The 57,671-nt window shown below is 72.1% G+C and carries 47 protein-coding genes (1 of these 47 running past the window's edge); 15 read left to right on the forward strand and 32 right to left on the reverse strand.

All coding sequences use genetic code 11. The annotated features are described in order from the left end of the window. Positions 1 to 389: 389 nt before the first annotated feature. From ABZ454_RS29615 to thyX, 3 genes are all read right to left on the reverse strand, one after another. Positions 390 to 2,075: a ribonuclease J gene (locus ABZ454_RS29615; RefSeq protein WP_356325988.1), complete on the reverse strand. Its 1,686-nt coding sequence runs from the start codon at positions 2,073 to 2,075 to the stop codon at positions 390 to 392. A gap of 131 nt (positions 2,076 to 2,206) precedes the next feature. Beyond that, positions 2,207 to 3,106, reverse strand: a complete 900-nt coding sequence (dapA, locus tag ABZ454_RS29620) for a 4-hydroxy-tetrahydrodipicolinate synthase (protein WP_356325986.1) — start codon at positions 3,104 to 3,106, stop codon at positions 2,207 to 2,209. A gap of 152 nt (positions 3,107 to 3,258) precedes the next feature. Next, entirely contained in the window at positions 3,259 to 3,996 is a 738-nt protein-coding gene (gene thyX, locus ABZ454_RS29625) for an FAD-dependent thymidylate synthase (protein ID WP_356325984.1), read from the reverse strand. A gap of 186 nt (positions 3,997 to 4,182) precedes the next feature. Between thyX and ABZ454_RS29630 the strand changes: the two genes are divergently transcribed. Both ABZ454_RS29630 and ABZ454_RS29635 read left to right on the forward strand, forming a co-directional pair. Then, positions 4,183 to 4,422 (forward strand): hypothetical protein, encoded by a 240-nt coding sequence (locus tag ABZ454_RS29630; RefSeq protein WP_356325982.1) that lies wholly within the window; start codon positions 4,183 to 4,185, stop codon positions 4,420 to 4,422. A gap of 94 nt (positions 4,423 to 4,516) precedes the next feature. Continuing rightward, complete coding sequence (locus tag ABZ454_RS29635; protein WP_356325980.1) at positions 4,517 to 5,068, forward strand: hypothetical protein; 552 nt, start codon at positions 4,517 to 4,519, stop codon at positions 5,066 to 5,068. Positions 5,069 to 5,158: 90 nt separating this feature from the next. Here ABZ454_RS29635 and ABZ454_RS29640 read toward each other — a convergent pair whose 3' ends face one another. The 6 genes from ABZ454_RS29640 to eccD form a co-directional block, all read right to left on the reverse strand. Beyond that, complete coding sequence (locus tag ABZ454_RS29640; RefSeq protein WP_359542499.1) at positions 5,159 to 5,629, reverse strand: tetratricopeptide repeat protein; 471 nt, start codon at positions 5,627 to 5,629, stop codon at positions 5,159 to 5,161. Between the two features lie 14 nt (positions 5,630 to 5,643). After that, positions 5,644 to 6,396 carry a 4-hydroxy-tetrahydrodipicolinate reductase gene (dapB, locus tag ABZ454_RS29645; RefSeq protein ID WP_359542502.1) on the reverse strand — a complete coding sequence of 251 codons (753 nt, stop codon included), beginning with the start codon at positions 6,394 to 6,396 and terminating at the stop codon, positions 5,644 to 5,646. A 108-nt stretch (positions 6,397 to 6,504) separates the two neighbouring features. After that, positions 6,505 to 7,884 (reverse strand): pitrilysin family protein, encoded by a 1,380-nt coding sequence (locus tag ABZ454_RS29650; protein ID WP_356324534.1) that lies wholly within the window; start codon positions 7,882 to 7,884, stop codon positions 6,505 to 6,507. Continuing rightward, on the reverse strand, positions 7,881 to 10,094 hold the full coding sequence (locus ABZ454_RS29655; RefSeq protein ID WP_356324566.1) for a polyribonucleotide nucleotidyltransferase: 2,214 nt from the start codon (positions 10,092 to 10,094) through the stop codon (positions 7,881 to 7,883). Before ABZ454_RS29655 ends, ABZ454_RS29650 begins: the two co-directional genes overlap by 4 nt. A gap of 270 nt (positions 10,095 to 10,364) precedes the next feature. Beyond that, positions 10,365 to 10,655, reverse strand: coding sequence for a 30S ribosomal protein S15 (gene rpsO, locus ABZ454_RS29660; protein ID WP_018551846.1), 291 nt, complete (start codon positions 10,653 to 10,655; stop codon positions 10,365 to 10,367). Positions 10,656 to 10,831: 176 nt separating this feature from the next. Continuing rightward, positions 10,832 to 12,307 carry a type VII secretion integral membrane protein EccD gene (gene eccD / locus ABZ454_RS29665; protein WP_359542508.1) on the reverse strand — a complete coding sequence of 492 codons (1,476 nt, stop codon included), beginning with the start codon at positions 12,305 to 12,307 and terminating at the stop codon, positions 10,832 to 10,834. Positions 12,308 to 12,532: 225 nt separating this feature from the next. Here eccD and eccCa point away from each other — a divergent pair, with 225 nt between their 5' ends. Both eccCa and ABZ454_RS29675 read left to right on the forward strand, forming a co-directional pair. Continuing rightward, entirely contained in the window at positions 12,533 to 16,483 is a 3,951-nt protein-coding gene (gene eccCa / locus ABZ454_RS29670; RefSeq protein ID WP_359542510.1) for a type VII secretion protein EccCa, read from the forward strand. Between the two features lie 139 nt (positions 16,484 to 16,622). Beyond that, complete coding sequence (locus ABZ454_RS29675; RefSeq protein ID WP_148021251.1) at positions 16,623 to 16,856, forward strand: DUF397 domain-containing protein; 234 nt, start codon at positions 16,623 to 16,625, stop codon at positions 16,854 to 16,856. Positions 16,857 to 16,989: 133 nt separating this feature from the next. On the opposite strand, the gene ABZ454_RS29680 is transcribed toward ABZ454_RS29675, so the two are convergent. The 4 genes from ABZ454_RS29680 to eccB all read right to left on the reverse strand — a co-directional run bounded on the left by ABZ454_RS29680 (position 16,990) and on the right by eccB (position 20,694). After that, positions 16,990 to 17,295, reverse strand: coding sequence for a WXG100 family type VII secretion target (locus ABZ454_RS29680; RefSeq protein WP_356324541.1), 306 nt, complete (start codon positions 17,293 to 17,295; stop codon positions 16,990 to 16,992). Between the two features lie 45 nt (positions 17,296 to 17,340). Then, entirely contained in the window at positions 17,341 to 17,691 is a 351-nt protein-coding gene (locus tag ABZ454_RS29685; RefSeq protein ID WP_359542513.1) for a hypothetical protein, read from the reverse strand. 180 nt (positions 17,692 to 17,871) lie between these two features. Then, positions 17,872 to 19,089 (reverse strand): type VII secretion-associated serine protease mycosin, encoded by a 1,218-nt coding sequence (gene mycP, locus ABZ454_RS29690; protein WP_359542515.1) that lies wholly within the window; start codon positions 19,087 to 19,089, stop codon positions 17,872 to 17,874. Positions 19,090 to 19,143: 54 nt separating this feature from the next. Continuing rightward, the gene (eccB, locus tag ABZ454_RS29695; RefSeq protein ID WP_359542517.1) at positions 19,144 to 20,694 is read right to left on the reverse strand and encodes a type VII secretion protein EccB; all 1,551 of its coding nucleotides are present in this window, start codon (positions 20,692 to 20,694) and stop codon (positions 19,144 to 19,146) included. 201 nt (positions 20,695 to 20,895) lie between these two features. Between eccB and eccE the strand changes: the two genes are divergently transcribed. The 8 genes from eccE to ABZ454_RS29735 all read left to right on the forward strand — a co-directional run bounded on the left by eccE (position 20,896) and on the right by ABZ454_RS29735 (position 32,366). Further along, the gene (eccE, locus tag ABZ454_RS29700; RefSeq protein WP_359542519.1) at positions 20,896 to 22,194 is read left to right on the forward strand and encodes a type VII secretion protein EccE; all 1,299 of its coding nucleotides are present in this window, start codon (positions 20,896 to 20,898) and stop codon (positions 22,192 to 22,194) included. After that, positions 22,194 to 22,916, forward strand: a complete 723-nt coding sequence (locus tag ABZ454_RS29705) for a hypothetical protein (protein WP_359542520.1) — start codon at positions 22,194 to 22,196, stop codon at positions 22,914 to 22,916. The genes eccE and ABZ454_RS29705 overlap by 1 nt, the downstream gene beginning before the upstream one ends. Before the next feature lie 310 nt (positions 22,917 to 23,226). Beyond that, the gene (locus ABZ454_RS29710) at positions 23,227 to 26,055 is read left to right on the forward strand and encodes an SCO5717 family growth-regulating ATPase (RefSeq protein WP_359542522.1); all 2,829 of its coding nucleotides are present in this window, start codon (positions 23,227 to 23,229) and stop codon (positions 26,053 to 26,055) included. 197 nt (positions 26,056 to 26,252) lie between these two features. Then, a complete protein-coding gene (locus tag ABZ454_RS29715) occupies positions 26,253 to 28,130 on the forward strand; it encodes an ABC transporter substrate-binding protein (RefSeq protein WP_359542524.1) in 1,878 nt (625 codons plus the stop codon). Positions 28,131 to 28,304: 174 nt separating this feature from the next. Beyond that, complete coding sequence (locus ABZ454_RS29720; protein WP_356324558.1) at positions 28,305 to 29,387, forward strand: ABC transporter permease; 1,083 nt, start codon at positions 28,305 to 28,307, stop codon at positions 29,385 to 29,387. Next, positions 29,384 to 30,355 (forward strand): ABC transporter permease, encoded by a 972-nt coding sequence (locus ABZ454_RS29725; RefSeq protein WP_356324560.1) that lies wholly within the window; start codon positions 29,384 to 29,386, stop codon positions 30,353 to 30,355. The genes ABZ454_RS29720 and ABZ454_RS29725 overlap by 4 nt, the downstream gene beginning before the upstream one ends. Beyond that, positions 30,352 to 31,374 (forward strand): ABC transporter ATP-binding protein, encoded by a 1,023-nt coding sequence (locus tag ABZ454_RS29730; RefSeq protein WP_359542528.1) that lies wholly within the window; start codon positions 30,352 to 30,354, stop codon positions 31,372 to 31,374. Before ABZ454_RS29725 ends, ABZ454_RS29730 begins: the two co-directional genes overlap by 4 nt. Beyond that, on the forward strand, positions 31,371 to 32,366 hold the full coding sequence (locus tag ABZ454_RS29735) for an ABC transporter ATP-binding protein (protein WP_359542531.1): 996 nt from the start codon (positions 31,371 to 31,373) through the stop codon (positions 32,364 to 32,366). The genes ABZ454_RS29730 and ABZ454_RS29735 overlap by 4 nt, the downstream gene beginning before the upstream one ends. A gap of 173 nt (positions 32,367 to 32,539) precedes the next feature. Here ABZ454_RS29735 and ABZ454_RS29740 read toward each other — a convergent pair whose 3' ends face one another. From ABZ454_RS29740 to rimP, 9 genes are all read right to left on the reverse strand, one after another. Next, positions 32,540 to 33,493: a bifunctional riboflavin kinase/FAD synthetase gene (locus ABZ454_RS29740; protein ID WP_356319573.1), complete on the reverse strand. Its 954-nt coding sequence runs from the start codon at positions 33,491 to 33,493 to the stop codon at positions 32,540 to 32,542. 43 nt (positions 33,494 to 33,536) lie between these two features. Beyond that, on the reverse strand, positions 33,537 to 37,463 hold the full coding sequence (locus ABZ454_RS29745; RefSeq protein ID WP_359542534.1) for a trypsin-like peptidase domain-containing protein: 3,927 nt from the start codon (positions 37,461 to 37,463) through the stop codon (positions 33,537 to 33,539). 199 nt (positions 37,464 to 37,662) lie between these two features. Continuing rightward, on the reverse strand, positions 37,663 to 38,619 hold the full coding sequence (gene truB / locus ABZ454_RS29750; protein ID WP_359542536.1) for a tRNA pseudouridine(55) synthase TruB: 957 nt from the start codon (positions 38,617 to 38,619) through the stop codon (positions 37,663 to 37,665). After that, positions 38,616 to 39,059 (reverse strand): 30S ribosome-binding factor RbfA, encoded by a 444-nt coding sequence (gene rbfA, locus ABZ454_RS29755; RefSeq protein WP_356319576.1) that lies wholly within the window; start codon positions 39,057 to 39,059, stop codon positions 38,616 to 38,618. The genes truB and rbfA overlap by 4 nt, the downstream gene beginning before the upstream one ends. Positions 39,060 to 39,126: 67 nt before the next feature. Next, positions 39,127 to 39,423 (reverse strand): DUF503 domain-containing protein, encoded by a 297-nt coding sequence (locus ABZ454_RS29760; protein WP_326739190.1) that lies wholly within the window; start codon positions 39,421 to 39,423, stop codon positions 39,127 to 39,129. Between the two features lie 137 nt (positions 39,424 to 39,560). After that, positions 39,561 to 42,683, reverse strand: coding sequence for a translation initiation factor IF-2 (gene infB / locus ABZ454_RS29765; RefSeq protein WP_359542538.1), 3,123 nt, complete (start codon positions 42,681 to 42,683; stop codon positions 39,561 to 39,563). Positions 42,684 to 42,831: 148 nt separating this feature from the next. Beyond that, positions 42,832 to 43,110 (reverse strand): YlxR family protein, encoded by a 279-nt coding sequence (locus ABZ454_RS29770; RefSeq protein ID WP_359542541.1) that lies wholly within the window; start codon positions 43,108 to 43,110, stop codon positions 42,832 to 42,834. Positions 43,111 to 43,266: 156 nt separating this feature from the next. Further along, entirely contained in the window at positions 43,267 to 44,307 is a 1,041-nt protein-coding gene (nusA, locus tag ABZ454_RS29775) for a transcription termination factor NusA (RefSeq protein ID WP_219571906.1), read from the reverse strand. A gap of 2 nt (positions 44,308 to 44,309) precedes the next feature. Continuing rightward, positions 44,310 to 44,807 carry a ribosome maturation factor RimP gene (gene rimP, locus ABZ454_RS29780; RefSeq protein WP_356319578.1) on the reverse strand — a complete coding sequence of 166 codons (498 nt, stop codon included), beginning with the start codon at positions 44,805 to 44,807 and terminating at the stop codon, positions 44,310 to 44,312. 177 nt (positions 44,808 to 44,984) lie between these two features. Here rimP and ABZ454_RS29785 point away from each other — a divergent pair, with 177 nt between their 5' ends. Genes ABZ454_RS29785 through ABZ454_RS29795 form a run of 3 tightly spaced genes read left to right on the forward strand, consistent with a single transcriptional unit; the run spans position 44,985 to position 47,006 of the window. Further along, the gene (locus ABZ454_RS29785) at positions 44,985 to 45,509 is read left to right on the forward strand and encodes a hypothetical protein (protein ID WP_359542543.1); all 525 of its coding nucleotides are present in this window, start codon (positions 44,985 to 44,987) and stop codon (positions 45,507 to 45,509) included. Further along, positions 45,506 to 46,042 carry a ferritin-like domain-containing protein gene (locus ABZ454_RS29790; RefSeq protein ID WP_356319580.1) on the forward strand — a complete coding sequence of 179 codons (537 nt, stop codon included), beginning with the start codon at positions 45,506 to 45,508 and terminating at the stop codon, positions 46,040 to 46,042. The genes ABZ454_RS29785 and ABZ454_RS29790 overlap by 4 nt, the downstream gene beginning before the upstream one ends. A gap of 28 nt (positions 46,043 to 46,070) precedes the next feature. Continuing rightward, positions 46,071 to 47,006, forward strand: coding sequence for an aminoglycoside phosphotransferase family protein (locus tag ABZ454_RS29795; protein WP_359542544.1), 936 nt, complete (start codon positions 46,071 to 46,073; stop codon positions 47,004 to 47,006). Between the two features lie 71 nt (positions 47,007 to 47,077). On the opposite strand, the gene ABZ454_RS29800 is transcribed toward ABZ454_RS29795, so the two are convergent. The 10 genes from ABZ454_RS29800 to ABZ454_RS29845 all read right to left on the reverse strand — a co-directional run. After that, positions 47,078 to 48,778 (reverse strand): proline--tRNA ligase, encoded by a 1,701-nt coding sequence (locus ABZ454_RS29800; RefSeq protein WP_356319583.1) that lies wholly within the window; start codon positions 48,776 to 48,778, stop codon positions 47,078 to 47,080. 73 nt (positions 48,779 to 48,851) lie between these two features. After that, positions 48,852 to 49,427, reverse strand: coding sequence for a GNAT family N-acetyltransferase (locus tag ABZ454_RS29805; RefSeq protein WP_356319584.1), 576 nt, complete (start codon positions 49,425 to 49,427; stop codon positions 48,852 to 48,854). A gap of 47 nt (positions 49,428 to 49,474) precedes the next feature. Then, on the reverse strand, positions 49,475 to 50,317 hold the full coding sequence (locus ABZ454_RS29810; protein ID WP_359542641.1) for a GNAT family N-acetyltransferase: 843 nt from the start codon (positions 50,315 to 50,317) through the stop codon (positions 49,475 to 49,477). A gap of 172 nt (positions 50,318 to 50,489) precedes the next feature. Further along, complete coding sequence (ispG, locus tag ABZ454_RS29815) at positions 50,490 to 51,644, reverse strand: flavodoxin-dependent (E)-4-hydroxy-3-methylbut-2-enyl-diphosphate synthase (protein WP_356319585.1); 1,155 nt, start codon at positions 51,642 to 51,644, stop codon at positions 50,490 to 50,492. Between the two features lie 186 nt (positions 51,645 to 51,830). After that, positions 51,831 to 53,141 (reverse strand): site-2 protease family protein, encoded by a 1,311-nt coding sequence (locus ABZ454_RS29820; RefSeq protein WP_359542547.1) that lies wholly within the window; start codon positions 53,139 to 53,141, stop codon positions 51,831 to 51,833. Beyond that, a complete protein-coding gene (gene dxr, locus ABZ454_RS29825; protein ID WP_359542549.1) occupies positions 53,138 to 54,391 on the reverse strand; it encodes a 1-deoxy-D-xylulose-5-phosphate reductoisomerase in 1,254 nt (417 codons plus the stop codon). Before dxr ends, ABZ454_RS29820 begins: the two co-directional genes overlap by 4 nt. An 82-nt stretch (positions 54,392 to 54,473) precedes the next feature. After that, positions 54,474 to 55,244 (reverse strand): hypothetical protein, encoded by a 771-nt coding sequence (locus ABZ454_RS29830; protein WP_356319588.1) that lies wholly within the window; start codon positions 55,242 to 55,244, stop codon positions 54,474 to 54,476. A 102-nt stretch (positions 55,245 to 55,346) separates the two neighbouring features. After that, positions 55,347 to 55,841 carry an amino acid transporter gene (locus ABZ454_RS29835; protein WP_359542552.1) on the reverse strand — a complete coding sequence of 165 codons (495 nt, stop codon included), beginning with the start codon at positions 55,839 to 55,841 and terminating at the stop codon, positions 55,347 to 55,349. 10 nt (positions 55,842 to 55,851) lie between these two features. Then, positions 55,852 to 57,120, reverse strand: a complete 1,269-nt coding sequence (aroA, locus tag ABZ454_RS29840; RefSeq protein ID WP_359542555.1) for a 3-phosphoshikimate 1-carboxyvinyltransferase — start codon at positions 57,118 to 57,120, stop codon at positions 55,852 to 55,854. A gap of 76 nt (positions 57,121 to 57,196) precedes the next feature. After that, positions 57,197 to 57,671 carry the end of an acyl-CoA dehydrogenase family protein gene (locus ABZ454_RS29845; RefSeq protein WP_359542558.1) on the reverse strand. 1,487 nt of this gene lie beyond the right edge of the window, so the window shows 475 of its 1,962 coding nt (coding positions 1,488-1,962); its start codon lies beyond the right edge, outside the window; its stop codon occupies positions 57,197 to 57,199.

The following is a 57,671-nucleotide window of genomic DNA, read 5'->3' on the forward strand; positions in this document are numbered from 1 at the left end:
CTCACCCTCTCGGGCTTTCCTCCGGGCGCTTCCCTTCGGTCTTGCGTTTCCGACTCTATCAGACTCTTTCGTGTCCGATTCCCGGTCGAAGCGGGATTGCTTTCAAGGAGACCGCTTTCGCGTTTTCCTTTCCAGCGATTTCAACCTTACCAGAACCAATTCGTTCCGTTTCCGGTCCGATTTGAATTCCAGTGGCCGTTGAAGTGGCCTTGCCTTTCGGCGGACCCGACTTTATCAGAGGTTCTGAGTCGGAATTTCCATCCTCCTCCGGAGCTCGCGGCGCACAGGTGTGCCCGGCGCTTCCCGGTGAGGCGGAGCCGTAAACCTACTGGAGCGGGGCTCCCCGATGCAAATCGGGGGCCCCGCTCCGCAGTTCGCGCCTGTCGCGGTCAGACCTCGACGACGACGGGGAGGATCATCGGGCGCCGGCGGTAGGTGTCGGAGACCCACTTGCCCACCGTGCGACGGACGAGCTGCTGGAGCTGGTGCGGCTCCATGACGCCGTCCTGGGCCGACTTGTTCAGGGCCTCTTCGACCTTGGGCACGACGGCGCTGAACGCGGAGTCGTCGATGCCGGAGCCCCGGGCCTGGAAGTGGGGGCCGCCCACGATCTTGCCGGAGGAGCTGTCGACCACGATGAAGACGGAGATGATCCCCTCGTCCCCGAGGATGCGACGGTCCTTGAGGGAGGTCTCGGTGACGTCGCCGACCGAGAGGCCGTCGACGTACACGTAACCGGCCTGGACCTTGCCGACGATCTTGGCCTTGCCGTCGATCAGGTCGACGACCACGCCGTCCTCGGCGATGACGATGTGGTCCTTCGGGACGCCGGTGAGGGCGCCCAGTTCGGCGTTGGCCCTGAGGTGGCGCCATTCGCCGTGGACCGGCATCAGGTTCTTCGGCTTGCAGATGTTGTAGAAGTACAGCAGCTCGCCGGCCGAGGCGTGGCCCGAGACGTGGACCTTGGCGTTGCCCTTGTGGACGACGTTGGCGCCCCAGCGGGTCAGGCCGTTGATCACGCGGTAGACCGCGTTCTCGTTACCCGGGATCAGCGACGACGCCAGGATGACGGTGTCGCCCTGGACGATGCGGATCTGGTGGTCGCGGTTGGCCATCCGGGACAGGGCCGCCATCGGCTCGCCCTGCGAGCCGGTGCAGACCAGCACCACCTCGTCGTCCGGCAGGTCGTCGAGGGTCTTGACGTCGACGACCAGGCCCGCGGGGACCTTCAGATAGCCCAGGTCACGGGCGATGCCCATGTTCCGGACCATCGAGCGTCCGACGAAGGCGACCCTGCGGCCGTACTCGTGCGCCGTGTCGAGGATCTGCTGGATGCGGTGCACATGGCTGGCGAAGCTCGCCACGATGATGCGCTTCTGCGCGTTGGCGAAGACCGTGCGCAGGACGTTCTGGATGTCCCGCTCGGGCGGTACGAAGCCCGGGACCTCCGCGTTCGTCGAGTCGGAGAGCAGAAGGTCGATGCCTTCCTCGCTCAGCCGGGCGAAGGCGTGCAGGTCGGTGAGGCGGCCGTCCAGCGGAAGCTGGTCCATCTTGAAGTCGCCGGTGGCGACGGCCATGCCCGCAGGCGTGCGGATGGCGACCGCGAGAGCGTCCGGGATGGAGTGGTTGACCGCGATGAACTCGCAGTCGAAGACCCCGATGCGCTCGCGCTGTCCCTCCTTGACCTCAAGGGTGTACGGACGGATCCGGTGCTCCTGGAGCTTGGCCTCGATGAGCGCGAGGGTCAGCTTGGAGCCGATGAGCGGGATGTCCGGCTTCAGGCGCAGCAGATACGGGACACCACCGATGTGGTCCTCGTGTCCGTGCGTGAGGACGATGCCCTCGACGTCGTCGAGGCGGTCCCGGATGGTGGTGAAGTCCGGAAGGATCAGGTCGATCCCCGGCTGTTCCTCCTCGGGGAAGAGAACGCCGCAGTCGACGATGAGCAGGCGGCCGCCGTACTCGAAGACCGTCATGTTGCGGCCGATTTCGCCGAGGCCGCCGAGGGGGGTGACCCGCAGGCCGCCCTTCGGGAGCTTCGGCGGGGTGCCGAGTTCAGGATGCGGATGACTCAAAAGACTCTCCTTACCACGCACGCCACGTACCGCTTGGGCACGTGGCGCGCATGTCATTCGTGCACTTGCTGTTGTCTTGGGTGTTGCTCTGTCGCGAAGGTTCTTCGCTTATTCAGTTGTGAAGTCTGTGGTTACAGCTGTACCCCACCGGCGGCCAGGTCGATCTTGAGCTGCGCCGTTTCCTGTGCGCTGAGTTCCACCAGAGGGAGGCGCAGCGGGCCCGCCGGGAGGCCCTGGAGGGTCAGTGCGGCCTTGGTGGTGATCACACCCTGGGTGCGGAACATGCCCGTGAACACCGGCAGCAGCTTCTGGTGGATCTCCGTCGCCTTCTGTACGTCTCCGCCGAGGTGGGCCTCGACGAGGGCTCGCAGCTCCGGCGTGACGACGTGGCCCACGACGGAGACGAGACCGACCGCGCCGACCGACAGGAGCGGCAGGTTCAGCATGTCGTCGCCCGAGTACCAGGCCAGACCGGACTGGGCGATGGCCCAGCTGGCGCGGCCGAGGTCGCCCTTGGCGTCCTTGTTGGCCACGATGCGCGGGTGCTCGGCCAGTCGGACCAGGGTCTCCGTGTCGATCGGCACGCCGCTGCGGCCGGGGATGTCGTAGAGCATCACCGGCAGACCGGTGGAGTCCGCGATCGCGGTGAAGTGACGGAGGAGACCCTCCTGCGGCGGCTTGTTGTAGTACGGCGTGACCGCGAGGAGGCCGTGGGCGCCGGTGCGCTCGGCCGTCCGGGCGAGCTCGACGCTGTGGCGGGTGTCGTTGGTCCCGATGCCGGCGACGATGTGCGCCCGGTCTCCGACCGCCTCCAGCACAGCCCGGACGAGCTGGTCTTTCTCCGCGTCGCTGGTGGTCGGGGACTCGCCGGTGGTGCCGTTGACGATCAGGCCGTCGTTGCCTGCGTCCACCAGATGGGTGGCGAGCCGCTGGGCGCCATCGATGTCGAGTGCGCCGTCCGCCGTGAAGGGCGTGACCATAGCGGTGAGGACCCGCCCGAAGGGGGTCTGCGGAGTGGAGATCGGAGCCATGGGTAACACGCTACTCGTTGCTCGGCGCTCAATGTCCCCTCGGGGGGACAAGCAAGAGGAGCCCGGCACTGCCTGCTCGGGGGTTCAAGCAGTGCCGGGTCCGTTTGATCAGCCTAGATGAACTTCACGAAACGCCGCAATACGGACACCGCCTACGGGGCAACGCGTCCGTTCTTGTTGAACGCTGCATGGGTGAGCGGCATCAGCCGCGCCCAGTGCGCCTCCATCTGCTCGCCGACCATCTCGATCTCCCGCTGCGGGAACGACGGAACCTTCGCGAGCTCGTGCTGCGTACGCAGGCCGAGGAAGTGCATCAGCGAGCGGGCGTTGCACGTGGCGTACATCGAGGAGAAGAGGCCGACCGGGAGGACCGCACGGGCGACCTCACGGGCCACTCCGGCGGCCAGCATCTCCTGGTAGGCCTCGTACGCCTGGCGGTAGGAGTCCTCCATGACGCGGCCGGTGAGCTCGGCCTGCGCCTGCGTGCCTTCGACGAACTCGTACTTGCCGGGACGGCCCTGCTGGACGAGCTTGCGGGACTCCCCCGGGACGTAGAAGACCGGTTCCAGCTCCCTGTAGCGGCCCGACTCCTCGTTGTACGACCAGCCCACGCGGTGCCGCATGAACTCGCGGAACACGAAGATCGGGGCACTGATGAAGAAGGTCATCGAGTTGTGCTCGAACGGGCTGCCGTGCCGGTCCCGCATGAGGTAGTTGATGAGCCCCTTGGACCGCTCAGGATCCTTGGTGACCTCTTCGAGGGACTGCTCACCGGCCGTGGACACACGGGCGGCGAACAGTACGTCGGAGTCGCCGGCGGCGTGTTTCACCAGGTCAACGGTGACATCGCTGCGGAAGCTGGGCTTTGCGGGTTCGGGGGTCTCGGTCACCGGCGGGGTCCTTCCAATGGCGTCGCTCGGGCGGCGCCCACTCTACGGGCCGCCACCGACAACACCGTCCCCACCGCCCGTCCGGGGATTTCTTCGGACGATCCGGCGATTCGGGGCACCGATCGGGCTCGTTATGCGTCTGACTCAATAGCACTGCCCGAATCAGAGTTCAAGGAGAGTTACCTCATGTTCCGCCGGCGTGAATCCGTCCCGTTCTCGTTCGTAGCCGAGGCCGACCGATTCCGCAGTAACGTCACTCCGCCCCCGCGGGAGCGCGCCTCCCTCTCCCAGAAGGCGGGCCGCACCCTGACCGGCCTCGCCGTGATCGCCGGACTCGCCGGTTCGCTGCTGCTCGGCCTGCCCGCCCTGGCTCCCGAGCAGTCGCCGCTGCACCACCAGCAGACCGAGGCCGCACAGGGTCGCTGACTCGACCGGACCCCCTGGGGTGGCCCGGTCGGCCGCCTCCTCGGTAGCCTCACCGGGCACAGCAATCGAGCGTGCTTGTGAGTGAGGATCAGTCGTGCCCCTGCCCTTTCTGACGGCCGACCGCGCGTTTGACGCGAGCGCTGACGACGTCGCGCTGCCGTTCGACGACCACGACAGCTGGCGGCGCCCCTACCGCCCCGGGCCCTGGCGTGTCGCGGCCTCGGCCGGTCTGCTGCTGCTCGCCTCGTTCATCCTGTTCGCCGGGATGATCACGGCGTTCGCCGGGGCGATGCCCGGGGCCGGCGCGTGCCTGGCGCTCGCCCTCGCGGTGATCCTCTGTGCCCTGCGGATGCTGCGCATCGGCGCCTGGGTGAGCCGGCACGGCGTGCGCCGGGTGGCCTTCTTCCGGACGACGACGGTGCCGTGGAGCCGCGCCGCCGCGGTGCGTACGGTGCAGCAGCCGGTCAAGTGGCTCGGGTTCCCGCGCACCGTGCAGGGTCAGGCCCTGATCGTCGTCCGCAAGGGCGGGGACGCGGTGCCGCCGTTGCTCACCGACTCCAACGCGGACTTCCTGGCGCGCGGCGAGGCGTTCGACCGGGCCGCCGACACGATCGAGGCGTGGGGGGACGAGTACCGGCAGCAGTGAGTACCGAGGGGTTACCGCCCCCGGCAGACAGCAGGACCGTCCGGCGTTCGAGCTCGAACGCCGGACGGTCCTGTTCTGGGCGGGCAGGCCCTACTGGCCGGACGGGGCCGGCGAGGCCGGTGTGCGGCTGCGGTGGAGGGCGATGGCCCGCTGCATGGCCTTGCGGGCCCTGGGGGTGTCCCGGGCGTCCTGGTAGGCGACAGCGAGGCGGAACCAGCAGCGCCAGTCGTCCGGCGTGTCCTCCGTCTCCTCCCGGCGTCGGGCGAACACCGCGTCGGCGGAGTCCCGGTCGATACGGCCGCTCGGGGTACGGAGCAGGTCGTCGACGGGCAGACCGCCCTCGGCGTCGAGCTCGGCGGCCAGGGCGTTGGCCCTCCGGACGAACTGGGTGTTCTTCCACAGGAACCAGATGCCGATGGCCGGAAGGATCAGCACGGCGACCCCGAAGGTCACCGTGAGCAGCGTGCCGTGCCTGATGAGCAGGACACCTCGGCTGCCGACCAGGACGAAGTAGAAGACCAGGACGGCAGCGGTGACGACGTAAGTGATCTTTGCGCGCATGGCGGTGGGCTCAGTCAGTTCAGGTCGAGGAAGTTTTCCAGGCCGAAGGTGAGGCCAGGAGTGGTCACCACGCGGCGTGCTCCGAGCAGGATGCCCGGCATGAAGCTGCTGTGGTGCAGGGAGTCGTGCCGGATGGTGAGGGTCTCGCCCTCGCCGCCGAGCAGCACCTCCTGGTGGGCCAGGAGGCCGCGGAGCCGGACCGAGTGGACCGGGATCCCGTCGACGTCGGCGCCGCGCGCCCCGTCCAGTGCCGTCGCCGTGGCGTCCGGCTGAGGCGCACAGCCCGCCTCCCGGCGGGCCTCGGCGATCAGCTGGGCGGTGCGTGCGGCGGTGCCGGAGGGGGCGTCGGCCTTGTCGGGGTGGTGCAGCTCGATGACCTCGACCGACTCGAAGTAGCGGGCGGCCTGCTGCGCGAACTTCATCGTGAGGACCGCGCCGATGGAGAAGTTCGGCGCGATGAGCACACCGGTCTCCGGCGAGCCGGAGAGCCAGGTGTTCAGCTGTGCGAGCCGGTGGTCGGTCCAGCCGGTGGTGCCGACCACGGCGTGGATGCCGTGTCCGGTGCAGAACTCGAGGTTCTCCATCACCGACGTGGGGGTGGTGAGCTCGACGACGACCTGGGCGCCGGAGTCCGCGAGGGTCTCCAGCTTGTCGCCGCGGCCGAGTGCGGCCACCAGTTCCATGTCGTCGGCGGCCTCGACGGCTCGTACCGCTTCGGAGCCGATGCGGCCCCGGGCACCGAGAACGGCCACGCGCAGCTTGCTCATGCCTGCTTCTTTCGGGTGACTAGGTGGCTGGGGGACGTCCCCTGAGGGGGTGGTGAGAGGAGCGCCGTCCGGCCCGTCGCGGGGCGGCCGGGACTCTCACCACACCCTCTAGGCGACGGATTCGTGGAGGCGGTCGGCCTGCTTGTCCTTGAGCGGGCCGATGACGGAGAGCGAGGGGCGGTGTCCGAGGACCTCGCCCGCCACCGAGCGGACGTCGTCGGGGGTCACCTGCGCGATGCGGGCCAGCATGTCGTCGACCGACATCTGCTCGCCCCAGCACAGTTCGCTCTTGCCGATCCGGTTCATCAGGGCGCCGGTGTCCTCGAGGCCGAGGACGGTGGAGCCGGAGAGCTGGCCGATCGCGCGGCTGATCTCCTCGTCGTCGAGTCCGTCCGACGCGACGCGGTCGAGTTCGTCGCGGCAGATCTTGAGGACGTCGTGGACCTGGCTGGGCCGGCAGCCCGCGTACACGCCGAAGAGTCCGCAGTCCGCGAAGCCCGAGGTGTACGAGTAGACGCTGTAGGCGAGGCCGCGCTTCTCCCGTACCTCCTGGAAGAGGCGGGAGCTCATGCCGCCGCCGAGGGCGGTGTTGAGTACGCCGAGCGCCCAGCGGCGCTCGTCGGTGCGGGCCAGTCCCGGCATGCCGAGGACCACGTGGGCCTGCTCGGTCTTGCGGTTCAGCAGTTCGACCCGGCCCGCGGTGCGCAGTGTGCGGGAGCCCTCGCGCGGCACCGTCGGGACGGCGTCGGTGCGGGAGAGCGCTCCGGCGCGCTCGAAGGCCTTGCGGACCTGGCGCACGACCGTGGCGTGGTCGACGTTGCCGGCCGCGGCGACGACCAGGTGGGTGGGGTCGTAGTGCTTCTTGTAGAAGCGGGCGATCTGGCCGCGGTTCAGGGCGTTGATCGTGTCGACGGTGCCGAGGACCGGGCGGCCGAGCGGGGTGTCGCCGAGCAGGGTGTGCGCGAACAGGTCGTGCACGCAGTCGCCCGGGTCGTCCTCCGTCATCGCGATCTCTTCGAGGATGACGCCGCGCTCGGCGTCGACGTCCTCGGAGGTGATGAGGGAGCCGGTCAGCATGTCGCAGACGACGTCGATGGCCAGTGGCAGGTCCGTGTCGAGGACCCGCGCGTAGTAGCAGGTGTACTCCTTCGCCGTGAAGGCGTTCATCTCGCCGCCGACCGCGTCGATCGCGGACGAGATGTCGAGGGCGCTGCGCTTGGCGGTGCCCTTGAAGAGGAGGTGTTCGAGGTAGTGGGTCGCGCCGTTCAGCGCCGGGGTCTCGTCGCGTGACCCGACGTTGGCCCAGATGCCGAAGGTGGCGGAGCGTACGGAGGGCAGCGTCTCGGTGACTATGCGCAGGCCGCCGGGGAGGACTGTGCGGCGGACCGTGCCGATGCCGTTGGTGCCCTTGAGAAGCGTTTGGGTACGGGCGACGGCCCGCCCCTCCGAGGAGGGGCGGGCCGTCGTCACGGAACTACGGGACGTCACTTGTCGGTGTCGTCCTTCTTCTCGTCCTCTTCACCCTCGACGACGGGGATGAGGGAGAGCTTGCCGCGGGAGTCGATCTCCGCGATCTCGACCTGGACCTTGGCGCCGACGCCGAGCACGTCCTCGACGTTCTCCACGCGCTTGCCACCGGCGAGCTTGCGGATCTGCGAGATGTGCAGCAGGCCGTCCTTGCCGGGCATCAGGGAGACGAACGCACCGAAGGTGGTGGTCTTGACGACCGTACCCAGGTAGCGCTCGCCGACCTCCGGCATGGTCGGGTTGGCGATGGCGTTGATCGTGGCGCGGGCGGCCTCGGCCTGCGAACCCTGCTGGGCACCGATGTAGATGGTGCCGTCGTCCTCGATCGTGATGTCGGCGCCGGTGTCCTCCTGGATCTGGTTGATCATCTTGCCCTTGGGGCCGATGACCTCACCGATCTTGTCCACCGGGATCTTGACGGTGATGATCCGCGGGGCGTTCGGGGACATCTCGTCCGGGACGTCGATGGCCTCGTTCATCACGTCGAGGATGTGGAGGCGCGCGTCCCGTGCCTGCTTCAGCGCGGCGGCCAGGACCGAGGCGGGGATGCCGTCGAGCTTGGTGTCGAGCTGGAGGGCGGTGACGAACTGCTTCGTACCGGCGACCTTGAAGTCCATGTCACCGAACGCGTCCTCGGCACCGAGGATGTCGGTGAGGGCGACGTAGTGGGTCTTGCCGTCGATCTCCTGCGAGATCAGGCCCATGGCGATACCGGCGACGGCGGCCTTGAGGGGCACACCGGCGTTCAGCAGGGACATGGTGGAGGCGCAGACCGAGCCCATGGACGTCGAGCCGTTGGAGCCCAGCGCCTCGGAGACCTGGCGGATCGCGTAGGGGAACTCCTCGCGCGACGGCAGCACCGGCACGATGGCGCGCTCGGCGAGCGCGCCGTGGCCGATCTCGCGGCGCTTGGGCGAGCCCACGCGGCCGGTCTCACCGACGGAGTACGGCGGGAAGTTGTAGTTGTGCATGTAGCGCTTGCGGGTCACCGGGGAGAGGGTGTCCAGCTGCTGCTCCATGCGGAGCATGTTGAGGGTGGTGACGCCCAGGATCTGGGTCTCGCCGCGCTCGAACAGCGCCGAGCCGTGCACGCGCGGGATGGCCTCGACCTCGGCGGCGAGCGTACGGATGTCCGTGACGCCGCGGCCGTCGATGCGGACCTTGTCCTTGATGACGCGCTCGCGGACCAGCTTCTTGGTCAGCGCGCGGTAGGCACCGGAGATCTCCTTCTCGCGGCCCTCGAAGGCCGGGAGGAGCTTCTCGCCCGCGATCTCCTTGATGCGGTCGAGCTCCGCCTCGCGCTCCTGCTTGCCGGCGATGGTGAGCGCCTTGGAGAGCTCGGTGCTGACGGCCTTGGTGAGCGCCTCCAGGACGTCGTCCTGGTAGTCGAGGAAGACCGGGAACTCGCCGGTGGGCTTGGCGGCCTTGGCGGCGAGGTCGGACTGGGCCTTGCAGAGCGCCTTGATGAAGGGCTTCGCGGCTTCCAGACCGGCGGCGACGACCTCTTCGGTCGGGGCCTCGGCGCCGTCCTTGACGAGCTGGATGGTCTTCTCGGTGGCCTCGGCCTCGACCATCATGATCGCGACGTCGCCGTCCTCCAGGACGCGACCGGCGACGACCATGTCGAAGACGGCGTCCTCGAGCTCGGTGTGCGTCGGGAAGGCGACCCACTGGCCCTTGATCAGGGCGACGCGGGTGGCGCCGATGGGGCCGGAGAAGGGCAGGCCCGCCAGGATCGTGGAGGCGGAGGCGGCGTTGATCGCGACCACGTCGTACAGGTGGTCGGGGTTGAGCGCCATGATCGTCTCGACGATCTGGATCTCGTTGCGCAGGCCCTTCTTGAAGGAGGGGCGCAGCGGGCGGTCGATCAGGCGGCAGGTGAGGATCGCGTCCTCGGAGGGCCGGCCTTCACGGCGGAAGAAGGAGCCGGGGATCTTGCCGGCCGCGTACTGCCGCTCCTCGACGTCCACCGTGAGGGGGAAGAAGTCGAGGTTGTCCTTGGGCCGCTTGGAAGCGGTGGTGGCCGACAGCACCATGGTGTCGTCGTCCAGGTACGCGACGGCGGAGCCGGCGGCCTGCTTGGCCAGGCGGCCCGTCTCGAAGCGGATGGTGCGGGTGCCGAAGGTGCCGTTGTCGATGACGGCCTCGGCGTAGTGGGTCTCGTTCTCCACTAGTGATTTCTCCATACTCGTCGTCTTTCGTCCTGACGCCCGTGTGGCGCGGGACGGTGCGGAGAAGCGCGCCTTGTGTGCGGGGCCGGTCTTCGATCGAAGCTCCCGGGCGTTGTCCCGGGGGCCACTACCGAGGACCGGCGGCGGCCGTGGCGCGCCTCTCCTCGTCTGTTGTCGTACGTCCAGGTTACTGAGGTTGCCCCCGGTACCGCACGTACGGCAAAGGGAGCGGCCCCCTGGAAGTGGGCACCGCTCCCTGTCACAGCGTCCTTACTTGGCGCCGCCGGCCGCGCCACGGCGGATGCCGAGGCGGTCGACGAGCGCACGGAAGCGCTGGATGTCCTTCTTGGCCAGGTACTGCAGGAGGCGGCGACGCTGGCCGACCAGGATCAGCAGACCACGACGGGAGTGGTGGTCGTGCTTGTGCGTCTTGAGGTGCTCCGTCAGGTCCGAGATGCGGCGCGAGAGCATGGCGACCTGAACCTCGGGGGAACCGGTGTCGCCCTCCTTCTGCGCGAACTCGGTCATGATCTGCTTCTTCGTAGCGGCGTCGAGCGGCACGCGGTACTCCTCTTGGTGTTCGATGCGCCCACGAGTGCCCCTGGTCTTGATCTCAGGGGAGCTTGAGTGACTCGGGAGCGAAGGTCCGATGAGCGCAGTCCCCAGAATCGACCGGGAACGCGTACACAAACGGCCACAGCCAGACTACCAGCCGTCCGGAGCGGCCCCGACGGGCCTCAGCCCGTGAGGGACCTCGCGCGCGCGAAGACGTCGAGGACCGCCAGGCAGAGCGGGACCAGGGAGAGTAGGAGCGCGCTCTCCGCCAGGTCCAGGACCCGGCCCCAGAACGGGGAGAGCCCCTTGCGGGGAACGATCAGTGCGGCCGCTGTGAGCAGGGCCGCCCCGGCGGCGACGGCCGCGGAGAGCCAGACCGTACGGAGGTCGAGGGAGCCGCGGTCTCCGTACCGGGCGAGCGCCGCCACGAGGTCGGCGGGCGGACGCAGCGCGAGGCCGAGGATCAGCAGGGCGAGGGCGCCGAGGCCCGCCGCGAGCACGCACACGACCTGCGAGGTGTAGCGGAAGAGCCGGGCGCGCAGCAGCATGGCCAGTCCCGCGGCCAGGGCCAGGAGCTGTCCCCAGGCGTCGCCGGAGAAGCCGAGCACCGCGGCGGACGCGACGACGAGGGCGGCGCAGCCTCCGACGAGGCCGAGCAGGAGTTCGTGGCCGCGCCGCGCCCGCGCCGCGATGTCCGCGGTGTCGACGGGGGCGTCCCGGTGGCCGGCGTCCGGATCGGCGAAGGGGTCGTCGTGGCCGGTGCGGGGGGTGCGCTGCGGGGCGTATCCGATGGGGAGCCGGGCGAAGCGGGCCGAGAGGCCGGGCAGGAAGGCGACGAGTCCGATGGCTGCCGGGGCGCAGACGGCGGCGGCAGCGGCGGCCGAGCACCCGGTGAGGATCGCGGCGAAGACGGCCAGGGTGCCCGCGGTGGCGAGGAAGGCCGTCGCGACGAACGGGGCGTCGCCGCTCGGGGTGACGGCGACCAGGACGACGGAGGCGACCAGCACGGTCACGCAGCCGATCAGGAGCTGGAGCCTGCCCGGGCCCTGGCCGGCGTCCGGGCCGATGACGCCGGAGCCCGCGAGGAGCAGGAGGGGCTGGGCGGCGAGGCCGAGCGCGACGGCCGTGATCCGGTCCCCGTAGACCCGGGCGCGCACCCCTGCGAAGGCGGTGAGCAGCGCTCCGACGGCGCCCGCGATGACACCGGGCAGGCTGTGCGTGTCGTGGCGGACGGGGTCGGCGAACCAGAGGACGAGGCCCAGCAGGACGAGCAGGGTCGCGGCGCCCGCAGGGCCGGCGCCGCGCAGCAGGTCGTCGCTCCACAGGTGGCGGTCGCGGCTGACGGCCGAGGCGACGGCGTCCGAGACGTCGTCGAACACGGCGGGCGGCAGCGAGTCGGCGAACGGGCGCAGGCTGAGGATCTCCCCGTCGAGCACCTGCTGGGCGGCGAGGGTGCGGGCGCCGTCGAGGACGGTGCCGTCGCGTCGTACGAGGTGGTATCCGGTGGGAGTGGCGACGGCCTGGGCCTGGCCGGTGAGGCGGAGGATCTCCGGGCAGACGTCGGCGACGGCGAGGTCCTGGGGCAGTGCGACGTCGATCCGGCTGTCGGGTGCCACGACAGTGACGCGGCAGAAGCCGGTCGCTGCGGTCGTACTCACGTCTCTGGTCCCCCTGGTCCGCGGTTGCGCGCCACCTGGTTCGCGGTTGCGCGCGATGCGCGCGCAACCCTACCGGGAGGGGTGAACGGCGGATCCGCCACGAAGGCCCGGCCAGTAGGATCGCGGTCGCGCGGAGGCCAGTTCCGTGGGCGGAGGCAGCCACGGGGGCGCCGGTGCGGGTCCGTCCGGCCCCCGGCCCGTCCGTACCGAGGGATTGATGCACCGGTGAGCCAGATCGTCGTGAAGCGACCGCTGCGGGCTCTTCCGCCCGAACTCCCGGCGGAACGGCTGACGTTGAATGCCCCGCCCTCGTTGCCGCGTGGGGAGCGCGAGGGCTTGCTGATGCAGGTCCTGCCGGTGCTCGGCATGGGTTCGTCGGTGGTGTTCTTCTTCTCGCCGCAGGCGCCGCCGTTCATGCGGATCATGGGTGTCCTGATGCTGGTGTCGACGGTCGCCATGGTGGTCGCGCAGTTGGTCCGCCACCGGCGCGGTACGCAGGGACAGCTGGCCCAGGCCCGGCGCGACTACCTCGTGTACCTGGCGCGGACCCGGCGTACGGTGCGCCGGACCGCGCGCGCCCAGCGTGACGCGCAGTGGTATCTGCACCCCGACCCGGGGCAGCTGTGGTCGGTGGTGGCCGAGGGAGCCCGGGTCTGGGAACGGCGGGCCGGTGACCGGGACTTCGGGCAGGTGCGGATCGGGCTCGGGGCGCAGGAGTTGTCGACGCCCCTGTCGGGGCCCGAGACCGATCCGGCGATCGATCCGGAGCCGGTGTGCGCTCAGGCGTTGCGGCGGTTCCTGTCGGTGCACGGCTCGCTGGAGGGACTGCCGGTGGCGTTCCCGGTGCGGGCGTTCCACCGGGTGACGGTCGGCGGTCCGCCGGAGACGGCCCGGTCGCTGGCGCGGGCGATGGTGGCCCAGTTGGTGACGCTGCACTCGCCCGATGACCTGGTGGTCGCGGTCGTGGCGGGGCCGGACGCGGTGGGGTGCTGGGACTGGACGAAGTGGCTGCCGCACGCGCAGGCGCCGGGCCAGGAGGACGGCGCGGGTTCGAAGCGGCTGTTCGCGGCGGAACTGGCCGCGCTGGAACCGTTGCTGGCCGGCCGGCTGGAGGGCCGGCCGCGGTTCGGCCGGGAGAGCGGGCCACTGCCTGACCAGCCGCACCTGGTGGTGGTCGTGGACGGCGGCCGGATGACGCCGGACTCGGTGCTGGCGGCCCCCGAGGGGCTGCAGGGCGTGACGGTCGTCGAGGTGGTGCGGGGTGAGCCCGCCGCTCACCGTCATGGGCTCGCCGTGCGGGTGCGGCCGGGGCTGCTGCGGATGGAGTCGGGTGGCGGTGCGGTGTACGAGGGCGCGCCGGACGGCCTCTCGCTGCCCGCGGCAGAGGCGCTGGCCCGGCAGTTGGCGCCGCTGCGGACGGGGGGCGGCACGGACGGTGAACCACTGCTGTCGGACCTGGACTTCACCGAACTGCTGGGCCTCGGCGACGCGGCCGCGGTCGATGTGGCGCGCACGTGGCGGCCACGGCCGGTCTCCGAGCGGCTGCGGGTGCCGATCGGGGTCGGCGAGGACGGGCTGCCGGTGATGCTGGACCTCAAGGAGGCGGCGCAGGACGGCATGGGGCCGCACGGGCTGTGTGTCGGTGCGACGGGTTCCGGCAAGTCGGAGCTGTTGCGGACGCTGGTGCTGGGGCTCGCGGTCACGCACCCCTCCGAGACGCTGAACTTCGTGCTCGCGGACTTCAAGGGCGGGGCGACGTTCAGCGGGATGTCGCGGCTGCCGCACGTGGCGGCGGTCATCACCAACCTGGCCGACGACCTGGCCCTCGTCGACCGGATGGGCGACGCGATCCGCGGGGAGCTCCAGCGCCGGCAGGAGCTGCTGCGCTCGGCGGGCGGTTACGCCAACATCCATGACTACGAGAGGGCCCGGGCGGCGGGTGCGGCGCTGGAGCCGCTTGCCTCGCTGGTGCTGGTGATCGACGAGTTCTCCGAACTGCTCACCGCCAAGCCGGACTTCATCGACATGTTCATCCAGATCGGCCGCATCGGCCGTTCGCTGGGGGTGCATCTGCTGCTGGCGTCCCAGCGGCTGGAGGAGGGCAGGCTGCGCGGTCTGGACACGTACCTCTCGTACCGGATCGGGCTGCGGACGTTCTCGGCCGCGGAGTCGCGCACGGTGCTGGGGGTGCCGGACGCGTACCACCTGCCGTCGGTGCCCGGGTCGGGTTGCCTCGCGTGCGGTACGGGGGAGATGACGCGGTTCAAGGCGGCGTACGTGTCGGGGGCGTACCGCACGGGCCCTCCCGGCCCCGCGACGGGGCAGGCGCCGGCCGGCCGGCGGGCCGCCCTGTTCCGCGCGATGCCGGTGCCGTCGGAGGCCGCGGAGCCCGGCGGCGCCGTCGCGCCGGCCGGCCCGGTGCGGGACGACGCGCTGACGGACACGGTGCTCGACGTGGTCGTGCGACGGCTGGAGGGTCAGGGGGTGCCGGCCCATCAGGTGTGGCTGCCGCCGCTGGACCGGGCTCCGGCGCTGGACCAGCTGCTGCCGGGGCTGGCGCCGGCCGAGGGACGAGGGTTCACCGCCACGGAGTACAGCCGCCCGGGAGGGCTGACGGTCCCGCTCGGCCTGGTCGACAAGCCGTTCGAGCAGCGGCGGGAGGTGCTGTACCGCGACTTCTCCGGGGCGGCGGGGCATCTGATGGTGGTCGGCGGGCCCCGGTCGGGCAAGTCGACGCTGCTGCGGACCCTGATCGCGTCGTTCGCGCTGACGCACACCCCGCAGGAGGTGCAGTTCTACGGTCTCGACTTCGGTGGCGGCGGGCTCGCCGCGCTGGCGGAGCTGCCGCACGTGGGGCAGATCGCCTCGCGGCTGGATCCTGAGCGGGTGCGGCGCACGGTCGCGGAGGTCGCGGGGGTGCTCGGCCGGCGCGAGGAGTTCTTCCGCGCCCGGGGCATCGACTCCGTCGCCGACTACCGGCGCCGGCGCGCGCTCGGTGAACTGCCCGGCGAGGCGTGGGGGGACGTGTTCCTGGTCATCGACGGCTGGGGCGGGTTCCGGACCGAGTACGAGTCGCTGGAGCCGGTCGTCACGGACATCGCCGCGCGCGGTCTCGGCTACGGCGTCCACGTGGTGCTCTCGGCCGCGCGGTACATGGAGGTGCGCGCCGGGCTCAAGGACCAGATCCTCGGGCGGCTCGAACTGCGGCTCGGGGACGTCATGGACTCCGAGTTCGACCGGAAGGTCGCCGGCCGGGTGCCGGCCGGTGTGCCGGGGCGCGGCCAGGTGGCACAGAAGCTGCACTTCATGGCGGCGCTGCCGCGCATCGACTCGGTCGACGGGGCGACGGGTCTCGCCGAGGCGACCGCCGGGCTCGTCGGCACGGTGCGGGCGAACTGGCCGGGCGCGCCGGCGCCTTCCGTACGGCTGCTGCCGCTCAAGCTGCCCGCGGAGCAGCTGCCGAAGGGGTTCGAGTTCCCGGACCGGGGCCTCGCGTTCGGTGTCGCCGAGACCGATCTGGAGCCGGTGTTCGCCGACTTCGACACCGATCCGTTCTTCCTGGTCTTCGGCGAGAGCGAGTCGGGCAAGACCAACCTGCTACGCCTGTTCGCGCAGCGGATCGCGCAGCGGTACTCCCCCGACGAGGCGAAGCTCGTCGTCGGGGACTACCGGCGGGGGCTGCTGGGCGCGCTGCCGGAGAGCCATCTGCTGGAGTACGCGCCGACGGCGGACGCGCTGCGCACCCACATGGAGGCGCTGGCCGGGGTGTTCGCGCGGCGGCAGCCCCCGGCGGACGTCACGCCGCGGCAACTGCGGGACCGGAGCTGGTGGACCGGTCCGCGGATCTTCGTCCTCGTCGACGACTACGACCTGGTGGCGACGGGCGCGGGCGGTCCGCTGGCCCCGTTGGCGGAGTATCTGCCGTTCGCCCGGGACACCGGCGTGCGCTTCGTCATCGCGCGCGGTTCGGCGGGGGCCTCGCGTGGGATGTACGAGACGTTCATGCAGCGGATCAAGGAGCTCGGGGCGCAGGGCGTGGTGCTGTCCGGCAATCCGGCGGAGGGGGATCTCATCGGGGCGGTACGGGGGCATCCCATGCCACCGGGGCGCGGGTACTTCGTCACCCGGCGGGGCAGCGCGCTGGTGCAGACCGGCAGGCTTCCGGAGCGGCCCTGAGCGGCTGCCGGGTGAGGTGCGGGGCGTCATGGGAGCACATAAAGGCGCCGTTCGCCGGGGAATCGGCGACCGGGCCGAAGGCCGCGGCGGTGCCTGTACGGTGCCGTACAGAGCCACGTACGGAGAGGAACCCTTGACCATGGGCACGCAGGCGGAGAAGGACGAGCTGTACGCACTCGACATCTCGGGGGTGGAATGGCTGAGTGCGCCGGGGACCGAGGAGGCGGAGGAGCGCGTCGAGATCGCGCACCTGCCGGGCGGGGCCGTGGCGATGAGGTCCTCGCTGGATCCCGACACCGTGCTGCGGTACACGGAGGCCGAGTGGCGTGCGTTCGTACTGGGCGCCCGGGACGGCGAGTTCGACCTGACGTAGCGGCGGGCGCCGTGCGGGAGGGGCACGGCCGGGGCGGACGCGCCCTTCCCGGGCAGGAGCCTCACGCCGAGGCCGGGCCCCTCCGGGGGGCGGCCGCCGTGGTCCGGGGCCCCTGCCGCGTCTCGCGTGTCGTTCAGTACGCCTCGGTGAACAGGCGCGAGGCTCTGAGGTCCGTGGCGCGGTAGTTGTCCTTGCCGGACTCGATGATCCTCGCGACGTGCTCCAGCCGGCCCCTCATGTCGTCGGCCTTGCCGCGGTACTTGTTCTGGAGCAGCACGTACGCGGTGTGGGCCTCACCGTCCCAGGTGTCGGTGACCACCTTGAGCGCGGCGTCCATCTCCTCCAGGTCGCGGCAGATGTTCTGCGACACCACACGGATGCGGTTCGCCATCTCCTGGACGCTCTCGTACCTGACCTTGGTGTGCGGGTCGTGCCCCATCCGGGGTCTCCTCGGGCTCGGCTGCGGGGGAAGGGAAGGGTCGGTTCAGACGCCGTTGAGCCCGGAGGCGTTGCCCGCCGAGGCCGGTGTCCTGACCTCGTTGAAGGCCGCGCGGACCTCCTCGTCGTTGGCGTTGCTGAGGTTCCTGGTGCTGCCCACCGCGTGGAGCAGCACGTTCAGCAGCCGGCGGATCTCGTCGTGGTCCTCGTTGATCACGAGCTGTGCGGAGGTGAACCCCGAGGCGCCGGCGCCGGTCCAGCCCGCCCCGGCCGTGGCGAGGATGTCGGCCAGTTCCCTGGACTGGGTGGAGACGGCCTCGGCCGTTTTGACGATCTTGTTCCTGGCCTGGATGACCGGCTCGTCGGCCAGTCCGAAACCACCCGCGGGGTTGGTCATGCGGAGGTCCTCTCTCGGTGCGCGAAGGGATGCGGGGCGGGGGTGGTCGTACCGGCCCGGGCGCGGTCTCGCCGGCCGGTCACCGATTCCCCGTCACCCGGGTGAAGTCCGCGATCACCCTAGCCACTTCGGCGCCTCGTCCCGGTCCTCCTCAGCGGCCGGGAACCGCCTCGGCGAGGGTCACCGACGGCGCGGTGAGCGTCGTCCGCGGAGGTCGCGCGCCACGGTCGCGGCGCCGGCCACCACGGCGACGAGCACGGCCGCCGCGGCCAGTGCGTAGGTCGCGTACCGCTTGTCGCGTTGCTGCGAGGTCTCCGAGACCGCCAGGTGCGCGGGCTCGGGAGCGCGGGCCCCGGCGGGCGGTGCGTCCGGGTGGGGGGCGTCCTGCGGGGCGTCGTCTCCGGACAGCGCGCGGACCGGATCGACTACACCCCATCCGACGAAGGCGTCACGGCCGTTGACGGAGCGCTCCGCCGTCTGTTCGATGCGGGCGATGACCTGCGCCGCCGTCCACCGCGGGTACTTGGCGCGCATGAGCGCGACGACCCCGGAGACGTACGGCGCGGAGAAGCTGGTGCCGTTGTCGGTGCACTGGCCGTCGCCCGGGACGGTGGAGACGATGTCCACCCCGGGTGCGGCGACCGCCACGAACGTCCCTGCCTGGGAGAAGGGCGCGCGTTCGTTGTCGCGGTCGGACGCGGCGACGGCGAGGACACCGTCGAAGGCGGCGGGGTAGGTGCTCCTCTGCCTGCCGTCCATGCCGTCGTTGCCGGCGGAGGCGACCACCACGACGTCCTCGGCGACCGCCCGCGCCACCGCCCGGCCCAGCACGGAGTCGGCGGCCAGCGGCTTGGTGGTGTCCTGGGAGATGTTGATGACCTGGGCGCCGTGGGCGATCGCGTGGTCGATCGCGGCGGCCATCGTGGTGTCCTCGCCGTTGTGCCGCCCGTCGTTCTGCCGGATCGGGATGACGGTGGCCTCGGGGGCCAGGCCGACGAAGCCGGTGCCCGCGCGGGGGCGGGCGGCGATGATGCCGGCGACCTTGGTGCCGTGACCGACCTCGTCCAGGGTGCCGTCGCTCCCGCCGCCGTCGGTGTAGTCGATGCCCGCGGAGGTGTCCACGGCGTCTCTGAGCTGCGGATTGGTGTCGTCCACCCCGGTGTCGACGACGGCGACGCGGATCCCCTTGCCCCGCGTGTCCTGCCACAACTGGTCCAGGAGTACCCGCTGGAGCGACCACGGTCGTCCCGCGAACTGCTCCTTCATCGGGAAGTCGCACGTGCCGCCGCCGTCCGGGCGCAGACCCTCCGGACCCGCGACGGCGTACGCGGCCTGCGGCCCCGCGAGCACGCCCAGCGCGGCGGCGGCCGCCAGCAGGGCCCTTCTCCCGTACGGCATCGCGCTTACTCCCCCACGTGTGTGCACCGGTGCTCCGCCGTCCCGTCCGATTCCTCAGGAACCCTGCGGCCGTCGGGCGCTGTTGGTGTCGAGCCGGGGGCCCTTGGCGAGGAACTCCGACCAGGCGATCGGGACGAGGGCGGGCGTCACCTTCCCGTATCCGAGTCTGATCTGCGCCTGGCTGGGTTCGGGCCGCCCGTCCGGGCCGTCCTTCGCGTCACCGGTACCGACGCCGGACCGTCCGGCGTCGCTGTCGCCGTTCGCCTGGACCGCGTACCGCAGTCCGGTGTCGGTCACCAGGAAGAGTGATCCGTCCGGGCTGGTCTGCCCTTCCCTCACCTGGGTGTAGAGCAGCCCGCTGCCCGGGGTGACGTAGGTGCTCGTGCCGCCGGCGCCGACGGGGGCGGGGTAGGCGACGCCGGCCCAGGTGCTCAGCGTCGTCCGGCCCGTGCCGTCCGTGCGGCGCAGCACGTTGCAGACGGTGTCGCGGCCGGAGGCGCCCGCGTCGGTGGCGTTGACGCGGACGGCTCGGTGCGCGGGCCAGTGCGGGGCCTGGCCCGCGAAGGGTCCGGAGGCGGGGACGAAGTCCTGGAGGCCCGCCGGGCGTGCCTCGCCGGCCAGGTCGAGGGGTGCGGTCTGCGGGGAGTTGATCAGCAGCCAGGCGGTGAACTCGGAGACCGGCCGGACCTCGCGGTCCAGCACGACGTAGTAGGCGGTGCCCTCCCCGTTCCTGGTGCGCAGCACCGTGCCCACGCGGTTCTCCCGCGCGGACAGGTGGCCCTGGATGTGTGCCGGGGCGCCGACGTCTCCGGGGATCCGCGGGAAGGCGACCGGGCTGCCGTCGTGCAGCGTGGCCAGCCAGTCGTCGGTGACGGGTTGCGGCTGGGCGCTGCCGACCAGGGCGCCGGTCAGATGGCCGAGGTCGGCGGCGGTCTCGTCGATGCGGTACTTGGTGCCGCGGGCGTCGACGAGGTAGCGGGTCCGGTCCTGTCCCCTGACGTAGAGGACCTGGCCGCCGGTGAGCCTGCCGGCGCCCTCGGTCAGGGCGTTGTCGCGTGCGGCGAGGACGAAGGCGGCCTTCTGCACGGTGGTGCCCCGGCCGCCCGGCTGTACGCAGACGGCCCAGCGCTTGGCCGTGCCCGCGTCCTCGTCCTCGGGCAGCCGGTCGGGAGCGTACGGGATGCCGAGGACGGGCCCGCGCGGGGGCTCGCCCGCGTCGAGGATGTCGTCGGCGACCTGGACGACGCCGTAGTGCTGCGGGGTCAGCAGCAGCCGTGCGGAGGCGAGGTTCAGCACGGGGTGCAGCAGTGTCCTGCGGTGGTCGCCCTCGCCGGTGGTGAGCACCACGTAGCGGGTGGTCGACGTCTTGCCGACGATCACCTTGGTGCCGGGGCTGTCCCAGTCCCGGGGGGCGGCCGGTCTGAACATGCCGTAGGCGCCGAACCCCGCCAGGAGCAGCGCGCCGGCGACGAGGCCCGGCAGGACGGCGCGCAGCGGGCGGGGGGCGCCCTCGTCGGACCCTGTGGGCGAGGGCTGGAGGAACGCCGCCACCACGCGACGCTTCGCGAAGGTGTACGCGTTGAGGTCGTCGCGCCGCGATGCCATGAGTCCGTCCCTCTCCCGTGTCCGACCGCGCGGCACCGGGAGCGACCGCGGCCGGCGTCCCGTACCGGACCCCCGATGCCGGACCGGCCCCCTACTATGCCTGTCGGTTCAGGGGTGTTGCGGGCCGGGTAGGGTGATTCACCCGCCGAGGACCTGGCGGGACGGGTGGGGAACGGGCCGGACGAACGGGAGGATGCCGCGATGACGGCTTCCGCGACGCGGCCGGCTCCGGCCCCGGACGCACAGCCTCCCGGAGCCCCGCCGGATCACCCGGTTCACGGCGGCGGACCGGGCCTCGCGCGGTGGGGTGGGCGGGCCGGGTCGTTACGGCTGCACCAGCTCGTCCTGTGCGAGATCGCGGGCGCGCTGCTGCTCTGCGCCTGGGTCGTGGATCCGCTGCTGCTCGTCCCGGCCTCGGTGCCGGCCGGGCTGCTGGTGGCGCTGGCCGTGGTGCGCCGGCGCCGCCGTTCCCTTCCCGCGGTCCTGCACACGGTCCTCGCGCTGCGGGCCCGTCGCCGCAGGGCCGCGTCGACCGGGCCGGCCACCGGGACCGACCCGGCCATCGCGCCCGTGGTCGAGTGTGAACCGGCCCTGCGTACGCACTCGTTCGGGGGACGTGACCGGCGTCCCGTAGGCATGATCGGCGACGGGACGTATCTGACGGCCGTCCTCAGGGTCGATGCGGACGGCACGGCACTGCGCGCGGACCGGTCCGCGCGGCCGCTCCCCCTGGCGCTCGTACGGGATGCGCTCGAGGTCGACGGCATCCGGCTGGAGTCGGCGCAGATCGTGCAGCACACCCAGCCCGCGCCCGCACCGCATCTGCCCGAGCAGTCGGTCGCGGCCCGCAACTACGCCCCTCTGCAGGCGCGGACGGGCGCCCCGGCGCTGCGGATCACCTGGATCGCGCTGAGGCTGGCCCCGGAGCTCTGCCCGGAGGCCGTACGGGCGCGGGGCGGCGGCCTCACCGGTGCGCAGAGGTGTCTGGTGCGCGTGGCCGACCAACTCGCCGGCAGGCTGGCCGGGGCCGGGCTGTCCGCGACGGTGCTCACGGAGGAGGAACTGGGTGCGGCGATCGCCACGTCCGCCTGTGCGAGCCCGTCGGCCGCGGCGCGGGCGGGCCGGGACGGGGCGCCCGCCCGCCGCACCCGGGAGACCTCACGCACCTGGCAGTGCGACGGCCGGCGGCACACCACGTACTGGGTGCGCCGCTGGCCGGAACTGGGCGGGGGCGGCGCCCCGATGCCACGGCTCGTCGCGCTGCTCACCTCGGTCCCGGCCCTGGCCACGACGTTCGGTCTCACGCTGGGACACGGCGACCGGCAGGAGATCACGGTCACCGGCCACATCCGCGTCACGGGCCGCGACGACCAGGAACTCCTGACCGCGCGCCACGCGTTGGAGCGCACCGCCCGCGGTGTGAAGACCTCGCTGGTGCGGCTCGACCGCGAACAGCTGCCCGGAGTGCTCGCCACGCTGCCCCTCGGAGGTGCCCGCTGATGTCCCTCCCCGTACGGGGCCGTGGCCGGCCGGTGTTCGGGCCGGCCGGCCCGCGGCGGCCCCGGCACACGGTCCGGCCCGACCAACTGGCGTCGCTGGCCCTGCCGGTCGGCGACGACGGCGTCGTGATCGGCGTGGACGGCGAGGGGCACCCCGCCGTGCTCGGCCTCATCCGCCCCACCCCGTACGACGTCACCCTGATCGGCGGGCTCTGGACGGCACAGGTGCTCGCGCTGCGGGCGGCGGCGACCGGCGCCCGGATCGTGGTCGAGACGGGGCGGGCCGCGGCCTGGGAGCAACTGGTGCGGGCCACCGGCGGTGACGGCTGCGGCATCGCCCTGCACGAGGTGGGCCGGGTGCCGCCGCTGGGCCCTTCGGCCGGATCGCCGGTCGTCGTGGTGCGGGACTGCGGCATAAGGCCGCCGCGCGGCCGGGTGGCCTCCGGTCCGTGGCAGTCGGTGGTGACGCTGCTGCCGTATCTCAGCCCGGTGGCGCCCGGGCTGATGGAGAAGTCGTCCCTGGTGGGCATCCAGCGGGTGTCTCCCGACGAGGCCGCACGGATCGGGCGCCTCATGCGTCTGGGGCCGGGCGAGACGCGGGCCCTGTCCACCCTGACGGACGGGGTCACCCTCTGGTGCACCCGGCGGGACCGGCAGTTCGTGATGATCCGGGCCACCGATGCGGAATCGGGACTGCTGGGCAGCGCCCGCAGGATGGACTGACGACCCACCACGACTTGTGTGCATTGTTCGGATTTCCCTGCGTAGATGTGCAGGTTTGACCGCTTTACGCTTCGCTTCCGGCCGCACTCGGTCCACTTGGAGGCCGTACGTGACGTCGGGGGCAGCCTTCGCGGTGCCGTACGGCCTGCCGTGGCGGGCCGGATGGCGATTAGGGTAGGTGCGGGCGCGGCAGAAGAACCTGCGGGCAGGCAATGCGCGTCCCAGGGGGAGAGCCGGGCGGTTCGCACTACGGGAACGGTCGCCCCCACCCACCACGGCACAAGGGTGCTCGACCACACCAGGAGGCAAAGTGAACGGCGATCGGGACGAGATGCGCGGGGGCTGGAACAAGCCCGTCGACGAGTCGTCCGACGCGGAGCCCGCCGAGATGACGGGTGAGTTCACCATCGACTACACCCCTCCCGCCTGGTACACGCAGAACGCGCCGGGCGACTCGTCGGGCGGCGCCGGAACGCACCTGGCACCGCCCCCGCCGCCCAGCGGTGACCCGATCCCCGTGCCCGGGCCGCCGGCCCGGGGCGGTTTCGAACCCGACTGGACTCCGGCGCCGGCCGACGGTGCCGGCCGTCCGGTGCCCGGCGCCGCCGACGCGGGCGCCGCGCCCGACCCCTTCGGCGGCGGCGACGTGGAGAGCGGCGCGACCATGCGGTTCTCGTCCGCCGCGCTGAAGCGGGAGATCGCCGAGCTGGAGGCCGCCGCGGAGGCGGCCGCGCAGGCCGAGGGCGGCGGCGCGGCAGCCGGATCCGGACCCGCCGGCCCGGGCGACGTCGCCGGTGACGAGGCGGCTGACGCCGCGCGAAACGGTGCCGGCGAGATCGCGGAGGACCTGGACTCCTCGTCATCCGCATCGCCTTCGACGCCGTCCGACGCGGTCCCGGCCCCCGCCGATGCCGTGCCGTCCGACGCGCACGCGTCGTCCCCGGCGCAGGAGCAGCCCGGCGAGGCCGACGGCGACGCGCCCTCGGATGCCCGGCCGGCTGACGGCGCCGCGGGCTCCGCGAGCCACGACGGGCCGGACGCCGACGAGCCCGCCGACGCCGTGCCCGCCGACGCCGTGCCCGCCGACGCGGCCCCCTCGGACAGCGTGCCCCCGGCCGTCCCCGCGGACGCTGCCCCCCTCGACGTACCGTCGGGCAGCGCCTCGCAGGACGCGCCGCCCAGCCCCTGGACGCCGGCTCCGGCGCCGGGCGGACTGCCGCCGCTGCCGCCGTCGTTCCAGCCCGCGGCGGCGCAGCCCGAGGTGCCTCGGCCGGCTTCCCCGTGGCCTCCGTCGGCCCAGGCCCCGCAGAGCCCGCAGGCACCCCCGTTCCCCCAGCAGTCGCAGCCGGCAGCCCCGGCGCCGCAGGGCGGGTACGGCTTCCCGCAGCAGCCGCATCCCCCGCAGGCGGCCCTGCCCGGCGCGGCGCTCCCGGCACAGCTCCCGCCGCCGCCGGCGCCCCACGCACCCCAGGCACCCCACGCACCCCAGGCACCCCAGCCGCCGCAGGCGCATCAGTGGCCCGGTCAGCAAGGAGCGGCCCTTCCCCCGCAGGCCCCCCAGTTGCCTCAGGCTCCGCAGCAGCAGCAGCAGCCGCAGCCGCAGGGCGGTTACGGCTTCCCCCAGGGTGCCCAGCTGCCGGTACAGTCCCACCCCCAGCAGCCCGCGCAGATGCCCCCGCAGACGCCGCAGCAGCACGCGCAGCAGCCGCACCCGCAGCCACTCCCGCCGCAGGGCCCGCCCGCCGACCCCCGGGCCGGGAGCGCCTGGCCCATGCCGGTCACCCATGACCAGCGCGAGCGTTCGGTGCCGGGCGCACCGCTCGGTTACACGGCCGCGGTCGAGCTCTCCTCCGACCGGCTCGTCCGGGGCAAGCAGAAGGCCAAGAGCAGCCGCACCCCGTCCGGCGCGTCGCGCTTCAAGCTCGGCGGCAAGAAGGAGGAGATCGAGCGGCAGCGCAAGCTCGACCTGATCCGCACCCCGGTGCTCTCCTGCTACCGGATCGCGGTGATCAGCCTCAAGGGCGGCGTCGGCAAGACCACGACGACCACCGCCCTCGGCGCGACCCTGGCCACCGAGCGGCAGGACAAGATCCTCGCCATCGACGCCAACCCCGACGCCGGCACACTGGGCCGCCGGGTCCGCCGCGAGACCGGGGCCACCATCCGTGACCTGGTCCACGCGATCCCGCACCTCAACTCGTACATGGACATCCGGCGGTTCACCTCGCAGGCGCCCTCCGGTCTGGAGATCATCGCCAACGACGTGGACCCGGCGGTGTCGACGACGTTCAACGACGAGGACTACCGGCGCGCGATCGAGGTGCTGGGCAAGCAGTACCCGATCATCCTCACGGACTCGGGTACCGGGCTGCTCTACAGCGCGATGCGCGGCGTGCTGGACCTCGCCGACCAGTTGATCATCATCTCGACCCCGTCGGTCGACGGTGCGTCAAGTGCCTCCACGACGCTGGACTGGCTGTCGGCACACGGGTACGCGGACCTGGTCCAGCGGTCCCTCACCGTCATCTCCGGGGTCCGCGAGACCGGCAAGATGATCAAGGTCGACGACATCGTCCAGCACTTCGAGACGCGCTGCCGCGGCGTGGTCGTCGTACCCTTCGACGAACACCTGGCGGCCGGCGCCGAGGTCGACCTCGACATGATGCGCCCGAAGACCCGGGACGCCTACTTCCACCTCTCCGCCCTCGTCGCCGAGGACTTCGCGCGCGCCCAGCAGCAGCAGGGGCTGTGGACGGCGAACGGCGGCAACCCGCCGCCGCAGTACGCCCCTCCGATGCCCGGTCAGCAGCTGCCGCCCCAGCAGGCGCCCGGCCAGCAGCCGTACGCACCCCAGCAGCCGTACCCGCAGCAGCCCGGACAGCCGTACCCGCAGCAGCAGCCTTACGGCGGCCAGCCCTATCCCCCGCAGCCGGCACCCGGCGCGGGACAGGACTGGCAGCAGGCACCGCCCGCCCAGGCGCAGCCGACGGCCGGTCAGGCAGGACCGCCGCCGCAGCCGCAGTACGGCGGACAGCCAGGTCAACCGGGCCAGCCCGGCCATCCCGAACTGCAGGGCCCCGTCCCGCCCGCGGGGTGGCAGCAGCAGCCTCCGCAGCCGCCGCCAGCGCCTCAGCAGTAAGGCGTCAGAGGTCTGAACCAATGAGGGTCCACATCGCTCCCGCGATGTGGACCCTCATTGCATTCCCGCAGACCACACGCCGTTTCGGTGACCGTTGACGCGGCTCGACCACCGCTGATAAACCTTCGCTTCACCAGCTGGCGAACCACAGATCAACCCGCCTTCTCCGTGCGAGTCATGACGCGAGGTCCCTGACCATGGTCGAAAGAGTTCCACCGCCCTCAGCCCAGCCACGCTCACGTCTGCGTATCCTCCTGGCCTCCGGCGCCGGCGCCCTTGCTCTCGCAGCCGGGTCCGTCGTCCCTGGCGTGCCCCTCGGGGCCGCGCCCCAGCAGGCGCAGGCCGCCGACAGCGGCAACAAGACGCTGACCGTCGCGGTCGCGCAGAGCGTCGACTCCCTGAGCCCGTTCCTCGCCCAGAAGCTGCTGAGCACGAGCGTCTCCCGGCTCATGTACGACTTCCTGACGAACTACGACCCGAAGGACAACCACGCCGTCCCGGGTCTCGCCACCAAGTGGGAGCCGTCGGCCGACAAGCTGACGTGGACGTACACCATTCGGGCCAATTCCAAGTGGTCGGACGGACAGCAGGCCACCGCCGAGGACGCGGCCTGGACGTTCAACAAGATCATGACGGACGAGGGCGCCGCCCAGGCGAACGGCAGCTTCGTCACCAACTTCAAGAAGGTGACGGCTCCCAGCCCGACGAAGCTGGTCATAGAGCTCAAGGAGCCGCAGGCCACGATGGCCGCGCTCGATGTCCCGATCGTCCCCAAGCACGTCTGGGAGAAGGTCCAGGACTTCTCGAAGTTCAACAACGACACCGCGTTCCCGATCGTGGGCAACGGGCCCTTCGTGCTGAGCGACTACAAGGTCGACCAGTACGTGAAGCTCAAGGCCAACAAGGACTTCTGGCGCGGCAGGCCCAAGTTCGACGAGCTGGTCTTCAAGACGTACAAGGACCAGGACGCCGCGGTCGCCGCACTCCGCAAGGGCGAGGTCTCCTTCGTCGCCGGCTCGCCCGCGCTGACGCCCGCCCAGGCCGCGTCGCTCAAGGGTGAGGCGAACATCAAGGTCAACGAGGGCCCGGGCCGCCGCTTCTTCGCGCTGGCCACCAACCCGGGTGCGCAGACCAAGGACGGCAAGAAGTTCGGCAACGGCAACAAGGCGCTGCTGGACCAGAAGGTCCGTCAGGCGCTGTTCCTGTCGATCGACCGCAAGACGATCATCGACAAGGTCTTCCAGGGCCATGCCGTCGAGGGCCAGGGATACATCCCGCCGCGCTTCTCGGCGTACACCTGGCAGCCGTCGGCGAGTCAGAGCCTCGCCTACGACCCCGCCAAGGCGGGACAGCTGCTGGACCAGGCCGGTTACGAGCTCAAGGGCGGCAAGCGCGTCGGCAAGGACGGCAAGCCGCTCGACCTGCGCATCCTGTGCCACGCGACGGACCCGAACGACAAGGCGATCGGCAAGTACCTCAAGGAGTGGTGGGGCAAGCTCGGCGTCGGTCTCAAGGTCGACTGCCTCGACGACGTCTCCGTGCCCTGGTACGCCGGTGAGTACGACCTCGCGTTCGACGGCTGGTCCGTCAACCCGGACCCGGACTTCGTCCTCGGCATCCACACCTGCGCCGCCCTGCCCACCAAGGCCAAGGCGAGCGCGGCCACGGACAACTTCATCTGCGACAAGACGTACGACGAGCTGTACAAGAAGCAGCTCGCCGAGTACGACCCCGCCAAGCGGGCGGACCTCGTCGGGCAGATGCAGTCGTGGCTGTACGACTCCGGGTACATGAGCGTCATCGCGTACCCGAACGCGGTCGAGGCGTACCGCACGGACCAGATCAAGTCGATCACGACCATGCCCGAGGCGGCCGGCAACATCTACGGCCAGGACGGGTACTGGAGCTGGTGGTCGGCCGTTCCGGCCGGCAGCGGTGACGCGGACGGTGACGGCGACTCCGGTTCGAGCTCCACCGGGATCGTCATCGGCATCGTCGTCGCCGTGGTGGTCCTCGCCGGTGGCGGGTTCCTCCTCTCCCGGCGCCGTCGCACCACAGCGGACGAGCGCGAGTAGGTCCGCGGACCGCGGGCGGTTCCCGCGGACGGGACGAGAGCGACCGCTGGCGGGGGGCCCGGCACCATCCGGGGCCCCCGTCGGCGGCTCTCCACGACCGAAAGGCAAGGGGCGGCGGCCGCCGCCCCGCGACGGCCGATCGGCCCAAGTGCAGCACGAGTAACGAGAGTTCCCATGACAGCTGACAGCACTCCGGCGCTCGTGAAACAGGCGGATGCGGACACGGACGGTCCGGCTCCCGCCGCGCCTCCGGCCGCCCGCGGTCCACGGGCGCGCAACACCCAGGCCTATCTGAAGTACGTGGCGGCCAAGATCGTCGGCGCGGCCGTCTCGCTGTTCGCCGTACTGGTCACCAGCTTCTTCCTCTTCCGGCTCATCCCCAGCGACCCGGTGAAGCAGATGACCGGCGGGCGCCGCGTGTCCGCCGAGCAGCTCGAATCGCTGCGCCACCAGTTCGGTCTCGACCAGCCGATGTGGCAGCAGTTCACCAGCTACGTGGGCGACGCGCTCACCGGCGACTTCGGCACCTCGTTCCAGTACCACGCCCCGGTCATGGACAAGATCACCGAGGCCCTCCCGGCGACCCTGCTCCTCACCGGAACGGCGTACGTCCTCTACAGCGCGCTGGGCATCTGGCTCGGCACCCGTACCGCCTGGCGCAACGGGTCGAAGAGCGACCGGTTCAACACCGCACTCGCGCTCACGCTCTACTCCGTGCCCTCGTTCTGGCTCGGGCTGCTCCTGATCATCGTCTTCTCGGTGGGCGTGGGGCCGATCCCGGGCATGTTCCCGACGGGCGGCCTGGAGTCGGGCAACGAGACCGGCTTCGCGTACGTGCTCGACGTCGCGCACCACATGGTGCTGCCGGTGATCACCCTGGTCGCCGTCGGCTACGCGCAGACGCTCCTGGTGATGCGCTCCTCGCTCCTGGACGAGATGGGCAGCGACTACCTGACGACGGCGCGCGCCAAGGGGCTGCGCGACGACACGGTCCGCCGCCGGCACGCCGTCCCCAACGCGATGCTCCCGACCTTCACGCTGATGTTCGTCAACCTCGGCCATGTGGTCGCGGGGCAGATCCTGGTGGAGACCGTGTTCTCCTGGCCGGGTCTCGGCGGTCTCTTCTACCAAGGGCTGAGCGTCCCCGACCTTCCGCTCGTCCAGGGCTTGTTCTTCGTCTTCGCCACCGCGGTGATCCTGGCGAACACCCTGGCCGATCTGCTGTATCCGCTGCTCGATCCCCGGGTGGGCCGATGACGACCGAATCCATGCCCGCGTCCACGCCGGGGGCGAAGGCCCCCGCGCCCGAGGAATCCGGGCCGCCCGAGGCGGCCAAGAGCCCGGGTGCGCTGGCCCGGGCCCGCAAGCGCCGGTCCATGGCCCGGTTCTGGCGGGAGTACCGCGGCCACCGGGGCGGCCTGTGGGGCCTGGCCGGGCTCCTCCTGATCGCGCTGATCGCCGTGTGCGCGCCCGTACTGACCGGCGCGGACGCGCAGAGCGTCACCGAGGCGCCGGGCGGCGCACTGGAGTCGCCGAGCGCCGAGTTCCCGCTCGGAACCGACCAGTTCGGACGCAGTGTCCTCGCCCTGCTGATCTGGGGTGCGCGCGTCTCGCTGACCGTGGGGCTGCTCGCCGCCTTCCTCTGCGTGGCCATCGGTACGGTCGTCGGGATCGTCGCCGGGCACTTCCGCGGCTGGTACTCGACCGTCCTGATGCGGGTCACCGACTGGTTCCTGGTGATGCCGACCCTGGTCCTGGCGATCGCGCTCGCCACCGTGATGGACCGCTCCCTGTGGACGGTCATCATCGCGATCGGCGTCACGACCTGGCCGACGACGGCCCGCCTGGTGCGGGCGCAGACCCTCGCCGTGGAGTCCCGCCCGTACATCGAGCGCGCCCGCGCGCTGGGCGGCGGGCACGGACACGTCATGCTGCGCCACGTCCTGCCGAACGTGATGCCGCTGGTGCTCGCCCAGACCACGCTGGTGATCTCCAGCGCGATCCTGACGGAGGCCACCCTGGCCTTCCTCGGTCTCGGCGACCCGACCATCACCTCCTGGGGCGGCATGCTCCAGGACGCCCGCGAGGCCGGCGCGGTGAGCGCGGGCGACTGGTGGTACCTGGCACCGCCCGGCATCGCCATCGCGCTGGTGGCCCTGGCGTTCACGCTGTGCGGCCGCGCCATCGAGACCGTCCTCAATCCCAAGCTGGGGGTGGCCCGTTGAGCACGACGAGCATCCGCAAGACGCCTCTTCTCGAGGTACGCGATCTCACGGTGACGTACGCCGGCGGGGCCCAGGCGGTCCGCGGGGTGAACCTGGAGGTCGACGCGGGCAGGAAGCTGGGCATCGCCGGGGAGTCGGGGTGCGGGAAGTCCACGCTGGCGCTCGCGCTGCTGCGGCTGCTGCCCGCGGGCACGAAGGTCACCGGGGAGATCCTGCTGAACGGCGAGGACGTCCTCGCCATGAAGTGGGGCCAGGTCAGGGCCGTGCGCTGGGCGGGCGCCTCGATCGTCTTCCAGGGTGCGATGCACTCGCTGAACGCGGTGCACCGCATCGGCGACCAGATCGCCGAACCGATCGTGCTGCACACGAAGACGACGCAGGCCGCCGCGCGCAAGCGCGCGGGTGAGCTGCTGGAACAGGTGGGTCTGCCCGCCGCCCGGGCGGACGCCTACCCGCACGAGCTCTCCGGCGGGCAGCGCCAGCGCGTGATGATCGCGATGGCGCTCGCCTGCGACCCGGGCCTGATCATCGCCGACGAGCCGACCACGGCCCTCGACGTGATGATCCAGGCCCAGATCCTGCGGCTGATCGAACAGCTGGTCTCCGAGCAGGACCTCGGACTGATCATGATCAGCCATGACCTCGCGGTGCTCTCGGACACCTGCGACCGGCTCGCGGTGATGTACGCGGGCCGGGTCGTGGAGCAGGGGCCGGCGTCCGAGGTCTACGAGCGGGCGCACCACCCGTACAGCAAGGCCCTGTCGGGCGCCTTCCCGCGGATCGGGGACCCGGCCTCGCGGTTCGCGCCCCGGGGGCTCCCGGGCGATCCGCCCGACCCGTCGTCGCTGCCGGCCGGCTGCACGTTCCATCCGCGCTGCCCGGTGGCCCTGGACTCCTGCACCACGCAGGACCAGGAGCTGCGGGTGGCGGGGCCCGGTCGGCAGGCCGCCTGCGTACTGGTGGGGCCGGACGGGGCCACGGCCCCTCGGGGCGCCGAGGAAGCGAGGAGCACATCATGACCACCACGACGGACCTGCTCAGTGCGCGGGATCTGCGGATCGCGTTCCCCGGCAGGCACGGAGCCGACCCGGCCCGCGCCGTGGACGGGGTCGACCTGGACATCCGGCCGGGCGAGATCGTCGCCCTGGTGGGCGAGTCGGGGTGCGGCAAGACGACCCTGGCCCGCTCGCTGCTCGGTCTGGTCCCGCCGACGGGCGGGCAGGTTACCTTCGACGGCAAGCCGCTCGACTACGGGAGCCGTGCGCTGAAGGCGTACCGCAAACGCGTGCAGCTGGTGCTCCAGGACCCCAGCGGTTCGCTGAACCCCCGGCACACGGTGTACGACGCGGTGGCCGAGGGCCTGCGGATCCACCGCTACCCGGGCGACGAGCGGAAGGCGGTGGCCGACGCGCTGTCCCGGGCGGGGCTGCGGCCTCCGGAGCGCTTCTTCCTCCGCTACCCGCACGAGCTGTCGGGCGGTCAGCGTCAGCGGGTCGTGATCGCGGGCGCGCTGGTCCTGGAGCCGGAGCTCATCGTCGCCGACGAGCCGGTGGCCTCCCTGGACGCCTCGGTGCGCGGCGAGATCCTCGCGCTGCTGCTGCGGCTCCGGGACGAACTGGGCCTGTCCGCGCTGGTGGTCACGCACGACCTGGGTCTCGCGTGGAACATCGCGGACCGGGTGGCGGTGATGTACCTCGGCCGGATCGTGGAGACGGGGGCCGTGGAGCAGATCCTCACGGCTCCGCGGCATCCGTACACCCAGGCGCTGCTCTCGGTGCTGCCGGAGGCCGAGGGCGAACCCGTGGTGCTGACCGGCGAGCCGCCGGACCCGTCCAAGGTGCCGTCCGGCTGCCGCTTCCATCTGCGCTGCCAGGTCCTGGCCTCGGGCGAGGCGGAGCGGGCGGGTGTCGCCGACGCGTGCCGTACGAAGGACCTGCCGGTGCTCGCGGGCGGCGGCGAGACCCAGGTGGCGTGCCACTGGGCCGGCGCTACGGCGGCGACGCGGTCCTGAGCTGTCTCTCGCGGTAGCGGGCGGGTCAGGCACCCGCACCGCTCCCGCGGCGGCCGGCCTCGGGCACGTCGCGCGTGTGCCGTCCGGTCCGTCCGGACCACCCGCTACGGCTCCGGCCGGTACCGCGTTCCGGCGGTACCGGCCGGAGCCGTAGCGGCGGGGTGGAGCGGCCTTCAGCCCCGGTCGTACGCGGAGATCAGCTCACTGCACCGCTTCACGTCGGCGGCCATCGCCACGAGGAGATCGTCGATCGAGTCGAACTTCAGCATGCCGCGTACGTACGCGAGGAAGTCCACGGCGACGTGCAGGCCGTACAGGTCGAGGCCGACGCGGTCGATCGCGTACGCCTCCACCGTCCGCTCGGTGCCGTCGAACTGCGGGTTGGTGCCGACCGAGATCGCGGCGGGCATCGCCTCGCCGTTCACGTGCAGCCAGCCCGCGTACACACCGTCGGCGGGGATCGCGGTGTGCGGCAGCGTCTCCACGTTCGCGGTGGGGAAGCCGAGCTCGCGACCGCGCTGCGCCCCGCGGACGACGATGCCCTCGACGCGGTGCGGGCGGCCGAGGATCTCGGCTGCGCCGGTCACGTCCCCCGCGGCGACCAGGCGCCGGGTGAGGGTCGAGGAGAACGGCTCGCCGCCGCCCGCCTCGCCGCACACCCGCAGGTCGATGACCTCGACGCGGTAGTCGTAGGTGTCACCGAGTTCGGTGAGCAACTGCACGTTTCCGGCGGCCTTGTGGCCGAACCGGAAGTTGGGGCCCTCGATGACCAGCTGCGCGTGCAGCTTGTCGACGAGCACCTTCACGATGAAGTCGGCCGGGGCGAGCTGCGAGAACTCGGTGGTGAACGGCAGGATCAGCACCGCGTCCACGCCCAGCTCGGCCATCAGTTCGGCGCGGCGGTGGTGCGGGGCGAGCAGCGGCGGATGACTGCCGGGCCGGACGACCTCGCTGGGGTGCGGGTCGAACGTCACGACGACCGACGGCACCCCCAGCTCACGGGCCCGCTCCACGGCCCGGCCGATGATCAGCTGGTGTCCGCGGTGCACCCCGTCATAGGAGCCGATGGTGACGACGCTGCGTCCCCAGTCCTGGGGGATGTCCTCCAAGCCACGCCAGCGCTGCACTCTGACCGCTCCTCGCCCGAACCTGTGTACGTGGGTATGTCTCTTACGCAGGTCTAAGGGTGCCATGCTCACGCCCTGCGGCCTGCATCGGCATGGTCATCGGGGCTCCGAGGGCCTCCACCGTCCGCCGCGCGCTGGGGCCGACGACCGCGGCCCACTCCTGCGGGGCGTCGGCCAGCCACCCGATGACCAGGGCGCGGAACCCGGGCACGTCACGGGCGAGTGCGACCAGCAGGCGGTCGAACAGCCCGGCGCCTTCCGGCGTACGGACCAGCAGCATCCCGGTGCGGTGCACCAAGGCCCGGGTACGGGCCGGTTCTCGCCCCGCGCAGCCGGTCGCGGCGGCCCGCAGCAGCGCTTCCAGCACGATCGGGTCCCGGTGGGCGCCGCCCTGCTCGAAGTCGAGCAGCACTTCCAGCAGGCTGTCCCGCAGTTGCCGGGACGCGGGGCTGCCGGGCGTGGCCAGGACGCCGGCGAGCGCGCCCCGGACCGGGGCGGGCGCCGGGCGCTCGCGGAGCAGTCCGGTCAGCAGGGGAAGCAGCAGGGCCCGGGCCGCGGGCCCGTGCTCCAGCCTGCGGTCGAGGTACGCGGCGGTGTGCGAGGTGTCGGCGGGGTGGCTGTCGACGTAGGCGCGGACGAGTCCGGCGGTGTGCAGGGCGAGTGCGGGAGCATCGATCCCGGCGAGCGCGCGGAGCACCTCGCCCGCACCGTCCCCGGGCCGCACGAGCCGCTCGCGGTACGCGGCCAGCACGGGCTCCGGATGGGTGGGCAGCGCGACGGCGAGCGCGGCGGCGGACACCTTCGGCCCGTCCGCGGCGAAGGCCCGGAGCGCTTGTGGCAGATAGCGGTCCCGGGTCTGCGGATCGGCCACGAGCAGCGCGAGCGCCGGGCCGTGCAGGTCGGTGTCGGCGGGGCGGGCCAGCAGGGCGAGCGCGGCGCGGCGCAGCAGGGCACGATCCGTGTCGCGGGTCAGGTGCGGGGCGACGAGCGCTCCGTACGAGGCGGCCGCGATCCGGCGGGCCCGCCGGTCCTCGTCGCGTGACCACCGCTCGACGGCGCGGCAGAGGGCCGCGGGCTCGTCCTCGGCGAGTGCGGCGAGCAGTTCGTCGGCGCGGGGGTGGCCGGCCGCGACGAGTGCGTCGGTCAGGTCGTCCACGGCGAGGTCGCGGCGGGCGTGCAGGAGCGCCTGCGCGGCCGCCGCGACGGTGGGCCGCAGGGCCGCGCCCGCTTCGGCGGCGAGCGGGCGTTCGTCGGTGAACCAGGCGCACAGGAGTGGCTGGACCGTACGCGGATGGGCGGCGAGCCGCCGGGCCACGGCGTCCAGGAAGCGCCCGCCGTCGCCGTCGCTGTCACCGGGCGGGGGCCCGTCGGCGGGGACGAGCCGCCGGAACAGATCCATCCGGTCCGCCTCGGGCAGCCGCAGCCGCCGCCAGAACCAGGGGCCGAACTCGGCGTACGCGCCCCGTGCGCTGGTCCCGCCGCGAGGGGCGGAGCTCCGGACGATGCGGCCGGCGAGCAGCCGGAGCACCCCGAGGTGCGGCCGGGCGTCGGGGACCCGCAGAAGCGTCTCGGACAGCAGGTGCACGGCCCACCAGCGCGCGTCGGGGAACGGCACGCCGTTGCCGCGACGGCCGGGGGGTGCGGTGGCGGGGAGTGCGGTGCCGGGGGTGACGTCGGCGTCGTCCGGTGCGGCGGGAGGCGCGAGGCCGGGATCCGGCGCGAGGGTCGCGGAAGCGGGGGCGCAGGCAGAGGTGTCGTGGGGGCCCGGCGCGACGGTCGCCGGGGCGGGGACGGAGACGTCCTGCGGGCCCGGCGCGACGGCGGCCGGGGCGCGGGCGGGGGCCCCGGTGCCCGGGGCAGCGGGGTGCGGAGCCGGGCCGTCTTCCGCCGCCTCCGCCGGCAGCCGGTCCAGCGCCTCGATCAGGTCGGCCAGCCGGTGGGCCAGCGCGGCCGGGCCCTGACGGCGGCCCAGGAGGAGGAGTGCCTGGATCACCGGGCCGATGCGGTGGCGCGGCACGGGGAGGGTGCGCGGCGGCCCCGTTGCGGGCACCACCTCCCGAGCGGGCACCACCTCCCGAGCAGGCACCATCTGCCGCGCGGGCGCCGCCCCCGGGCGGCGGGGGTGCGGCACCCGGCCCCCGCCCTCCGCCGCCGGCACCGCCCCGTCCGCATGCCACCGGTGCACCAGCGCCCGCAGGGCCGCGTCCAGGTCCAGATGTGCGCCCTGCACCCAGTCACCCAGCTCCTCGTGCGCGAACCGGTATCCGGATCCCGCCGGGACCAGCAGGCCCTCGGTCAGCACCGCCGACGCCCAGCCGGTGCGCCACGGGAAGAGCTCCTCGAACGCGGCCCGGTCCAGTTCCCCCTGCCCGGGCCCCAGACAGCGCCGGGCCGCCTCGTGGACCTGGCCCGCCACCCGCGCCGCCAGCCGCCGCACCTCCGCGCCGCGCGGTGCGGGCCGCCACCGGGCGGCGATCCGGACCGCGACGCGCAGGCACATCAGGTCCAGGTGGGCGGCGAAGACCTCTTCCGTGTCGGGACGCCCCGGGGTGTCCGGCGGCAGGGCCTCCCGTACCTCCGCGAGCAGCCGCAGCGTGAGCGGGTGCCGGTCGTGGCCGACGGCGAGCGCGTCGGGAGGGAGCGCGTACCGCTCCCGGGCCTGTGCGGCCTGGCCCACGGTCAGGTCGTCGATGGGGACGGCCGGAGGAAGCCTCCTGGCGGGGCGGGCCGGGCGGTGCAGCGCCCCGGGCGGACAGAGCGCGCCCGCGGTCTCCCAGTGCTCGGCCCGGCAGGCGACGACGAGCCGCGCGCCGTGCTCCCGCAGCCAGTCGACCGTGCCCTCGGTCCACCGGTCCAGTCGGTGTGCCAGGACGGGCGGCATCTCCTCGGGGCCGTCCAGCAGGACGAGCAGCGGGCTGCCGGTGTCCGAGGCCAGCCGGGCCACCCGCCCGGGGGTGGCGGTCGCCATGTCGCCCATGGCCCCGGCGGCGGTGACGATGCGGCCGGCCTGCTGGAGCGTGCGGGCGATCGCGTCGGCGACGGAGGCGTCGTCCGCCAGCAGATCGGCGCCGCGCAGCCACAGGGTGAGCGCGGGCGCCTCGCCGCGGGCCCGTCGCGCGGCGAGCGCGGCGAGTTCGGTGGTGCGGCCGGTGCCGGGCGCTCCGACCAGGCCGAGGACCACCGCCGGCCGTTCCGTGCCCGGGGCCGGGCCGGGAGAGGTGAAGGCGTCGAACTCCGCCAGGACACCGGGCCGTTCCACCGGGTCGGTCCAGGCGCTCGGGCCTCCCGCCGAGCCGACCGACATGGCGGTGAGCTGGAGCGCTCCCGCCGCGTTCAGATCGATTCCGTATCCCGGCACCCTCCTCGCGTTGCGCCGCAGCAGCGCGCTCAGGGGGCCGGCCCGGTCCGGGCCGGCCAGCGGCACCGCGCAGGCGGCTGCCGGGTGGCCGGTGCGCAGGGCGCTCCCCAGGACCGCGATGACGGCGCCGCTGTCCCCGTCGAGCACGGGCCCGCCGACGGCCGCGCCGCCGAGCCGCAGCGCATCGCTGCCGTCGGTGCCGAGGGCCAGTTCCAGCGCCCGGCCGATCGTGTGGGCGCGACCCCCCTCGGTGTAGGTCACCGGGGTCGCGCCGAGGACGCGTGCCTCGCGCCAGCCGTGCGCGGCGATCGTCACGTAGGTGCCGGGCTCGATCCGCTCCCGCGGGGCGATCGGCAGGGGTGGCACGCCGAGCGCGTCCGGTCCGCCGGTCGGCAGGAGCGCGAGGGCCCGTTCCGGCAGTGCGGTGATGTCAGGGGCCTCGACACGGCAGCTGCGGCCGTCCGCGCCGTGCAGCAGGAGGTGCGGGAGGCCCACGACCGCTTCGTGGCTGGTCACGACCGTGCCCCGGTCGTCCGCGACGAAGCCCGTCCCCCGCGGCCGGCCCGCCGGATCGCACAGCCGTACCAGTGTCGCCAGGTCCCCGCATCCCATGATCCGACGTTAGGACGACGGTGATCGGCACGAGAACCACTCGGAGTAAAAGCGCCCCGTTCGCACCCCCGATTCACTCCGAGCGCCTGCCCGTCGGGGTGAATCGGGGGCGTTCACCGGACAGAATCCGACGGGGGGGTCGTGGAGCGGGCACAGGGGCCCTGCCCGCTCCACGAGGGGCCCCGGGTAGGGGCCGGGGTCAGGCGAAGACGGCGAGGCTCCTGGCCTTGCCCTTCTGCTCCTCGACGAGGACCAGGAACGTCCCGTCGGGCCCGAAGACCGCGACCGGGCCCGGCGGGTACGCCGGCATGTCCAGCCGTACCCCGTTGAGCAGCAGCTTGGCGCGCTTGTCGTCGACGTCCCACCGGGGGAACGCCGAGGCGGCGGCCTCGGCCACCGGCATCACGGCCAGTTCCTCCTGGTGCTGGTCGAGCGTCCGCGCGGCGTCGAGACCGTACGGACCGACGCGCGTGCGCCGCAGGGCGGTCAGATGCCCGCCCACACCGAGCCCGGCGCCGAGGTCCCGGGCGATCGCCCGGATGTACGTACCGGAGGAGCAGACCACCGAGACGACGAGGTCGACCACCGGGGTGCCGTCCTCGGCGACGGCGGCACGGACGTCGTAGACGTGGAAGGACGAGATGGTCACCGGACGGGCCGGGATCTCGAACTCCTCGCCGCCGCGCACCCGCGCGTAGGACCGCTTGCCGTCGATCTTGATGGCACTGACCTTGGACGGCACCTGCATGATCGCGCCGGTCAGGGCGGCGACCCCCGCGTCGATGCCCTCGCGCGTCACACCGGAGGCGTCGGTGGACGAGGTGATCTCGCCCTCCGCGTCGTCCGTGACGGTGTCCTGGCCGAGCCGGATCGTACCGAGGTACTCCTTCTCGGTCAGCGCGAGATGGCCGAGGAGCTTGGTGGCCTTCTCGACGCCGAGCACGAGCACGCCGGTCGCCATCGGGTCCAGCGTGCCGGCGTGACCGACGCGGCGGGTCCTGGCGATGCCGCGCATCTTGGCGACGACGTCGTGCGAAGTGAAGCCGGACGGCTTGTCGACGATGACAAGTCCGCTCTCCGGTCCTCCCCCGCCGCCCTTGGCCGAGGTCGCCGCGCTCCGGCTCCCTTCCCGGGGCGTCTTGTTCTGCGCTGTCATTCGGAGGTGGTGTCCTCGTCCTCCGGCTTGCGGTACGGGTCCGCGTCACCCGCGTACGTGGCGCCCGAGGACGCCTCGCGCACCTTGGCGTCCGAGGCCCGCGCCCGGTCGAGGAGGTCCTCGATCGCCTTGGCGTTCTCGGGCAGCGCGTCCGCCACGAAGGTGAGGGTGGGGGTGAACTTCGTGCCCGCCGCCGAGCCGACCGCGGAGCGCAGGATGCCCTTGGCGCTCTCCAGGCCGGCCGCCGCGCTCGCCCGCTCCTCGTCGTCGCCGTAGACCGTGTAGAAGACCGTGGCCTCCCGCAGGTCGCCGGTGACGCGGGTGTCCGTGATGGTCACGTGCGTACCCAGGCGCGGGTCCTTGATCCCACGCTGCAGTTTCTCGGCGACCACCTCCTGGATGAGGTCCGCCAGCTTCTTAGCCCGCGCGTTGTCGGCCACTGGTCCGTCTCCTTCTCGCTTTGAACCGGCCGGAAATCGGAAGGCGGAGACTTCCGGTCGGTCCTTCTCAATCGTCTTCGTCGCTGTGCAGCCGCCGTCGTACGGACAGCAGCTCCACTTCCGGCCGGCCGGCGACCAACCGCTCGCACCGGTCGAGCACGTCTGTGAGGTGTCCGGTGTCCCCGGAGACCACGGCGAGGCCGATCTCGGCCCTGCGATGGAGGTCCTGACCGCCCGTCTCCGCCACGCTCACCGCGTACTTCCGCTGGAGCTCGGCAACGATCGGACGGACTATGGAGCGCTTCTCCTTCAGCGACCGTACGTCGCCGAGAAGCAGATCGAAGGACAGTGTCCCCACATACATGTGTGTCCGGATGTCCCGCCGGTTCGGGTTCGCGCCCCGCCGTTGGCCGGCAGGGACACAAGAACCGTACACGGAACGGCCGGGGCCGATCGACGGATATACGTCCCGTCGACCGGCCCCGACTGTTGAGGTACGGGTCAGCCTCGCGGCTTCTCGCGCATCTCGTACGTCGCGATGACGTCGTCGATCTTGATGTCGTTGAAGTTTCCGAGGTTGATACCGCCCTCGAAGCCTTCGCGGATCTCGGTGACGTCGTCCTTGAAGCGGCGCAGACCGGAGATGTTGAGGTTCTCCGCGATGACCTTGCCATCGCGCAGCAGGCGCGCCTTGGTGTTGCGCTTGACCTCGCCGGACCGGACCAGCACACCGGCGATGTTGCCCAGCTTGGACGAGCGGAAGATCTCGCGGATCTCCGCCGTACCGAGCTCGACCTCTTCGTACTCCGGCTTGAGCATGCCCTTGAGGGCCGCTTCGATCTCTTCGATCGCCTGGTAGATGACCGAGTAGTACCGGACGTCCACACCTTCGCGGTCGGCCATCTGCGCGGCACGCCCTGCGGCGCGCACGTTGAAGCCGATCACGATGGCGTCGGAGCCGGTCGCCAGGTCGATGTCCGACTCGGTGACCGCACCCACACCGCGGTGCAGGACCCGGATGTCGACCTCTTCACCGACGTCGAGCTGGAGCAGCGAGGACTCGAGGGCCTCCACCGAACCGGACGCGTCGCCCTTGATGATGAGGTTGAGCTCCTGGACCAGACCGGCCTTGAGCGCCTCGTCCAGGTTCTCCAGGGAGAACCGGACACCCTTGCGGGCGAAGTTGGCGTTGCGCTCACGAGCGGCACGCTTCTCGGCGATCTGACGGGCCGTACGGTCCTCGTCGACGACCAGGAAGTTGTCGCCGGCACCCGGGACGTTGGTGAGACCCAGCACGAGGACGGGGGTCGAGGGACCCGCTTCCTCGACGTTCTCGCCCTTGTCGTCGAGCATCGCGCGGACTCGGCCGTACGCGTCGCCGACCACCATCGTGTCGCCGACGCGCAGCGTGCCTCGCTGCACCAGGACGGTCGCGACGGCACCGCGGCCGCGGTCGAGGTGGGACTCGATCGCAATACCCTGCGCGTCCTGCTCCGGGTTGGCCCGCAGGTCGAGCGAGGCGTCGGCGGTGAGGACGACGGCCTCCAGAAGAGCCTCGATGTTGAGGCCCTGCTTGGCGGAGATGTCGACGAACATCGTGTCGCCGCCGTACTCCTCGGCCACCAGACCGAACTCGGTGAGCTGACCGCGCACCTTGGTCGGGTCCGCGCCCTCGACGTCGATCTTGTTGACCGCGACCACGATCGGCACGTCGGCCGCCTTGGCGTGGTTCAGCGCCTCGATCGTCTGGGGCATCACACCGTCGTTCGCCGCCACCACGAGGATCGCGATGTCGGTGGACTTCGCACCACGTGCACGCATGGCGGTGAACGCCTCGTGACCCGGGGTGTCGATGAAGGTGATGCGGCGGTCCTCGCCGTTGACCTCGGCGCCGACCTGGTAGGCACCGATGTGCTGCGTGATGCCGCCGGCCTCGCCCGCGATGACGTTCGTCTTGCGGATCGCGTCCAGCAGTCGGGTCTTACCGTGGTCGACGTGACCCATGACGGTCACGACCGGCGGACGGGAGACCAGGGCCTCTTCGCCGCCCTCGTCCTCGCCGAACTCGATGTCGAAGGACTCGAGCAGCTCGCGGTCCTCCTCCTCCGGGCTGACGATCTCCAGGACGAAGTTCATCTCGTCCGCGAGGAGCTTCAGCGTCTCGTCGGAGACGGACTGCGTGGCAGTGACCATCTCGCCGAGGTTCATCATCACGCCGACGAGCGACGCCGGGTTGGCGTTGATCTTCTCGGCGAAATCGGTGAGGGAGGCACCGCGCGACAGCCGGACGGCCTGTCCGTTGCCGCGAGGCAGCATGACGCCGCCCACCGACGGGGCCTGCATGGCCTCGTACTCCTGGCGCCTCTGCCGCTTCGACTTGCGACCACGACGCGCGGGACCGCCGGGGCGGCCGAAGGCGCCCTGCGTGCCACCACGGCCACCGGGGCCGCCGGGACGTCCACCGAATCCGGGACGACCGCCGAAGCCGCCGCCACCACCGGGACGGCCTGCGCCGCCACCGCCGCCGCCACCACCGGGACGACCGGCGAAACCGCCGCCGCCGCCACCGGGACCGGCCGGACGGCCTGCGAAGCCGCCGCCACCGGGACGGCCTGCGCCGCCACCGCCGCCGGGACGACCGCCGCCGGCACCGGGACCACGGCCACCGCCGGGGCCACCACCGGGACGCGGGCCGGCAGCGGGACGCTGCGGCATCATGCCCGGGTTCGGACGGTTACCACCGGGGGCACCGCCCGGACGGGGAGCCTGCGGGCGCGGCATGCCGCCCGGAGACGGACGTGCGCCGCCCTGACCCTGGGGACGCGGGGCGCCGCCGGGGCCGCCCTGCGGACGCGGGGCGCCGGGGCGCTCCTGACCGCCACCGGGACGCGGGGTGCCGCCGGGACGGGGCGACTGCGGACGGGCCATGCCCGTCGAGCCACCGGAGGTGAAGGGGTTGTTGCCCGGACGGGGACCGGCCGGACGGGCGCCGCCGGGGCGCGGAGCGCCCTGGCCCGCGGGGCGTGCGGGGCGCTCGGCGCCACGCTCTCCACCACGGCCGCCGTCACGCTGACCACCGTCGCGGCCGCCGTCACGCTGACCGCCGGCCGGAGCCGGACGGGCGGGGCGGGGACCGGGGGTGGCACCCGCGGGACGCGGGGCCTGCTGCTGCTGCGGTGCTGCCGGCTGGGCCGGAGCCGGAGCCGAGAACTCGGCCGCGGGCACCGGGGTGACCGGAGCGGCCTTCGGCGCGGGCTTGGGGCCCGGACGCGGGCCCGCCGACGGCGCGGAAGGTGCTGCGGGGGTGCTGCTCGGGGCCTCGGCGGCGGCCGGCTTGGGGGCCGGGGCGCCGGGCTTCGGGGCAGCGGGACGTGCCGCGGCGGCCGGGGAGGGCGCTGCGGGCTTCGCGGGGGCGGCCTTGCGGGGCGCGCCAGGCTTCGCAGCGGACTTGCCGGCGTTGCCGCCGGGCCCCTGCAGTGCGTCAGTCAACTTGCGTACAACCGGCGCCTCGATCGTCGAGGACGCCGAACGTACGAATTCACCGAGTTCTTGGAGCTTGGCCATGACGACCTTGCTCTCCACTCCGAACTCCTTGGCGAGTTCGTATACCCGGACCTTAGCCACTTCGCTCCTTTTAGGTCCGGGTTACCGCCGGACCGTCGCTACTTCATGGGCGTACTCATCGCGTACTCATCGAGTGCTCATCGCAATCTCGACCTACTTCCAACTCGCGAGGTACCTGACCGCACGGGGACCCGTGCCGTTCAATTTCTTACGGTGTCACCCGCTCGACGAACCGCTGCACCGCAGCGGGGTCGAACGGCCCCTTGGCCTTGAAGGCCCGGGGGAAGGCCCGGCGGCGAACCGCCAGGTCCAGACAGACGGAGGCGGGATGCACATACGCACCCCGGCCGGGCAGCGTACCGCGAGGATCGGGGACGCATGCGTCTCCGTCCACCACGATGCGCAGCAACTCGCTCTTGGCCGCTCGCTCCCGGCATCCCACACAGGTTCGCTCGGGGCAAGCGCGGGCGTGCGTCCGGCCAGACACGGCTAAGTCTACCTCCCCGCACCGACCTCACCCCTTTGGGGCAAAAATCGAACGGATGTTGTCGTGATCTCAGCGGCCTGCCGACGAGATCTATTCCCTTGTCACCCTGCCGGCCCGGACCGCACGCGGCGGTCGGGCCTTCAAGACGGCGTCCGGTCAGCGTCGCTCGGAGCGCTCCCGGGCCCGCTCGGCCCGCTCACGGTCGGCGACGTCGCGCTCGGCGTCGGTCTCGGTGTCCGGGCGGATGTCGATGCGCCAGCCCGTGAGGCGGGCGGCGAGACGGGCGTTCTGCCCTTCCTTGCCGATGGCCAGCGACAGCTGGTAGTCCGGCACGGTGACCCGGGCGGAGCGCGCACCGAGGTCCACGACCTCGACCTCACTCACCCGTGCGGGCGACAGCGCGTTGGCCACCATCTCGGCCGGGTCGTCCGACCAGTCCACGATGTCGATCTTCTCGCCGTGCAGCTCGGCCATGACGTTGCGCACACGCCCGCCCATCGGGCCGATGCAGGCGCCCTTGGCGTTGAGGCCCGAGCGGGTGGAGCGCACGGCGATCTTGGAGCGGTGGCCGGCCTCGCGGGCGATCGCGCAGATCTCGACGGAGCCGTCGGCGATCTCCGGGACCTCCAGCGCGAAGAGCTTCTTCACGAGGTTGGGGTGGGTCCGCGACAGCGTCACGGACGGGCCGCGGACACCCTTGGCGACGCGGACGACGTAGGTGCGCAGCCGCAGGCCGTGGGTGTACTCCTCGCCCGGCACCTGCTCCTGCACCGGCAGGATGGCTTCCAGCTTGCCGATGTCGACCAGGACGTTCTTCGGGTCCTTGCCCTGCTGCACGACGCCGGTCACGACGTCGCCCTCGTGGCCCGCGTACTCGCCGAACGTCCGGTCGTCCTCCGCGTCGCGCAGCCGCTGGAGGATGACCTGCTTGGCGGTGGTCGCGGCGATCCGGCCGAAGCCCGACGGGGTGTCGTCGAACTCCTTGGGCTCCTGGCCCTCCTCGAGGTCGGCCGGGTCCTCCTTGGCCCACACGGTCACGTGGCCGCGCTCGTCCAGCTCCACCCGCGCCCTGCGGTGGCTGCCGTCCGTGCGGTGGTACGCGATGAGGAGGGCCGACTCGATCGCCTCGACGAGCACGTCGAAGGGGATCTCCTTGTCCTGCGCCAAGCCCTTCAGAAGCTTCACATCGATGTCCACGGCTACGCCTCCTCTTCCTTCTTGTCCTTGCGGTTGAATTCCAGCTCCACGCGCGCCTTGGCGATCTCGTCGAAGGCGATCCGGCGGGAGGTCGGCTTGCGGCCCTTGACGCCCGGCACCTCGAGATCGAGGCCCTCTTCGTCCACCGCGAGGATGCGGGCCACCAACTCGCCGCCCTCGTTCAGCGTCAGCCTGGCCAGGCGGCCCGTGGCACGTACGTAGTGGCGGTGCTCCGTCAGCGGGCGGTCGGCGCCGGGAGAGCTGACCTCCAGGACGTACTCGTCCTCGCCCATCGCGTCGGTCTCGTCGAGCTTGGCGGAGATCGCCCGGCTCAGATCCGCACAGGCGTCGAGCTCCACGCCCTCCTCGGAGTCCACGACGATCCGCAGCACGCGGCGGCGGCCGGCCCGGGACACTTCGATCTCTTCCAGATCAAGCCGCTCGGCGCTGACGAGCGGTTCGACCAGCCCGCGCAGCCTCTCGCTCTGGGTGGTGCTCATCCGGGTGACTCCTCGGCCGCGTGTGCTGTTGTGGGGATCGTCGCGTGTCTGGTCAAAGGGTATCCGGTCCCAAGGGGTGTTGCTGTCCGTCGGCCCCCGGGGCGCGGGTACGCTCGCCAACAGTGATCACTTCCGGACAGATCCAGTCAAGACAGGTCCAGGCCCGAAGGAGAACAAGTGCGGCGCACGGGGACGACGCGCAGGGGAGCGCTGACCGCGACGGGAGCGATCGCCATGGGGGCGGTGCTGGCCGGCTGCGGCAGCGATGACGAGAGCGCCGGACGCAAGGGTTCCGCACGGGCCGACGCGCGGACCGCGGCCGACCGGTCATCGGCGGAAACGTCTCTGCGGGTGCGGGCCCGCGGTGTGAGCACCGCGCTGCTCGCCCGGTACGAACACGTGGTCCAGGCATATCCGGCGACCGCGGCCGGGCTCTCCCCGCTCCGGGACGCCGTCCGCGCCCACATCACGGCCCTGGGCCCCGGCGACGCGCTCGGCTTCGTCCGCACCCCGCCCGCCACCGGTGACGCCGCGGCAGCGGTCCGGGAGCTGGCCGCGGCGGAACGCCGTACCGCCGCCTCGCACACGGAGGCGCTGCTGCAGGCGCCTCCCGAGCTGGCCCGGCTGCTGGCCTCGGTCGCGGCGGCGGCCTCGGCCCACGCCTATCTGCTGACCGAACTGGCCAAGGAGACGAAGGCATGAGCGAGGACGGGACGCTGGCGGCCGCACAGGCCGCGCTGGCCGCCGAACACGCGACCGTGTACGGGTACGGGGTGGCGGGCGCCCGGGTCGCCGCGGACCGCCGCGCCGAGGCCACCGCCGCGCACCACGCCCACCGGGCCCGGCGCGACGCGCTGGTGCGGACGGTGCGCGACCTGGGCGGTGAGCCGGTGGCCGCGGGCCCCGCGTACGCTCTGCCGTTCGCGGTACCGGACGCCGCCTCGGCCGTGCGGCTCGCCGCCGTGCTGGAGGACCGGGTCGCGGATGTCTACTCCGACCTCGTACGGGCCTCCGAGGGCCCGTTGCGGCGGTCGGCGGCGGACGCCCTGCGGGAGGCCGCGGTGCGGGCGGTCCGCTGGCGCGGCAGCGGCGTACCCTTTCCCGGGCTCGCCGAGCGGGCCGCGGACGGGTCCCGCACCGACGGGACCGCGAAGAGGGACGAGGCCACGGAGGCCGGCGCGGAAGCGGGGCCCGACGCCAAGGCCGGCCGGTCCCATCCCGGCGCGGCGCACTGAGAAGTCTCTGAAAGGGAACACAGCACGTATGGGTTTTGAACCGCCGCAGCGTCTGGTGCGAGCGCTCGGCGAGTCGTACGGGGATACGGCCGCCGGGGACTGGCTCGCGCGGCTTCCCGGACTGACCGAGCAGGCGCTGGCCGCAGCCGGCCGGGGCATGACCGTGGAACGGGTCGCCGCCCCGGGCGGGCGCAGCAGCCTGGTCCTGCTGGTACGGGACGCCGACGGCGCCCCGGCAGCGCTGAAGCTCGCACCCGCCGGGGCTGCCCCGGAGCTCGAAAGGGCCGCGCTGGCGCACTGGAACGGCTGGGGCGCGGTGAAGCTGCTCGCGTCCCCGGACGAGGCGCCCGCCCCGGAGCCCGCGGGCGGCGCCCTGCTGCTGGAGCGGCTGCACCCCGAGGTGTCGCTGCGCTCGCTCCCGGAGGCGAAGGCGCTGCTGGAGGCGGCCGGGACGGTGCGGCGGCTCTGGGTCGAGCCGCCCGTGGGGCACGCCTTCGAGACGGTCGCCGGGCGGACCGGGCTCCGCACGGACGCGATGCGGGCCTCCGCGGCGGCCGATCCCGCGCTGGAGCCCCTGGTCTCGGCGGCCCTGGCGGCGCGTGAGGAACTGGTCGCCCAATCCCCCGAGGCCGACCTGCTGCTGCACGGCAACTTCCGGCAGAGCAAGGTGCTCTCGGGCGAACGCGCGCCCTGGCTGACGGTCGGGCCCGAGCCGGTGGTCGGCGAGCGGGCCTACGATCTGGCGCGGCTGGTGCGGGACCGGGTGGAGGACCTGATCGCCTCCCCCGGCGGCGCGGTGACCGCCCGGCGCAGGATCAAGAAGCTCGCGGAGGCGCTGGACGTGGACCGCGAGCGGCTGCACGGCTGGACGCTGTTCCGCGCCGTGGAGTCGGGCACCCGCGCGCTCGCGGCCGGGCGCCGCCAGGAGGGCGAAGTGACGCTGGAGTTCGCCGGCTGGCTGTAGGGCGTGTACGCAGAAGGGGCCCCGCACGGATCTCCGCGCGGGGCCCCTTCTGCGTACCCGGGGCGGGGTGGTCAGCCCTGCTCGGTGAGGCGGGCGATCGCCTCGTCGACCGTGAGCTCCTCGCGCTCGCCCGTGCGGCGGTCCTTCAGCTCCAGGACGCCCTCGGCCGAGCGGCGGCCGGCGACCAGGATCTTCGGGACGCCGATGAGCTCGGAGTCGGTGAACTTGACGCCGGGCGAGATGCCGGGGCGGTCGTCGACCAGGACGCGCAGGCCGGCCGCGGCCAGCTTCTCGGAGACGTCGAGGGCGAGCTCCGTCTGGAGCGCCTTGCCCGCGGCGACCACGTGCACATCGGCCGGGGCGATCTCGCGGGGCCAGCACAGGCCCTTGTCGTCGGCGGTCTGCTCGGCGAGGGCGGCCACGGCGCGGGAGACGCCGATGCCGTACGAGCCCATCGTGACGCGGACGGGCTTGCCCTGCTGGCCGAGCACGTCGAGGGAGAAGATGTCGGCGTACTTGCGGCCGAGCTGGAAGATGTGGCCGATCTCGATGGCCCGGTCGACCTGGAGGCCGGCGCCGCAGTTGGGGCAGGGGTCGCCCGCCTCGACGACGACGACGTCGAGGTAGTCGTCGACCTCGAAGTCGCGGCCCGCGACGACGTTCTTCGCGTGCTTGCCCTCCTTGTTGGCGCCCGTGATCCAGGCGGTGCCGGCGGCGACGCGGGGGTCGGCGATGTAGCGGACCTTCTCCAGTCCCTGCGGGCCGACGTAGCCGCGGACCAGGTCGGGGCGGCCCACGAAGTCCTCGGCGGTGACGAGTTCGACGACGGCGGGGGCCAGGTGCTCGCCGAGCTTGCCGAGGTCGACCTCGCGGTCGCCGGGCACGCCCACGGCCACGATCTCGCCGTCGACCTTGACCAGGAGGTTCTTCAGGGTGGCGGAGGCCGGCACGCCGAGGTGGGCGGCGAGGGTCTCGATGGTCGGGGTGTCGGGGGTGTCCAGCTCCTCGACGGCGCCGGTCGCCGAGGCGTCGACCGGGGTGGACCTGTAGGTCACGGCCTCGGTGTTGGCGGCGTAGTCGCAGTTCGGGCAGTCGACGAAGGTGTCCTCACCGGCGGGTGCGGGGGCGAGGAACTCCTCGGAGGCCGAGCCGCCCATGGCGCCGGACACCGCGGAGACGATGCGGTGGTCGAGGCCGAGCCGCTCGAAGATCCGGATGTAGGCGGCGCGGTGCAGCTGGTACGCCTCGGCGAGACCCTCGTCGGTGGTGTCGAAGGAGTACGAGTCCTTCATCTGGAACTCACGGCCGCGCAGCACGCCGGCGCGGGGACGGGCCTCGTCGCGGTACTTGGTCTGGATCTGGTACAGGATCACGGGCAGGTCCTTGTAGGACGAGCACATGTCCTTGACGACCTGGGTGAAGATCTCCTCGTGGGTGGGGCCGAGGAGGTAGTCGGCGCCCTTGCGGTCCTTGAGCCGGAACAGCAGGTCGCCGTACTCGTCGTACCGGCCGCTCGCCTCGTACGCCTCCTTGGGGAGCAGCGCGGGGAGCAGCACCTCCTGGCCGCCGATGGCGTCCATCTCCTCGCGGACGACGCGGGTGATGTTGTCCAGGACCTTCTTGCCGAGCGGCAGCCAGGACCAGATGCCGGCCGCGGTGCGGCGTACGTAACCGGCGCGGACGAGGAGCTTGTGGTTGAGCGTCTCGGCGTCCGCCGGGTCGTCGCGCAGTGTCTTGATCATCAATCGGGACATGCGCTGGACCTGGGCCATGATGAACTCCTGCTCGGAAGGGTGATGTGCAGGAGGTTAGCCGGGCGGCCCGGGCGGGCGGAAATCGATTGGCTCAGGCGCGCCCGTGACGGAGCAGCGGAAGCGGTGCTCCCATGACCGCGTACGGCAGGGGAGCACTGGGGAAATGCACCTGCCGGGCCAGGTCCTGATACCCGAGCGAGCGGTACAGACCGCGTGCCGGGCTGTCCGTGTCGATGGCGGAGAGGATCGAGCGGGGCTGGTCGACCGCGTCGGTGACGGTGGTGATGAGGGTGCGGCCGATGCCGCGGTTCTGGAACTCCGGGTGGACGTGGAGTTCGGTGATCACGAAGGAGTCGTCGAGCCAGCCGGCCGCGCCGGTGGCCCGCAGGTAGGGCTCGACGACGGTGGACCACCAGTGGCCGCGTTCGTTGGGCATGCCGTAGACGAAGCCGACGAGGTCGCCGTCCGGGGTCGTGGCACCGAGCGCGCGGGCGCAGGGGTGTTCGAGATGCCTGAGGACGATGTGGCGGCGCACCTCGATCTCTTCGGGGCCGAGTCCGAAGGCGACGGCCTGCACGGCGAGCGCCTCGTCCACGCGTGCGGCGAGGTCGACCGGTCCGATCCGGACGCTGGGTGTGTGGGGGCCGTCCCCGGAAGCTGCTGCCATGGACCGACCCTACTGTCCTGGCCGGCCGGTGCGGGCGGAAAGCCGGCTCAGAACAGCACGCTCATGAACGCACCGGTCTCGCGGAAGCCGATGCGGCGGTAGGCCTTGCGCGCGGGGGTGTTGTAGTCGTTGACGTACAGGCTGACGATCGGCGCGACATCGGCGAGCGCGTACCGCAGGACGGCCGCCATGCCGGTCTCGGAGTGGCCGCGGCCGCGGAATTCCGGTGCTACCCAGACGCCTTGGATCTGGCAGGCCTGTGCGGTGGTGGCGCCGATCTCCGCCTTGAAGACGACCTTGCCGTCCTCGATCCGGGCGAAGGAGCGGCCGGCGCCGATGAGTTCGGCGACGCGGGCCTGGTAGAGGAGTCCGCCGTCGCCCGCGAGCGGGGAGATGCCGACCTCTTCGGTGAACATGGCGACGCAGGCCGGCATGAGGACGTCCATCTCGTCCTTGCGGACGCGGCGGACCAGCGGGTCGGGTGCCACGTCGGCGGAGGGGCTCTCGGTGACCATGAGCGGCTGGTTGGCCCGGACTTCGCGGGCGGGGCCCCAGCCGGGTTCGAGGAGCCGCCACAGCTGTGCGGTGGGGCCTGCCGGGCCCACGATCGAGGAGCAGCGGCGGCCGGCCCTGCGGGCGCGGTCGGCGAAGGCCCGGACGGCCTCGGGGGTGGCGCAGATGGGGACGAGGTTGGCGCCCGAGTAGCAGAGCGAGCGCAGGTGGCCGTCTGTGTACCAGCCCCACATCTCGCCGCCGAGGCGCCAGGGGTCGAGGCCGGCGATCTGGACCCGGGAGGTCACGAAGGCGTTGGCTACGGGTTCGCTCTCCAGCACCGCCAGGGCGGCGCCGAGGTCGCTGGGTTCGAGGACCCGGGTGGTGGTCTGCGTCAACACGAGGGGGCCTCACCATACGGTCTGCTGATTTCCGCACTGTACCCAAAGAGGCCGGGGCACGCCGCTCGTGGTCGTGAACCGCCGCCGCGGGAGGCGGTGACCTGGCTCACGGGCAACGCCCCGCGGAGAGGGTTCCTCCGGCGGGGCGCTGCTCGTGGAAGGCGGGAGCTCAACTGATGGAGACCTCGGGCTCGCCGGAGGCGACGCCGTCCTTCTCCATCTGCTCGGCGATCTTGAGGGCTTCCTCGATAAGGGTCTCGACGATCTTCGACTCGGGCACCGTCTTGATGATCTCGCCCTTGACGAAGATCTGGCCCTTGCCGTTGCCCGAGGCCACACCCAGGTCCGCCTCGCGTGCCTCGCCGGGACCGTTGACGACACAGCCCATCACGGCGACCCGGAGCGGGACCTCCATGCCTTCGAGGCCCGCGCTCACCTGGTCGGCCAGCTTGTACACGTCCACCTGCGCACGGCCGCACGACGGGCAGGAGACGATCTCCAGCCGGCGCTGCTTCAGGTTGAGCGACTCCAGGATCTGGAGCCCGACCTTGACCTCCTCGGCCGGCGGCGCGGACAGCGAGACGCGGATCGTGTCTCCGATGCCTTCGCTCAGCAGGGCGCCGAAGGCGACGGCCGACTTGATCGTGCCCTGGAAGGCCGGGCCGGCCTCGGTCACACCCAGGTGCAGCGGGTAGTCGCACTGAGCGGCGAGCTGCCGGTAGGCGTTGACCATCACGACCGGGTCGTTGTGCTTCACCGAGATCTTGATGTCACGGAAGCCGTGCTCCTCGAAGAGGGACGCCTCCCACAGCGCCGACTCCACCAGGGCCTCCGGCGTCGCCTTGCCGTACTTCTTCAGGAGCCGCGCGTCCAGCGAACCCGCGTTGACACCGATGCGGATCGGCGTCCCGGCGTCGTTCGCCGCCCGCGCGATCTCCTTGACCTTGTCGTCGAACTGCTTGATGTTCCCGGGGTTCACCCGCACCGCCGCGCAGCCCGCGTCGATCGCGGCGAACACGTACTTCGGCTGGAAGTGGATGTCCGCGATCACCGGGATCTGCGACTTGGAGGCGATCGTCGCGAGCGCGTCCGCGTCGTCCTGCGTCGGGCACGCCACCCGCACGATCTGACAGCCCGAGGCCGTCAGCTCCGCGATCTGCTGCAACGTGGCACCGATGTCCGACGTACGCGTCGTCGTCATCGACTGCACCGAGACCGGCGCGTCCCCGCCGACCGCCACCGACCCGACCTGGATCTTGCGGCTGACCCGCCGCACGGCGAGCTGGGTCGGAACGGTAGGCATTCCGAGAGAAATGGCAGTCATGCGCTGAGCATCCCCAAGGTGTGGATCGAGGTCCCGGCATCGGCGGGCTCCGGCCTTCGAGGTTACGGCACCGGGCACGGCGTGAAGCACACCGCGTCCGGGTGCCCGGGCAAAATATGGGCTCCCGGACGCACCGCGCGCATCCGCCGTCACGCGCGGTGCACGCGGGCCCCCCCGGCACCGGGGTCAGGAGATCTTGACCGGATTGACGACGTCGGCGACCAGGACGAGCAGGGTGAAGCAGATGAACACCCCGGCGACCACGTAGGCGACCGGCATCAGCTTGGCGACGTCGAACGGACCGGGGTCGGGGCGCTTGAAGACCCGCGCCACGTTCCGGCGCAGCGCCTCCCACAGGGCCCCCGCGATGTGGCCGCCGTCGAGCGGGAGCAGCGGCAGCATGTTGAAGAGGAACAGCGAGAGGTTGAAGCCGGCCAGCAGGAACAGCATCATCGCGATCTGGTTCTGCGCCGGAACGTCCAGCGTCATCACCTCGCCGCCGATCCTGGCCGCGCCGACGACACCCACCGGGGAGTCGTCCGCGCGCTCGCCGTCGCCGAACGCCGCGTCCCAGAGGTCGGGGATCTTGGACGGCAGGGCGATGATCGAGTCGACGCCGTTCTCGATCATGTCGCCCATGCGGACGACCGAGTCACCGAAGGAGAGCGGGACGATCTCCGTCTGCGCGGCGAAGCCGAGGTAGCCGGCGGAGATGTACTTGCCCGGGACGACCTCGCCGTCGGAGTCCTTCTTCGCCACGGCGTTCTTCTTCAGGACGGCGTGGAGGGTCAGCTCCTGTCCGTCGCGCCGCACCGTGATGGTGGCCGGGCCGATCGTGTCGCGGATCCTGTCGGAGAGGACGGACCACTCGTCGACCTTCTGCCCGTCGAAGGCGACGATCTTGTCGCCCACCTTCAGCCCCGCGGCCTGGGCGGGTGAGACCGGGTCGGACTTCTTGCAGGCGTCCCGCTTCTCGCTCTGGGAGATCACGCACTTCTGGACGCCGGCGACTTCGGTCGTCTGCGTCTGGAATCCGAAGGTCATGGCCACACCGAGGAAGATCGCCACGGCCAGGACCAGGTTCATGAACGGCCCGGCGAACATGACGATGACGCGCTTCCACGGCTTGCGCGTGTAGAACAGACGCTTCTCGTCACCCGGTTCGAGCTCTTCGAAGGCGGCGGACCTGGCGTCCTCGATCATGCCGCGCCACGGTGAGGTGGAGCGTGCCTCCAGCTTCCCGTCCGGACCCGGCGGGAACATCCCGATCATGCGGATGTAGCCGCCGGCCGGGATGGCCTTGATCCCGTACTCCGTGTCGCCCTTCTTCCGCGACCAGACCGTCGGGCCGAAGCCCACCATGTACTGGGGGACGCGGATGCCGAAGAGCTTCGCGGTCGACAGGTGGCCCAGCTCGTGCCAGGCGATGGAGAACAGCAGGCCGACGGCGAAGACGGCGATGCCGAGAATCGTCAGCAGGATCGTCGTCGTGCTCATGCGCGCGCCTCCGCGGTGGCCTTGGCCGAGAGTTCACGGGCCCGGGTCCGCGCCCAGGCCTCCGCTTCAAGGACGTCCGCGACGGTCAGCGAAGTTCCCGCCGGCGGCGTTCCGTGTTCGGACACCACCGCCGTGACGGTGTCCATGATCCCGTTGAACGCCAGCCGCCCGGCCAGGAACGCGTCCACGCACTCCTCGTTCGCCGCGTTGAACACCGCCGGCGCGGTCCCGCCCAGCGTGCCCACGTGCCGCGCGAGCCCGACCGAGGGGAAGGCCTCGGTGTCGAGCGGGAAGAACTCCCACGTGGAGGCCTTCGTCCAGTCGAAGGCGGGGGCCGCGTCGGGGACGCGCTGCGGCCAGCCGAGGCCGATGGCGATGGGGCCGCGCATGTCGGGCGGGGTGGCTTGGGCGAGGGTGGAGCCGTCGGTGAACTCCACCATGGAGTGGACGTAGGACTGGGGGTGGACCACGACCTCGATCCGGTCGAAGGGGATGTCGTAGAGGAGGTGCGCCTCGATGACCTCAAGACCCTTGTTGACGAGGGTGGCCGAATTGACCGTGATGACCGGGCCCATGGCCCAGGTCGGGTGGGCGAGGGCCTGTTCCCGGGTGACGTCGGCGAGCTCGTCGCGCGTGCGCCCCCGGAACGGGCCGCCGGACGCGGTGACGACGAGCCTGCGCACATCGGCGCGCTTGCCGGCCGCGAGCGCCTGGAAGAGCGCGGCGTGTTCGGAGTCGACCGGGATGATCTGGCCGGGGGCGGCGAGCGCCTTGACCAGCGGACCGCCGACGATCAGCGACTCCTTGTTGGCGAGCGCCAGCGTGCGGCCCGCCTTCAGCGCGGCCAGGGTGGGAGCGAGACCGATCGAGCCGGTGATCCCGTTCAGCACGGTGTGGCAGTCGCTGCCGGCCAGGTCCGTGGCGGCGTCGGGTCCGGCGAGGATCTCGGGAGGCTGCTCCCCCGCTCCGTACTCCTTGCGCAGCGCCTCGCGCAGGGCCGGCACCGCCTCGGGGGAGGCGACGGCGACCGTGCGCACCTTCAGCCGGCGGGCCTGCTCGGCGAGGAGGGCGACCCGGCCGCCCGCCGCGGAGAGCGCGGTGACGCGGAAGCGGTCGGGATTGCGCAGCACCAGGTCTATGGCCTGGGTGCCGATGGACCCGGTGGAGCCGAGGATGACGAGATCCCGGCGGCCTTCCACGGCGTCGAAGACGAGGTGCGGGTCGGCGAGGGGGGCGGGGCTGTCGCTCATGCCCCCCATTGTGGCGGCATCGGCTGTGCGTGGGGACAGGGCGTCCCCACCACCGCGTCGTAGCTGTCCGCTCACCGGGCGCTCAGCCCTTCGCCGCACGGAACTTGGCCCACTGGGCGGCCATGACCTCCGGCGGCACTCCGCCGATGTCCCTCGTACCGGTGATCTCGCCGCGGAAGGAGAGGGTGGTGGAGCCGGAGCGGACGACGGTGAGGTACTCGTACAGCTTCTCCTTCCCCTTCACGTCGAGGATGGTGAAGCGGTACGCCTTCGCCTCGTCGGCCTCGGCCGCGAAGGCGGGCGCCCGGGCCGGTTCGACCTTCAGGTACTTCGCCGCCGCGATGGCCCGCTGCTCGGTGAACCCGCCGGCGCAGTCCTTGCCGGCCTTGCCGAGGGCCTTCATGACGGTGGCCGCGCCGCCGTTGCCGTAACTGCGCAGGGTGACGTCGACGCTCAGGCCGAGCATCTCGTCCGGGATGTCGACCTTGCGCTGGACCTGGGCGGCCGGGTCGGGGTCGCTGACCTCGCCGGCGAGGCTGACGAGGGGCTGGCAGCCGGCCGGGGCGGCGGTGTACGCGTCGCCGAGCGGGCCGTCGAGGACGTACTCGGACGCCGTGTACGCGCCGACCTTCTCGCCGTCGGTGAAGGACGCGGCCCTCAACCGGCCCTCGCCGGGCGCCGCGGAGCCCGAGGGCCCGGCCGAGGCCTTGGGCTGCTTGTCGCCCCCGGCCGCGCCGCCGTCCGTGCCGTCCCCGTCGCCGCCGCAGGCGGACGCGCCCAGGGCCATCGCGGCCGCGATCCCGACAGCCGCCAGCCGGCGCCGCCGGCCCCGCTGGTTCCTCACCCCGTACATGCCTGTCCCCATTCCCTGATCTGCCGGCGCTGCCTCGCGCCCTGACCGAGGCTCGATTGTGCTGCATGTCCCCCGTCCGTGACTCCGGCGGGCCGGACGGATTCAGAAGTGCGTAGCGATGCCGAATTTCCGGCGGAGGTGGGCCATGTCGTGCAGGTCGTGTGCGGCGGGTTCGTATCCCTGGTGGAATTCGGCCTGCCGCTGCGGCGAGAGGCAGCGCACCGGCGCCCCGCCGACGGTGCCCGTGACGAAACACTCCGCCGGGTAGCAAAAGGGCTGGTCCGGGTCGAAGGACGACTGGACCGCCGATCCGTCGGGGGCGAACCGCAGCGGGTGGAGATCGACTTCGGCACCGTCCGGACGGCGCATGACGAACCGCACGGGGCGCTGGTCGAGCGTCTGCGCGTACCCGGCCGCCGTCAGCGCGGCGACGACGGCAGGTTCCTGGTCCTGGCGGTGCAGCAGGTCGAGGTCCTTGTGGCCACGGGTCTCCTCGCCGATCAGGGCGTCGATGCCCCAGCCGCCGGCCAGTACCGCGTCCGCACCCGCCTCGCGCAGCACGGAGAGCACGGACAGCACGTCTGACGCGGACATCATGCGGCGGAGCCTATCGGTCCGTACCGGCCGGGGCCGGCCGGTCCAGGAGCTCCGCGAACCCGGCGAAGGCCTCGTGGAACCGGGGGAACGTCTTGCGTACGCAGCCGGGGTCGTCGTACGTGATGCCGGGCGTCCGCAGGCCGGTGACGGCGAAGGACATGACGATGCGGTGGTCGCCGTGGGTCTCGATCTCCGTGGGCCGCGGGGTTCCCGGCCGGATCTCGATCCAGTCCGGACCGGTCGTGACCGTGATGCCCATCCGGCGCAGGTTCCGGGCGCACGCCTCCAGCCGGTCGCACTCCTTCACCCGGGTGTTGCCGACGTCCTCGATGCGGACCGGTCCCGAGGCGAAGGGGGCGATCCCGGCGAGCGTCGGCATGGTGTCGGAGATGTCGCGCATGTTGACGGTGATGCCCCGGAGCTCACCGGTGGAGCGGACCGTGGTGGACTCCGCCGTCATGTGCACCTCCGCGCCCATGCGGCGCAGCACGTCGACGAAGAGCAGGTCCCCCTGGAGGGCGCCCTGCCCGAGGCCCGGAACGGTGACCTCGCCCCCGAGGGCCGCCGCCGCGAAGAAGTAGCTCGCGGTGGAGGCGTCCGGCTCGACGGCGTACGTGGTGGCCCGGTAGCCGCCGGGCGGCACCGTGAAGAGGGTGCCGTCCGGACCGCCGCGGGTGACCTCGGCGCCGAAGCTCCGCATCATCGCCAGGGTGATCTCGATGTACGGCGCCGACACCAGATCGGTGACGGTGATCCGGAGCCCTTGCGCGGTCAGCGGTCCGAGCATCAGCAGGGCGGTGAGGTACTGGCTGGACTGCCCGGCGTCCAGGGTCAGTTCGCCGCCCTTGATGCCGGCGGCCTCGATGCGCAGCGGGTGGTGGCCCTCGGCGGCCTCGTGGCGCAGGTCGACGCCGAGCGTGCGCAGCGCCTCGGTGAGCGGGGCGAGGGGGCGGCGGCGCATCTGGGCCGAGGCGTCGAAGCGGTAGCTGCCGCGGGCGCCGGCCGCCGCGAGGGTCGGCAGGAACCGGGCCGTGGTCGCGCCGTCCCTGCAGTAGACGTCGGCGTCGGTGGCGGCGGGCCCGGCCGGGAGGCCCGTGATGTGCCAGGCGTCCGCCTCCCGCGTCACCGCGTAGCCGAGGGCGGTGAGCCCTTCGGCGAAGCCTTCGGTGTCGTCCGAGCTGAGGGGGCGTACGAGGGTGCTGGTGCCGTGCGCGGCGGCGGCCAGGAAGAGGGCGCGCGCGGTGACGGACTTGGAACCGGGGACATGGATGACGGTCACGGGGGCCCATCCTGCCGTGCCGCGTGCAGGGCGACGGGGCGCGTCCAGCGAGTGGACGCGCCCCGCCGGCCCTGTGTCAGCGGATCGGCCGGTGCACGTTCTCCCGGGTCGAGGGACCCGGGGCCGCGTCGGCGATCCACGGGCCGTCACCGCTCGGGTCGACGATGCCCTCCTCCAGCCAGGTGTACGTGCCCGCGAGGACGCCGTCGACCACCTTCCGGTCGAGGTCGTCGGTGTTGGACCAGAGCCGGGTGAAGAGCTCCTCGATCCGGAGGCGGGACTGGCGGCAGAAGGTGTCGGCGAGCTGGTAGGCCTCGCGGCCGTGGTCGCCCTCGCCGCGCAGGTGTTCGGCCCGGACGCAGGCGGCGCTCATGGCGAACAGTTCCGCGCCGATGTCGACGATCCTGCCGAGGAAGCCCTGCTTGGTCTCCATCCGGCCCTGCCAGCGGGACATGGCGTAGAAGGTGGAGCGGGCGAGCTTGCGGGAGGACCGTTCGACGTAGCGCAGATGACCGGACAGGTCGGCGTGGCCCGACGGGTGGAAGTCCCCG

This window comes from Streptomyces sp. NPDC005803 (assembly GCF_040630435.1).
Lineage (GTDB): Bacteria > Actinomycetota > Actinomycetes > Streptomycetales > Streptomycetaceae > Streptomyces.

Coding starts and splice junctions, on each gene's coding strand:
- dapA (WP_356325986.1), bottom strand. CDS start 3,106: ATGGCTCCGATCTCCACTCCGCAGACCCCCTTCGGGCGGGTCCTCACC.
- ABZ454_RS29630 (WP_356325982.1), top strand. CDS start 4,183: ATGTTCCGCCGGCGTGAATCCGTCCCGTTCTCGTTCGTAGCCGAGGCC.
- ABZ454_RS29640 (WP_359542499.1), bottom strand. CDS start 5,629: ATGCGCGCAAAGATCACTTACGTCGTCACCGCTGCCGTCCTGGTCTTC.
- dapB (WP_359542502.1), bottom strand. CDS start 6,396: ATGAGCAAGCTGCGCGTGGCCGTTCTCGGTGCCCGGGGCCGCATCGGC.
- ABZ454_RS29675 (WP_148021251.1), top strand. CDS start 16,623: ATGGGCACGCAGGCGGAGAAGGACGAGCTGTACGCACTCGACATCTCG.
- ABZ454_RS29680 (WP_356324541.1), bottom strand. CDS start 17,295: ATGGGGCACGACCCGCACACCAAGGTCAGGTACGAGAGCGTCCAGGAG.
- ABZ454_RS29685 (WP_359542513.1), bottom strand. CDS start 17,691: ATGACCAACCCCGCGGGTGGTTTCGGACTGGCCGACGAGCCGGTCATC.
- mycP (WP_359542515.1), bottom strand. CDS start 19,089: ATGCCGTACGGGAGAAGGGCCCTGCTGGCGGCCGCCGCCGCGCTGGGC.
- eccB (WP_359542517.1), bottom strand. CDS start 20,694: ATGGCATCGCGGCGCGACGACCTCAACGCGTACACCTTCGCGAAGCGT.
- eccE (WP_359542519.1), top strand. CDS start 20,896: ATGACGGCTTCCGCGACGCGGCCGGCTCCGGCCCCGGACGCACAGCCT.
- ABZ454_RS29705 (WP_359542520.1), top strand. CDS start 22,194: ATGTCCCTCCCCGTACGGGGCCGTGGCCGGCCGGTGTTCGGGCCGGCC.
- ABZ454_RS29715 (WP_359542524.1), top strand. CDS start 26,253: ATGGTCGAAAGAGTTCCACCGCCCTCAGCCCAGCCACGCTCACGTCTG.
- ABZ454_RS29720 (WP_356324558.1), top strand. CDS start 28,305: ATGACAGCTGACAGCACTCCGGCGCTCGTGAAACAGGCGGATGCGGAC.
- ABZ454_RS29725 (WP_356324560.1), top strand. CDS start 29,384: ATGACGACCGAATCCATGCCCGCGTCCACGCCGGGGGCGAAGGCCCCC.
- ABZ454_RS29735 (WP_359542531.1), top strand. CDS start 31,371: ATGACCACCACGACGGACCTGCTCAGTGCGCGGGATCTGCGGATCGCG.
- ABZ454_RS29745 (WP_359542534.1), bottom strand. CDS start 37,463: ATGGGATGCGGGGACCTGGCGACACTGGTACGGCTGTGCGATCCGGCG.
- truB (WP_359542536.1), bottom strand. CDS start 38,619: ATGACAGCGCAGAACAAGACGCCCCGGGAAGGGAGCCGGAGCGCGGCG.
- ABZ454_RS29760 (WP_326739190.1), bottom strand. CDS start 39,423: ATGTATGTGGGGACACTGTCCTTCGATCTGCTTCTCGGCGACGTACGG.
- rimP (WP_356319578.1), bottom strand. CDS start 44,807: ATGAGCACCACCCAGAGCGAGAGGCTGCGCGGGCTGGTCGAACCGCTC.
- ABZ454_RS29790 (WP_356319580.1), top strand. CDS start 45,506: ATGAGCGAGGACGGGACGCTGGCGGCCGCACAGGCCGCGCTGGCCGCC.
- ABZ454_RS29795 (WP_359542544.1), top strand. CDS start 46,071: ATGGGTTTTGAACCGCCGCAGCGTCTGGTGCGAGCGCTCGGCGAGTCG.
- ABZ454_RS29800 (WP_356319583.1), bottom strand. CDS start 48,778: ATGGCCCAGGTCCAGCGCATGTCCCGATTGATGATCAAGACACTGCGC.
- ABZ454_RS29805 (WP_356319584.1), bottom strand. CDS start 49,427: ATGGCAGCAGCTTCCGGGGACGGCCCCCACACACCCAGCGTCCGGATC.
- ispG (WP_356319585.1), bottom strand. CDS start 51,644: ATGACTGCCATTTCTCTCGGAATGCCTACCGTTCCGACCCAGCTCGCC.
- ABZ454_RS29820 (WP_359542547.1), bottom strand. CDS start 53,141: ATGAGCACGACGACGATCCTGCTGACGATTCTCGGCATCGCCGTCTTC.
- dxr (WP_359542549.1), bottom strand. CDS start 54,391: ATGAGCGACAGCCCCGCCCCCCTCGCCGACCCGCACCTCGTCTTCGAC.
- ABZ454_RS29830 (WP_356319588.1), bottom strand. CDS start 55,244: ATGTACGGGGTGAGGAACCAGCGGGGCCGGCGGCGCCGGCTGGCGGCT.
- ABZ454_RS29835 (WP_359542552.1), bottom strand. CDS start 55,841: ATGATGTCCGCGTCAGACGTGCTGTCCGTGCTCTCCGTGCTGCGCGAG.